This window comes from Nitrososphaera sp. (genome assembly GCA_039938515.1).
Classification (GTDB): Archaea; Thermoproteota; Nitrososphaeria; order Nitrososphaerales; family Nitrososphaeraceae; genus Nitrososphaera.
Genome location: JBDUUL010000006.1, coordinates 1 through 56,353, shown reverse-complemented (window position 1 = coordinate 56,353; position 56,353 = coordinate 1). Strand labels below are relative to the sequence as shown.

The window sequence follows — 56,353 nt, the reverse complement described above, 5'->3', positions numbered from 1 at the left end:
GCCCTTTAATATTCATAATTGCCAGTCAGCGGTGGGTTTCAGCTGGGCGCATCCTGATGGACTTTTCCCTTGTTGTCGAAACGTTTGTCAAAATGGAGAAAACCGCGAGTCGGCTGGCGTTGACCGATTACCTCGTAGAGCTTCTGAAGAGGACTCCGCCACAAACCATCGACAAAGTCACTTACCTTATTCAGGGCAAATTGTACCCTGACTACGAGGGAGTGGAGCTTGGCATTGCAGGAAGGATGGTGATGCGGGCGATCGCAAATGCATCCGGCGCAGACACGGCGCGCATTGAAGAGATCTATCGGCGGACTGGCGACCTCGGGGACACTGCAGGCGAAGCCCTGCTGTCAAAGTCTCAGTCCACGTTTTTTTCAGAGCCAATGACAGTCGAGCGAGTTTATGCCGTGCTAGACAGGATAGCTCGGACCGCGGGCGCCGGCTCGCAGGAAAGCAAATTGCGGCTCCTGCAGAGCTTGCTTAATGATGCATCAAACGACGAGGCTCGATACATCGTAAAATTTGTGCTTGGCCAGCTCCGGCTCGGGATTGCCGACTACACCATGCTTGACTCCCTTGCCCTCGCATTTACCGCGGACAAGGCGAATCGAAACGTTCTTGAACACGCGTACAATGTGTCAAGCGATCTCGGCGCCGTCGCAAGGACACTTGCCATAGAGGGGCTGGATGCAGTTGTACGGATGAAAGTTACTCTTTACAAGCCGATAAGACCCATGCTTGCGGAGAGGGCCGTTGACGCCAATGAAGTTGTCAGCCGGTCGGAGGGAAGGCCAGTGGCACTGGAATACAAGCTTGATGGCGAGCGGGTTCAGGTCCACAAGGGACTTCACGGAGTAGAGCTCTTTTCACGAAGGCTTGAGCGAATAACAGGTCACTACCCTGACGTTGCATCGTCTGCGTCGACAATCTCTACTGCCAGAGAACTGATACTTGAAGGAGAAGTGGTGGCTATAGATTCCAAGACTGCCGAGTACCTCCCGTTTCAAGAGCTCATGCATAGGAGGAGGAAGCACGGGGTAGAGGAGGCTATGCAAAGCTATCCGGTTGTCATCAACTTTTTTGATGTTCTCTATGCTGACGGCAAGTCGATGCTAGATAGTCCATACAGCGACCGCAGATCCCTTCTTGAAAAGCTTTTGCGGAACTCAAAAGACAGAAAGATAAAGGTCGTCGAGCAGCGCATTGCGAAAGATCAAAAGCAGATCGAGAATTTTATGGCAGAAGCCATGAGGCATGGATGCGAGGGACTGATGGCAAAGCAGCTGGAGAGTACCTACCGCGCCGGCGCCCGCGAATATGCCTGGATGAAGCTCAAGCGAGAGTATCAGAATGAGCTTGTCGACACTCTGGACCTCGTGATAGTTGGTGCTCTGTATGGGAGGGGCCGACGTGTCGGGAGTTACGGAGCCCTTCTACTTGCAGCATACGACGAAGAAAATGACATCTTTCGAAGCGTGAGCAAGGTTGGGACCGGTTTTTCGGACAAGGACCTTGTCAAGTTTTACTCGATACTTCAAGAGCACATCGTCAAGCATAGACCTGCGCGCGTGGATTCGGGGCTAGAGATGGACGTCTGGTTTGAACCCAAACTGGTGATCGAAGTAATTGCGTCGGAAATCACGCTCAGTCCGCTGCACACTGCGGCCATGGACACACTGAGGGCCGGTTACGGCCTGGCGTTGAGATTTCCCAAATTTACCGGCAAGGTACGCGACGACAAAAAGCCGGAGGACGCAACTACCATAAGTGAGATAGTTGAAATGTACGAGAAGCAACTGAAAAAGTCAGGTGCAAAGCGAGGATAAAGCGATCAGGATTGCACGTCTTGCAGAGCAGGCACCCCTGGCCACGGAAAACTAGCTTTGTGAATAATGAGGGACTTGATGCCTCGCAGTGGATTCCGATGTCCAGAGTTCAAGCTTTATTATAACCACTTACGCTTGTGAGGGACGTGATTAGCCTTTCGCACGACGAGAAACTTATCTTGGTTCAGCACGCCATCAACAAATACGACTCTGAGGTCACGCTGAAGGAAAAGCTCAATGGGGTTCTGCCGGCGAAAGAACTTGAAAGGCTGATTGATACATTGATTGCAACCCAGAGAGTTCGCCGTATCGGCTCCGAGACCCTGCAGAATAACGTCAGTCACATCGGAGAGCTCCCCGAGATTCCGGACAGCCTATCAGAGATTCTTTCAAGCATCTAAAGCCGCTCTGCGACGTTTTTAGCTTGATGGTTAACTAGAGCTCTATTCCTTGTTTTTATCCTAACTCTCCGTTAGAGCGCATGCAAAACAAGTCGAACACCGCAGTATCAGTTTTTCACATCTCCATGGACGATGAGAAACTGGGAATCAAGCCCCAGGTACTCATCTCGATGTACCAGTGGTTGGACTCGCGAGCAAGACAGATCGCACCTGAGAATGTCCGCTCGGAAATGCAGATCATGCAGGACGGCAGGGTCAAGACGAGATTTAACATCACGGTTTCAGATAGGATGACCCCGCACCTTGTCGCCGCCATCCAGCAAAAGCTCGAGAACGAGTCGAGCATAGGTCTTAGAACCTATTTTCAGAACCTGCAGCAACAATTGCTCGTCCAACTGTTTGATTCCCAGGAAAAAACAGGCAGCAACAAGAATCCGTACTTGACGTTCTAAGTTTCGGTCTGGCGGCCTCAAGCCGTCCATACCGTGTGAACTAGAGTTTTCGAGGCCGATAGGCTTTGCCTGCCCTTGTCTGCATTGAGTTCCCCTTTAGCCTCGTTTTCTAACTACACTGCAAGGCTACAACGCGGCTTCTATATGGTCCTCGTATTCTGTTTCCGCTGCCCTTCTGATATCATGTCCGGACAGCGATTTCTTTTTGAGCATCGCAGCAATAGATGCGCCCCCTGCGCCCGCTCCCTCTTTTACAAAGCCGTCACCGTACGCCCTGAGGCCCGCCTTGCCCGACTCGGGCAGATGAAGATCGCACGAAAGCACTGGAGCAGGCCCGGCAGAGTCTACGAGGCCGGCAAGGTCCGCCTTGGGGTCGTCCGCGACATAGACAGTCGTACCTACGTAAAGGCGAGATAATGGTACGATCGATCGCTTGAGTACTCCGAGCACCGCTGCCATTTGTGTTCCACCTGCGAGGAGAACGCTGTCGCTGGCAGTCAGTGCACCTGTCGCGATGCCTGCAACGGAAGCAATCATAGGATCGCCAAACGCCGCAACGATATCTAGTGGAGAACCGAGTCCCTCATGATTGACTCTTCTAGCAATTGCGCGCTCAAGAATGGCGTTTTTGATTTCATGAGGGTTCGAGGGCATGCTACTGCTCATCCGGAAACGCGCATCGATTCCAAGGCCGCTCAGAACCGCAAGCGCGGTGGTAGTCCCTCCCGGGATGCTCTCTCCCAGAACAAGCATGTCACCACAGCCAGCAAGCTGCTCTCCCAAAACCCTGCCCTTATCAAAAGCGTCTTGGGCCTGCGCCCGGCTCATGGCGTCACCTTCAGCTATGTTCTTTCCGGGTTCGAGCCCGAGTGAGATATACGGGACGTCTGGTTTGATTTTCGAACCAGCATCCACGATAAAAAATGGAATGTCTGCGATGTGGAGCGCCGCGCGCGTTATTACCGCAGGGGTTGGCTTGCCATCGGGTGTAGCCGGCACGCCCGGAATGCATCTGCACTTTCCGTAGCAAAGGTATTCAGCGTCGGCCGCGGGAGTGTACTTTACAAGATCGGGATTTGAACCTGCGACGGTAATCCCCGGAATTTCACTTGTGGCGGTATATGATATGGTGCACACAAAGACCGGACGCTCGACGGTCTGTAGGGAGTGCTCGGCAGCTTCGCTCATCCAGGTGCATCGGATATCACGGAATTGCGCGCTCAATCACCATGGGACATGAACGCGACAAAGTCCGATTCGCTCTTGAGGTGAAGAACGAAATTGTTCTTCTTTTCATTTCCTATCGTTGAGGTCGGCGTCGTCCCGTAGTTGTGTCCAGGATACACGACGAGATTCTCATCGAGCGCCGCCACTTTTTGATACAGGCTCTCATACATTTGGACGGGATCGCTTCCCGGAAGGTCAACCCTTCCACAGTTTCCTACAAAAAGAGTGTCTCCGGTAAGCACGTATTGTCCATCTAGAATGAGGCAAATGCTGTCTTGGGAATGACCCGGAGTGTGGAGCACCCGAAGAACTGTGTCGCCTATACTTATTGTCTGGCCATCATCCACGGCGATGTCTTTCGCCAGTTCTGAATTGCGATGCTGGATAATCTTGGCCCCCGTCAGTTTTGCCATCTGCTCGTTTCCAAGTACATGGTCGAAGTGCGAGTGCGTGTTTATTATGAACTTGGGTTTGAGCCCGTTTTTCTTGATGGCAGACATGACGACTTCGAGGTCCCATGACGGGTCCACAATTGCGCACTCGTCGGTTTTTTCGTCAGAGACCAGATAGGTAAAGTTAGCCATCCTACCCACGGGGATCTGAAAAATGCGAGCCAACTACGTCAGCACTCCAGCCTCCGCCTCGGGAGGAATGCCTATCCATTCCACGTGAATGGTTCCGGTGTACCGCTTTGCCTTTTTCATCCCGACCTTGAGCCTGTGGAATGTGACTGTGGCAGCAGCCCTGACGCATTTGTAGTTTGGCTTGCCCGAGTTGGGGTCAATCCCCGATGGCACGTCAATGGCTAAGACATAGCCTTTTGAGGCGTTGATGGCATCGATAGCGGACGCAAACGGCTCTCCGATAGGCCTGCCGTCCACTATCCCCGTGCCGAAAATCGCGTCGATGACAATATCCGCGCCGGATATTGCTTTTCTTTGAACATCCGATAAGAGAGAACCCGCAACCATCAGACTGATACTTTTGTTCATTTTTTCGAGAATGGTCCAGTTGGCTCTTGCCTCCTTGCTCCTTATATGGTCTATCGAACCGAGCAGAATTACTGTAATGTCACGGCAGTAACCTGCAAGGTGCCGGGAAACTACAAACCCGTCACCGCCATTGTTGCCGGTGCCGCACACAGCAACAACCCTTTTTCTGGCGAGCTTGTCACCAAAGTGACTTACAAGAAAATCTGCGGCTCCATGACCTGCGTTTTCCATCATGAGAAAACGCGGCATGCCAAGCGTGGATTCGCCATTTTCCTCTATCTCATACATTTGACCTGTCGTTATAGCCCGGCGCGAGCTTTGCATTACAGATGGGACGGCTCTCGTCTAACATAAAAACCATTTTTGCCAGGTAAGGCAAAAAAAGGAAAAAGTGGGGCTGTGTTATTCTTTCTATTCCGACAGGTCAGGGGAGACCATTTCGCCCATTTGCTGATAGGTCTCTAGAAAGCGCCTTCCTTTTGAAGACGTCTTGTATCTGAGCTCGGCCTCGTTAAAATCAAGCAGGCCGTTTTCAACCAGCACGCTGAGATACTCCTTGAGCTGCGAATACGACAGAAACGCCTTGTACATGATCTTGGTTTTTGTTGTCCCATCGTATGCGGCCTCGAGTATGCCCGCAACGATTTCGGTCCGGCTTCGATACTTCATAGAATCCACTAGTGAGATGAACAATAAATAAGCGATGAAAGCGTGTTATAGTACATTCTTCTATTCGCGATAATCTTCAAAAAACTCCTTTGCCGCGGGAGCGATTTCTGCAACCTCTGCCAGGGTTAGACGGTCTGCAGTTTCTCCCCTTGACCAGACTATGTATCCATCAGAGTCAATTATGATGACGCCGGACCGCTCCAAGAAGCGAAGTATTGCGTTGATTTTAGTCGTGTTCATAGAGGGCAGAAGTTTTGGGAGCTCCCTCAGGCGCGGGTACCCATCAAACGATCTGACGGCGTTAAGAAAATCATCGACCTCTTGATCAGAAATTTCATTCACTGGTTTTGGCTTTTTCTTGGTCTTTGTCCTACGCTGCTTCATTTGAAGGAGCCCCTGAACGAGATGTCTATACGGGAAAATCGAGTGTTGATTTTTCCAGAATCAGGATGGGGACGTAAAGAGAAAGCGAGTCAGTCCCCATACCGTCCAGAAAAGAGTACTCACCTGTCAGCCGCTTAAGCTGGATGTATTTTTTTGTCGGCATTTCTTTTTCGACGACATAGTGAGCTGTAACGCCACCAATCGCGCCCGTCATGAGAAACAAAATGTGCCTACCTCCATGGCTGATGTAGTAGAGATTTGGAATGACGCCCAGCATTGACTGTGATGAATAAATCATTACCTTCAGCATGTCCCCAAGGTTCTTGTACTTCAGGTAAATTATCGGATCGTTATTTTGCGACATGGTCTCTACGCAAGTACGCCCCCCGACCTTATTTCCTTTATGGCTCGTTCCCGTGTCCGGTTCGTTGTAGCCTGCGATTGGCTAGCCTCACGTAATCGCTCTCAGTCTCATAGCCCACGTAATTCCTCCGAGAGTCGCGTGCCGCTATGCAAGTCGAGCCGGAACCGCAGAAGGGATCAAGGACTACATCATTCTCAAAGCTGTAAAGCTTGATGCACCTCTTGGGCAGCTCGAGAGGGAAGGGCGCAGGATGGCCCACCCGCGATGCTGATTCAGCAGGAAATCGCCAGATGCTCTTTGTGTACTCTAGGAACTCGTCTCGAGATATCGTGCTCTTTTTTTCGCTCTTCGGGCGGCCGAAAGTCCCCTTGCAGAAGACGAGGATGTATTCGTGTACGTCGCGAAGTGATGGGTTTGAGGCTGATCGCCAGCTCCCCCACGCGGTAGACGAGCCTGCGCTAGACCCTTTGTCCCATATGATCTCGCCCCTCATAAGAAAGCCTACTTTGCGCAATTCTGAAATCATGTAGCTGTGGATTGGTATGTACGGTTTCCTTCCTATGTTTGCAACGTTGAGGCAGAATCGCCCTCCATCCACAAGCACTCGCTGGAGCTCCCTGCACACCCTTCCAAACATTGCCAGGTATTCATCGAGTGACAGGTCTGCATCATACGCCTTGCCTACATTGTACGGAGGCGACGTTATGGCAAGATGAACGGATCTGTCTGGGAGTTCCGTCATTTGCTCGCTGCTTTTGCAGAAAATCCTGTTGAGCGTCTGATTAGGGACAGGGTTGTCGGCGCAAGATATTTCGACTTTCTCGGGCTGGCTGATGTAGAGCTTGCGCTTGTAAAAGCGGGAAGAATCATGGCCTTCCCTGCGCGAGACCCCGAATGAGCTTGTGCTCGTCCTTCCGCGGCGCTTTGGTGTTCTAGCGGCCAACGAATGGGTGGATTTGAAGGAACCGGGCAATAATAAGACTCGGGTAAGGTGGGCAAGCGCCAACTCTCAGGGGTGTCGATCAGCCAGTCACAGTGTCGCGTACTTCCTTTATGAGTGTCGGAATTTCGACAGGCTTGCGAAGAAAGCCGTCGATTTTTAGCGAGTGGAGCGCGGCGGAATATTCGACATCAGATAATTCAAAGGCGGACATCAGGACTATCTTGACTTTGGGATTGATTTCCCTCACATTGGACGCAAATTCAAAACCGTTCATTTTTGGCATTCGCACGTCGGTGACAACGAGCCTGTAGCTCTGAGAGTTCACCTTGAAATGCTCAAGTGCAATTAGGGGGTCGGAAAACCCAAAGACTGTGAAGCCGTTCTTTCTTAAGCCTCGGGTAAATATGGTGACAATGTCAAACTCATCGTCAAGAAGCAGGATCGCGTTTGTGGATTCCAGGGGTCATCCCTCCTTCTGCCGTTGTAGCATGAAGTGTTTCGGTACTCAAACCAAGATTGCCGATATATGATGTCTGATTCATTATTCCATAAGATAATGCGAGGCGGCCTTCAACTGTCAGACAGACTTTGAATTATATCGTCGATTCACTACCAGGAACCAAGTGACAGAAAACCCGGGAAGGGATGTAGCTACGCTCCGCGACATGGAGGCGGCAAAGAGAGAATACCAGGTTCGCTGTAGTCATATAGAAATCGCGCTGTCTGGTAAGGCAGATGCCTTGACGTGCGAGTCGTGTGGCAAAGTTTGGGTCTTCAGAACGCGGCGGGGCTATTCTGATCTAAGAAAGGTCTTTGTCGCAGAAACATAGCCCATCAGACCGCATAGACAACAACAAGTCTTTTAATTCAGCAAGCATCGTTTGTACTATGACCTTTCAGCTTCCTTCCCCCGAAGACATGAGAAAACTGGAAGAAGCGGAACGTAAGAACGTCTTTAGACGGTTTTTTGCCGCAAGCAGATACGAGCGGCTGCTAATACAACAAATGCTTGTAAGATCCGCCTTTCTGCCTGAGCTCCGGCCGAGAATTCAAGAGATGGAGGAGCAGCAAAGCGAGAGCTTCTACAGGACGATTGAGGAGGTCAGCCGATCAGTTTTCACGCAGGAATTCATGGCCGCGGCGCGTGAGGAAGACGCGGCGCTTCAAAAAATCATCGAGGCATATGACAGACGGATGGAGGCTGCAAAGTAACAGTTCGAACCTCTAGCTGCTGACAACCTCGATTATCTGAAGGGCCCCTTCGCACGAGCCCTCCCGCGCATGAATTCGGCTATAATCCTCGGTCCTGCCACATTGCACACAAACCCATCCCAGCTGCTCCCTGCACTGAAGGCAGACGCAGAATGGCTCAAGCTTGCATCCGCATTCTCTACAGGACTGCCTGTTATACATCGAATTACCTTTTCTCCAAGTTTCATTCACTCTATTTTACCAACATTGTCAAGACTAACAGGTCGCACTGTCAAAACTGGTAGCAGGTAGCGCGGTCAATGCTCAGAAAAAATATTAGCCAGATGAATCAACCCTCAAGCGCTTGGCGACATTAAAAATACAGTGTTCTTGCGGAAAACAGATAGACTATATCGACCGCGTCGTGGGCGGGAGAAATGCCCAGAACGCAGTTATAACCTGCGTCAAGTGCCAGAAGGAGCATCCTATAACGTTCTTCGGATACCTTTCAGAGCTCAGGGGCGCAACGCTCAAAGAGTGAGACTGCCGGATAGACGCAGGTGTATTTGCGTCTGAGCGCTCAGCCAACGCGGCGAGCTATATGCCCGCTATCTCCTGCGGCTGGATGACTTCTTTCTTGAGGGCTTGCGTGCAGACGACTTTTTCGCGGCGAGTTTGGTACGAGGCCTCTGCTGGCTCTTCTTTTGCAATCTCTTGATAGCTGCTGAAACCCGGACCAGTTCTGTCTGCAACTGCTTTAGCTGCTTTCCCTGACCCTTGTTGCCATCTGCAACGTCAGCGGAAATCCCCTTCAGAGTCTTGGCGATCTTTTCGATCTCTTTTGCCTGACGCTTTACTCTTTTCAATGTCTGTGCAACCATTGCCTCCTGGTTAGATGCTCCAACAGTCTGAAGCTGTGCAATTGTTGGCGAGGCGGGCGTCTCTTCAATCGCCATTTGAGGCGTCGTTTCCGTCGTAAGATCCTCGGTCACTGGTTCGCTGATGACTTGTTCCTCTCTTCCTAACGCCATTTATCGAGGTGGTTACAGAGGCGTGATTAAAATAATTTTCCCGACTATGCAAGTCCGCTACTTCGTTGGAGCGCCGGCCTGGCCGCCAAGATAGGGCACGATTCCGCCGGCAGGGCCGAGATCAAGCTTGTTAATTTCGTGCATGTCTGAGAGCGAGTTTGCCTTGAACAAATTGCCGACCGTGATTGTGTACAGAGTTTCGTCAATGTAAAATGCCCTACTGCCGGATCCGCCGTAGTAGTAACCTTGCTGGCCCTCGACTGAGGTATGGTCCACGGTTCCTTTCAGCGTAAAGCCTGAAGATGGATCTATGCTGAACACATAAAATCCAGTCCACCCCGTCTGGTGAGGCCTCAGCATAGGAACTCCGCCTTTATCTGCCGGTGGTTCGTAACCCGGTGGTATGCTGACCGGCAGTACAAGTAAGTTCTTTGATTTGTCCATCAGCAATGCCTTGTGCTCATAAAGGGCTTCCGAGTATGATCCCGCGTCGCCAATCTGATACGAGTCGACGAGTTTGGGGTTAGAGACATCAGATACGTCGAACAGGGCTGCTCTTAGCGGGCCGTTTGTTACTCCCCCATAACCGTTGGGTTGGGTTTCCCTGCCTATCCCAATGATGTGTGTCTTGTCATAGGGGTCCAGGTAGTCAGAGTATCCGGGAAGCTTAAGAGTGCCCAGAATTTTCGGAGTTGCAGACGACAGGTCTATGACGAAGAAGGGGTCGATTGACTGGTAGGTAACCAGGTACAGTCTGTCTCCAATAAAGCGGGCGGCATATATCGACTCGTCTTTGGCGATTCCTTGGAGCTTGCCAGCGACGCTCATGTTGCCGTCGAGAACGTATACGTTGTTGTATCTCTGGTCGATGCCCTGGTAGGGAATAAAGTAATTCGAAGTTGTGGCGACCCTGAAGTAGGTGCCGTTCTCATCCATCGAAAACTGGTTGAGAAGCGTACCTTCGACCTCGCCTCGCCCAACGTAATTGATAGTGCCGTTAGATGATATCGCGATCTTGTGAATTATCGTGGATTGAGATGCCCGGGCGATCTTCACGTCGTATTCGGAAAGAGATTGTTTTATCTTATCCTGAAGCGACGCTCTGTCGTCGCCTGACATCTTGTTGTATGTACTTTGAAGCACGCTTGATATCTGGTCCCACTTTTCCGAGCTCGTCAAGCTGGTGTTTGCATCTATCGACTTTATCGTCGTCTGGACGTCGGAAGGCATTAGCGGGAGAACCGCCTGAAAGAATCGTTCCCTGTCGCCGTTGGAATTTCCGTTAGGATAGTATCCGAACGGAAGGTTCCGCTGGTACGCGATGTAGATATTTTCCTTTGAAACGTAGATTGTCGAAGAAGGGTTCATCATGTAGGTCTCCGACTTGACGGGCTGAGAAGTCGAATTCGTAGTATCTATGGAAGTTACGGTGTCAAAAGAGTAGTACTGCTCGGGATTGTCAAAGTAGTATATGTCCGGCATCGAGACTATGCGGGAAGACTGCATGACGCGAGGTATCCAAGGATGGACATAGCTGTCGATCGAACTCGAAGTAACCAGGTAAACATACTTGCCTATCATGCGGGCGTCCGCGTAGGTACCGCTTACGGTGTAATCAGCAGATACCGAGGGATGTGACCTATCTGAGACATTGATTATCAGGACGTGGGTCTCGGGGCGAGAGACTGGCTGCGGAAGGTAATCGTAGGGAGGGATTACAGGTTGTTCTACGTACTTTTGGTAGAATACCACGACAGTATTGTTGAGCACAAACATGTTCTGGAGTGTCTGACCCTGCTGGACGTCCAGCCCGACCTTTGACACTATTGTTGCATTTTCGGCAGGATATGCGCGGATTATCTCCAATTTGTCGCCAGACAGGACGTAGGCGTACTTGGCGTCATTCTTTACCAGGTCCGGTTCGTCTACCCCTGCCACCTGAACATTCGTTGTCGAGTAGGCGGGTGATGCGACTCCGCTTGCCCCTTGGGAAGCCTGGGCAGAGGGGGCGGCCGGCGCAGCTCCTATTGATGCAGCTTCTCGATTAGACACGGGCCCGCCCTGCTTGAATACTCCGGGCGGGGGGCTTGAGACACCCTGAGGGTTTATCGTCGCTACCGTCGACAAAAACTTTTCAAGTTCGCTAACTGAGGAGAATTTCTTTATCGACTGCGAGTCGCCGACTGCAAGAGCACTTGCACCCACAGAAGAACTCTGGCTTGAATTTTGGACCGTCTCGGCACTCGGGCGGATCTGTGCGCCAGGGCCGGTTGTCTGCGGCACGCCTGGTTGTACCGTGAGGCTCAAAACCCAGACAAATGCAACTGCCGCGACTATGCCAATTCCAGCCATTCCGACGACGGGATATCTTGCCAAATCTGCTCCCTTCACGCCCTATTGACCCGCTTATAGTCTTAATTCTACGCTTTAGAACAGCGGAGAATCGCCGCGCCAACAATGAAACGTCGTTCCGCATGTGATTCTCCCGAGGGACATTCGGCAGCCATCGATTCCCAATGCGTGAGAGCCAATAAACTTGGATTGTCAATCGACGAACTAATTTCGGCGGACGTAACCTATTCTTCCATGGCGGCGAAGTGGTCGGCATATCCCTTGGTAATGGCAAGGATTCTGTCGGTAATGATCGAGTCGAAATGCTTTTCCCCGGGGTCAAAGGTAACCAGGCCAAAGAACCTATTGCTTATGGGAATTGTAGCGCGGAGAAGCCCTTCGTAACGCCCGAATGCATAAACAAGCCTGCCTATCTTCGGCTCAAATTTTGCCCTCGTCTTTTGGCGAGCTACCGCGCTTGAGGCATATTCCTCGTTTTCCTCCTCGGTCAGAAGGGGGCGGGTTTGGTCGCGGCAGGTCTGTGCAAGAATGACTCCAAGATGGTTAGTCACGCCCACCCAGGACAAGGACCTACTTTGCGACAGGATTTCTACGCAGAACCGTTCAAGAAACTCATAATCGACGGGCAAGGCAGTCTTAGCAATATGCCCGCGACTAGAAAAGGTATTCTGACCGGTTCCAGGTAAAATAGGATTAAAGATACTGTAGCGGACGCACGATAGCAGGACCGGGATGACAATCGTTAATAGGCTGGCATTGCCTACAACCTATGTTCAGAGGGAAGGTCCGGACAAGATTCATTGTCAGAATACGAGGCGGGGACATTTCGATGCATGGACTGCGGCAAGGAATTTCTGACAAAAGATGCCGCCGACAAGCATCATGAAGAGCACCACGGCCACCAGATGGTCGGCGAGTGACCTGCAGGTGTGATACTGACCCGCCGGTCAGTTATGCTTATTAGATGCGTGCAGCCATCGGGTACCGGAAATTTTGATCGGTTCATGCTTGGATGACTGCCGATTCGAGTGCACCCTGAAATGAGCCCTCGAGTTGCTCCTGTTTACAAAATCGAGGTCAAGGCGCGGATAGTTCAGGCTGCCATCGAGTGCTTTTCCGAGTTTGGGTTTTCGGGAACTCGGATGGAGGAGATAGCGAAGCGTGTTGGTCTCGGAAAGGGGACTATCTATCTGTACTTTGAGAGCAAAGAGGACCTCTTTGGAGCGATATGCGAATTCTACCTAGATGAACTAAAGAGCCATTTTTCTGAACTCCTGGCCAGCAATCTCGATCTCGTTGCAGATGCGGACAAGATTTATGACAATTCGAAAAAGCTCGGCGTCAACCAGCATCTTATGTTTCTTGAGATTATGCTCGAGTCTGTTCATAACGAACGTCTCAGGAAAGCCCTGCACGAGCACCGCCTGAAGGTTACCCAGGAAGTAAAGGAATTCTTGGAAAAACAGGGCCATCTGTTCCAGAGGAAAAAGAACCTAAACCCGGGTGACTTGGCGATTGGTTTTGTCGCCCTATATGACGGCATAAGCCTGAACCGCATCCAAGGAATTAACGATAAGGCGAACCGGAGTGCCTGGCTTGCAATGGTTCGCGCAGTGATGTCCGGCGACGATTAGCCGGCCTTCAGCCAGCTCACTCGCTGATAGTGACCTTAGTCATGCGGGCTCCGTCAAGGTCAACAGGGGCGTCAGCAGAGTCAGTTTTGAGTGAAGCTATCTTGTCAACCGCTTCCATTCCCGAGGTAACTCTTCCAAAAACGGTGTACTGCCCGTCAAGAAAATTGGCGTCTTTTAGCACGATGAAGAACTGCGAGCCTGCGCTGTTAGGATCGCTTGATCGGGCCATCGAGAGGGCTCCCCTGGTGTGCTTGTTCTTGTTAAACTCCGCCTTGACGTTCCAGCCTGGACCCCCGGTGCCCCATCTTGCCTTGTTAGAAGCGTGCTTAGTCAGCGGATCTCCTCCCTGAATGACAAATCCCGGGACTATTCTGTGAAACAGCAGGCCGTCGAAAAAGCCGCTCTGCGCGAGTTCTCTAAAGTTGTTCACCGTCTCCGGAGCTGCCTGCTCAAAGAACTCTATGCTGATATCGCCGAACTTGGTCTGGATTTTGCCCGTAGCCATCTGCATTTTAGCGTCCGGGGCTATATTTGAACCAAGCCAGTATGCAAGTTCAAGAAGAATCCACCGCTATTCTTCAATCCTATCCACAGTTCCTTTGTGGCAGAAATATGAATTTAGATAATTCTAACTTGGATATGGATATCGTGATGCGGAGTGCTTGTAATATTTCGCGGGCAGACTCGGGGTCTTCGGGGAGGCGTCGTCAATGAATCTTATGGAGTCCGGGTCGCCATTAATCGAGGCAACAACTTGCACTTCGCGGGAGCGGTCTCAAAGAAAAGTGGCATACAGGCTTACTGGCGATGCCCACCAGCTTTGCATGGACAAGCGCGACATATTGCGAGCCGAGATCCTCGCGTGCGAGTCCCTTCTCCGCCACTGCTCAGAGGAATGGGACAGAGAGGCCGTCGAAAGCGAAATCTCGCTCCTTAAGATGTCACTTGACCTTCTGCCATAATCAGTATCGCGGCTGAATCCTCCAGAAGCGGAACGCTAGTTTCAATATCAATTATGGAGCTCTTTCCAGCCTCAAATGACTTCGCATTTGCCAAACAACGGTTCAGGTGAAGGCAGTGGCAATCAGCCAACAAAGGCGAATGCTCGTGGTTCTGCGAAGAGATTCCGGAACGCTTCGGACATCGGGTTTCGCGGAATGTTGGTGGCATTTGCAATTGCGGGAACTATTGCAGTGCTTGCAATAGCAATCTCTTATGCGTCGGCGTCAAACAATGTGGAGCCATCGGCATTGGCTGCTCAGGTTCAGCAGCCGCCGGCTGCGGCTGCGCCAATGCAGGCCGCCCCGAAAATAATCGAAAAGCCTGTCTACATCCAGGTGCCCAAGTACATCAACAGGACGATAGACAAGCCAGTGTACATCAACAGGACTGTCGAAGTAGTAAAGACCGTACCGATTTACGTCAACCACACTATTACAAAGCCAGTCTTTGTCGACAGAGTGGTTGAAAAGCCGGTTTACATCAACAGGACAATACCTATCGAGCACACTGTCATGGTCTATGTTAACCAGCCCGCAGCGCAGCAAAATCCCTCAGGTCCGCCCCCACAGAGCCCACAGTCTCAAACCCCGGCTTCAAACAACACGGCTCCCAAGCAAGTTCAACAGCCGAGCAGTAGCCCGTCCCCAAGCACACCCAAGCCGACCGTCCAACCGCCCACTTCTAGCCCGCCCTCCACGCCATCAACCCCCAATAGCGGACAGAGCGGCAACCAGCCTCCTCAAAAGGTTTCCCAAAAACCGCAGCCGAAAGAAAAGCAGGCCAACGATAGCGGTTTGAACGTCCCAGGCAAGCTAATTTCTCAATTCAAAGGGTCGTTCAAGCCGGTCAATTTGGCAAAGCATTCAAAAGCAAAGTAACCACCCAATCAAGCGGGGCAGAAGCCACCCTGCCCTTTCCCTTTTAATTTAATAGTGCTTTACTGCAATAATATGCGTAGGCTATTTGGATTGCGACCTTTGCGGCGCCACTGAGGCATATCCATTTCGCTGCAGGTACTGCAGCGGGACATTTTGCACCTCGCATAGGCTCCCGGTTTCCCACGATTGCGCATTTGTGAGTGACTACAGGCAGCAACCGAGCAGGAACCGGGAATACATCGAGAGGCTGCGGGGCAAGTCCGGCTCCCCACCCCAGCGAGTCAAGGCTGCCGTGAAGGATGTCGTCATGCTTAGATTTTCGAAAATTGAGATTGTTCACCTAGCGATCGCAACGACTCTTGTAATCGTCGTGGGCGCATCATTTTTTAATTACACGCTCAACTGGGAATTCTTGCTTGTCTTTGTTTCGGCCTTTGTAATCCACGAACTCGGCCACAAATTCCTGGCGCAGTTCTACCGGGCCTGGGCCGAGTTCAGAGTCATTCTCTTTGGCGCCGCCATCACGGCGTTTTCCGCCCTGCCGTTCTCACCAATCAAGTTCATTGCACCCGGAGCGGTAGTCGTAAGCGGAGACCTTTCGCGCGACCGTAGCGGGAAGGTTTCATGGATAGGACCTCTAACAAACATAGTGATGGCAGCGGGCTTCCTGATTGCATATTATTTATTTTCCGGCCAGGGGCACTTTCGCGGAATCCAGATTCTGCTGATAGGCGCTCGCTTTAATGGCATTATCGCACTCTTTAACCTGATTCCTTTCATGGGCCTTGATGGTGAGAAAATCTTCTGGTGGCGCAAGCTCGTTTGGCTTGTCACTGTGGCTGCTGCAGGGGCTTTGTATATTGCAACAGACTTGCTATCTGGCGGCTCAATGTTTGGCTTCCTTAGGCGCTATATCTGAAAACATGACAGACGGGGCCGCTTAGGACTCAGGTCAGACAGGCGCCGTGGTAACATGCTCGCTGCCAGAACTCCCCGACATGCCACGCCTTGGAGCAATGTGAATCAGCGAGATCCCAATCACGGCCATCAGTCCGCCGAGAAGTGCGAGTGGGATATTTGCAGGAAGGATTACAGAATAGCCTGCGGCCCTCTGGGCAAGCTGGATTACCAAGATCACAACTATGGAAAAAGACGCGATGGTAGACGTAAGCGAGGCTCCAATGCGCGCCAGTCCGGTCACGTACGTAAGCGCTGCGGACAGGGGCAGAAGAGAGAACAAGAGTATTGACGCAGGCCATGATGCATAGTCGCTTGCATGAGCGTTTTTGCCCGGGGTCAAGCCATCCAGACCTCCAAGCCCAAGCCAGTAAGCGAACGGGACGGCGGCAAGAAGCATCAGGCCGGAAAGCAAAAGTATCGACGTTGTGACGCCCGTCGAAGAGTAGTGCTCAGCAAGTTTAGTTATGACAATTATTCCGCAGGCAAAGAAAACCGCGGAAAGTATCGCCTCAACATCTCCCAAGGAAAGCGGCGAGATGCCCGATCCTCCGCTCGCAACTGTAATAAAGAATCCTGCTATGGCCACACCTGCCCCTCCCAGCTGTATGAGCCTTAGTCTTTCGAAGAGTACCAACCGGGCGAGAAAAAGTATGAACACCGTTTCTAGCGGACCAGCAATCAGGCTTTCCTTCGCGGCCCCTACGCGGTCGATAGAGTCGTACCAGGTGAAAAGGCCGAGCGCCAGCAGCGCAGAGCCGGCCAAGAGCGGTCGGCTAGCCCTAAATACTGCGAATAATTGGTCCCGCTCACTCTCCTTTGACTTTCTTTTCCTCCACTCAACTATGACCAGTATGCCGCCGGCGATGGGAATGCCGGTCGCCGCCAGGACCAACGGAGGGATGCCTGACCGGACCGTCAGAAATTCAATCGCTATAGATTCCAGCGAGATCAAAACAGCATGTATGAACACTATCCAGGATCTTCGAATAAGCCCGGACGCCAGATATTGCATCGGCCACCTATCTCTTTACCCGGTATAGATTCGTGCGCGGTACCGCGACCAGCTCTCGGACTGCGGATGATTTTTGTACTTCAAGATCCATTGCGAGGATACCGTGGCTTTCTGCCTCGTTGGCCGGCGACTCTTTTCCCGCTGCGACGTACTTCGTAATAACCCCGTCTCCGACGCAACCCTGAGATACAAAGCGCATGTGCCCCAGTTCGAGCACGAGCAAGCTTGCTTTTATACCTGCGCTCAGTGAATTTAGCAAATCACATTCATGGCTTCAGGCGATTCATTCAGAAACATTTCATCGATGAGCTTTGGGCTGAGCGCCGAGCAGGAATCTTTCCTCGAAGGCGTTCGCGCCGCGTGCGAGCGGATACGACCTGCAGAGGAACTTAGCTACCTGAACCGGTCCCGCAACATGGAAGTTGTGCCCGTCTTTGGTCAAATAGGGATGCTCGGCTGCCCCGTTCTGGCCCACTACGGAGGGCTAGGATACGACATGCTCACCTACTGTCTGGCACTCGAACTTGTCGGTCAGGTCGGTAGCTCGCTTCGCACATTTTTTTCGGCCCACACTTCCATCGGGCAGCTAGTACTCCAGGCATGGGGAAACGATTCTCAAAGGACAAGGCTTCTTCCAGAGACCACCACGGGTGAAAAAGTCATGGCATTTGCTCTGACGGAGCCTGCCGCCGGAAGCGACCCAGCGGCCATGAAAACGAGATACGAAAAACGCAATGGGTCTTTTGTTCTTACGGGCAAGAAGCACTGGATAGGCAACGGAACGTTTGCGCGCATCATGACCACTTATGCAAAGGACGTGGACACTGGCAGAATATCGTCGTTCATAATAGAGCGCGATGAGATTCCAGAGCCAGCGGGCCAGCCAGAGACTAACAGAGACGGGATATGGACGTCCGAGATAAGTAACAAGGTCGGGCTCCACACGGTGAAAAATGCCGAGGTAAATTTCAAGAACTTCGAAATTCCTGCAGATAACCTGCTCGGCGAGGAAGGCCAGGGCTTGAGCATCGCATACAGCGCGCTTATCGACGGCAGACTCAGCGTTGCGGCAGGCGCGATAGGGGTGATGCGCGACTGTCTCGAAGAGTCTGTAAAGTACAGCAAGCAAAGGATCCAGCATGGATCGGAATTGGCCAGGAAACAGTTGATTCAGGAGCACATAGCGAGAATGGCAATCGATATTGAGAGCTCGCGCTGGCTCGTCTATAGGGCCGCCGCAGCCGTGCAAAAGCTGCACGATTACGTCGAGGCGACTCACAACGAGAAAGCGGGCGCGAGCGACACGACGACAGTCCTTGGAAGGAGCAACACCCAGTATTCAGCACTTCGTCGCGAAGCCGATTATCTATCCGCGGTCGCAAAGTTTCATGCCAGCAACTGCTCCTTTGAGTGTGCAAACAGGGCGGTTCAGATTTTTGGCTCGGCAGGCTATACACTAAGTGCTTCCGTCGCCCGCCACTTCTTGGACTCACGGGCGACAATTATTTACGAAGGGGCGAACGAGGTTCTTGAACTAAAAATCGCGTCCTCGATCCTTGGTGAGGGCTATAGTGCATTCTAGCGAAGTGATTCGCCAAGGATGCCAGTGGCCTCTTCAATCTCCTCCTTGTCGACTATTAGAGGAGGTATCACCCTCATTGATTTCTGCCCTGCCGGAAGAAGCAGAAGCCCTTTCTTGAACGATTTTGCCAGTACTTCGTCACGAATCTCCTTTGAGGCAAATTCAATACCCACCATCAAACCGATTCCCCGTACTTCGACGATGGCCCGCTCACCAACTCCGCTTGCGGCGAGCTCTTTCAGCCCCTGGACAAGCTTTTCCCCCATCCTGCAAGCGTTCTGCAAGAGCCTTTCCTTCTTGATTGCCTTGATTATTGCGGAACCGACAGCAAGATCTATTCGAGCCCCACCTCCCCAGGTGCTTGAAAGCGCCCCCCGCTCGCCTGGGTCAAGTTCGGCCCTGTACCCGACCGCCCCGACCTGAAGGGCTTTGGCGACTGGAACGATGTCCGGCTCGACGCCATAGTGTTCAAAAGCCCACCATCTGCCCGTTCTACCCATCCCAGACTGGACCTCGTCTAGGATGAGAGGAACTTCGTGCGAATCAGCCAGTGTACGAAGCTTTTGAATGAACTTTTTGCTGGCAAAGTTGTATCCGCCTTCCCCTTGGATGACCTCGACTAGTATGAATGCGGCCTTTCTTTCCGCGAGGATTTTTTCACAGTCCTCGACTGCAGGGTCGTCGTCTCTAGTACAGAACTTGATGCGAAGGACAGGAAGTTCTGGCATGTGGAACTTTTGAACGGGCTTGCTGAAGGTAAAAGTGAGCGCGCCAATGGTCCGGCCGTGGAAGGCGTTGATGCATGAAATGCCGGGCAGCCTGGATGGGGTTTCGAAAGAAGTCTTGCGCCACGCAATCTTGATCGAGTTCTCGACAGCTTCCGCCCCGGTGTTGATAAAGAATGACTTGAAACCTTTGGGAAAGATTGAAAGCAGGTCTGCAGAAAGCGCCGCGTGCTCCTCGCAGTAAAAATCCTGACCTGCTATTTTGTGGGCACCGTTCTTCGAGTATCTGGACAGGACCTGAAGGATTGCGGGGTGCGAATAACCAAGGGGACATGACCCGATGTTTGAGGTAAAATCCAGATACCTGTTGCCATCCACATCGACTATGACCGAGCCCTTGCCGTTTGAAACCACGAGCGGATAAGTAAACGTCGAGTCGTAGCAGTTCCGCTTCATCAAGCCCATGACCTTGCGTGCCTTCGGTCCCGGCAGGCGCGTTGCGATCTTGATCTTTCCCACGGAAATTCTATGACAGGAGCAGTATTAATTGGAACCGGATGACCGGCTATGGGCGAGCGTGTGCCTCTATGGTGAAGGTTACGTCCTTTGTTTCGTTTGGCCCCCTCTGGACCGTAAAGGTAACCCTGTCGTTGATTTTCTTGTCACTTAGCTGGTTTTGAAGCTCGTCGACGCTCGAAACCGGCTTGCCATCAGACGCGGTGACAACGTCTCCCCCAATCTTTAGATCTTCGCCGTTTATCACGACGACTCTGTCTCCCCCCTTCAGCCCCGCCTTTTCCGCAGGGCTTGACGGAGCTACCTGAACTATGAGGACCCCTTTGTCAGAAGGAAGGCGCATCTGCTGTGCGATCTCGGCATTAACGTCGGTTACGGTAATGCCAATGTATGCCACCGGCTGCGTGCCCACGTATGCAAATGACCCGGCAACGACCCCGGCGAGTATCGCAAGCGCCGCGATACTGTCGACAGGATGGTGGGTCATGATGCACCTACTGTTCCGAGCAGGACAACATAAAATTCTTGTTCAGGCCGTCCCGTATTTGTCCAGTGGTTTCTTGCAAACGGCGCATCCAAACAACGCTAATCTGGCGCCTCCGACAATTAGATCCATGTCGCAGAGGATAAGCCGGCCTTCCGCCTGAGCTTTTTGCAGCATGTCGGCGTCTTTTTTGTCGTATCCGTAAATAATCGGCACAATCCTGACTAGCCTGCTGCAGGAATCGCAGAACCCCCCCGACACGTGGCGCGGATTAGATGCGTGATATTCCTGATGGGCATCTTCAGCTTGGGCGAGCGAACACTGGAGACTGTCAGCCAACCGGTAGTTGATTCGGTAATACAGCAGGTCGCCTTCATCGTAAGGGTTCTGCCTGAGAAACTTTAGGTGCAGGTCTTTCAGCAACTTTTCGATGCGGGGATCCATTCGCAAGGTCGGCTCCTAGCGAAAATCTAGAACCGAGCACAGCGCCTTACCGACTTGCATTGGAGTCACTACCGCTCTGCTCTACCGCCGACTCGTAGCTTCCCCTTGTCTTTCCCATGGTGGCCAGGCTCTCTGCTTCGCTAGCGTTCAGTTCCTCATTTATTTTATCTGCCGCCGGCGCCAGTATCATGTCAGCCATCGCAAACAACCTTAGGTTCTCCTTTGCAAGGTGCGAAGAAACATGCTCGATGTATGCGCGCAAGTCGGATATCAACTGGTTCGAATCTCCGGAATCGGCGTATTTTGCGGATGAAGCGCGCAGGTTCTCTGCTAGCCTTTTCGTGATCTCGTGCTCAAATATCATGCGGGCAATGGGCCCGCCTTCTCGGGGCATCCCGTTTTTGACAAGCGCGGGAAAAAGAACCTGCTCCTCCTTTCCGTGGTGGCATACGTTTGTAAAGTTTGTGATAAAGTCAATAGTATTATCCAGGACCGGCTTTGGCACGGATTGATTCTTTGACAGCATGTCTGCCGTAACGGCCAGTGCCTTTAGCATCTTCTCTATCAGGTCATGATCTCGTCTCAGAGAGCTTGTTGCCTGCATCGCTAAGGTTCCTGCCACCTGATAATTTAATCCTGATGCCAGACCATCGACCGATGTAATCAGGCGGACGTCGTCCCGCGCAGCGATAACCTTAAGCATGTCCTCCCGGATTCCATCTATCATGCTGTACTTGGTAACAGACTCGGTTAAACTGGAATTCATAACCCCGGACATGGCTGTCGCTCAGATGAAGATGCTCCAGCAGACGTTTAGCATCTACAATGACCTCAAGGAATCCGGAAAGCTAAAGTTCGCGTTTGCATATGCAGACTCCCCCGGGGGAGTTATGGTACTGGATGTCGCGTCAAACGAGGAGCTCCAGCAGACGTTGTTTCTATTGCCCTCGATGCCGCTCGTAAGCAGAACTGTAAGGCCGCTGACTGAGATTTCATCGGTGGAATCCATAATCAACGAGCTGGAGTCGATTGTGAGTTCCATGCCGGGCAAGACCAAGAAAAGCTAGACATGCGTCCAATCAAGCCGAAGAGGTTGTGCTACATCAGTCGCAGCTGCGTAGGCAGGAAAAGCGCATAGCAGGCGCTTGTATCGCATCCTACAGACTTGAGGATAAATCAGATGGGGGGTCAACGTGACTGAACCAAACGTGAAGAAATCATGTCAGGTCTGCAGGGCGTCGGCCGTAAAGCTGGCAGAGTTAAACGGCATGGCTCTCTGCCCTGAATGTTTTTTGAAAATGATTTCAAAGATGGTTGGCGAAAGCTAGAACCCCGTCGTTCTGGTCTTCCAACCTAATATTATGGCGTCAGTCCGATAACTGCAAGGAAGAACGCAGCGGTCCCAACTGCAAAAACGCTACACCCTACAAAATATGCGACTATAGATAGGCGCACCACTGTTTCACAGCCAAAAAGCGCCTTCATATCTTAATAATGCTGTACGTATTTCCCGCTACATTCATTCTTAAGACTGGAAACGGCACGCCTCGAAGAATGCCCCTCGATGGCAATAATGCAATGTCTAAAAAGGAAAAAAGAGATGCCGCGAGTACGCGGCAGGCCTTTCTAACCCCACCACTTGCGGCCTTGCTGGGCTGGCGGAGCAACCTGGCTTTCGGGCTGCTTTGTTATTTCGCCAAACTTGCTTTCTACGCCGGTCAGGACAACCATTACCCTTGCCCTGCCCCTCATTGCTGGGTCTACTCTTGCTCCCCAGATTATCCTCACCTCGTGTGGCATGCTACGCGTGACAAGCTCACCTGCCCGAGTGACCTCTTCGAGAGTGACGTCGTCGCCACCAGTCACATGCACGAGGACACCGTGAGCCTTGGTCATGTCCTTGATGTCCAGAAGCTGCGAATCGAGTGCCATTCTTGTTGCCTGTTCGATTCTGTCCATGCCATCATTCATTCCGACGCCGATTGCTGCAAGCCCGCGTCCTTCCATGATTGCAGTCAGGTCTGCAAAGTCGATGTTGATGAGGCTGGCAGTCGTAATTGTTTCGGTAATTCCCTTGATAAACTGGCCTACAAGTTCGTTCGCCACGCCGAGGGCCTGCTGAAGCGGCAGGTTGCCTGCGACTCTTGCCAATTTGTTGTTGTCGAGTGCGACGACTGTATCGCATGACCTCTGCAGGTTGTTCAGCGCGTCCTTTGCCATCTCGTATCGGTATCTTTCCACTGCGAATGGCAGAGTAACGACTGCGATTATCAGGGCTCCGGTCTGTCTCTTTAGTTCTTCAGAGAGTACCTGAATTGCCCCGGTACCTGTGCCGCCGCCAAGACCCGCGCAGAGAAATATGATGTTGGCGCCTTGGACCTCACGTGCGATTTCAGAGAGGCTCTCGCGTGTTGCGCTCATACCTTTCTCAGGATAGCCGCCACAGCCGCGTCCCTGTGTCAGTTTGGCTCCAATGAGAATACGCCTGTCCGCCTTTGTGATCCCAAGGTGTGCCGCGTCCGTGTTAACGGAAATCAGCTTGCCACCTGAAAGTCCCTTGTCCTTAATCCACGAAACAATGTTGCTGCCCGCACCGCCCGCACCAATGACGTAGACTTGAGGTTTTGCCATCTCCATAGCTGCCCGGATGGTTTCGTCTTCCATCACAGCGCCCGGAGTCAGATTCGATCGGTTGAACTCGTTCGAAGTCATTAAAAATGGATGGAATACTGAAAATATCTTTTCTATTGTGTACAAGAAAACTACAGCAAGTAAGGTCTTTACAGACGGGGCTTTGGGTGGACTGTTTGAGGAGGTTACCTTATCGCCCTGACTGCAACAAAAGCGCTCCCAAAGGATGCAGCGCTACCGGCCAGTACGACAAAGCCGACCAGGCCCCAGTTTACATAGGGAAACTTGATGTTAAACAGAGGGAGAATCAGGGCTGGCAGGTTCGCCACGCTAAGAAGGTAGATCCCAAGCGACATTAGGAACACGCCGCCCACGATGAGAGCGATTATCTTGATCATTCTCTTTCCTGCTTCCAATTCGACAGCAAATCGTAGTCTTAAGATAGTCCAACGCTGCTTTTCTAGACAAGCAGGTCAGTATTTCTTGCATTTGGGTGTCAAGCGGCTTCGAAAAGGGTGCTGCAAGGGCCTACTGGCGCAAAGACAAAACCTTCTTAGCATTCTCAAACTCTTTTAGCGTGTTGACTGGCAGCCACTTATCCCGAGCAATGTACAGCGCTGACAACTGCCGGCGCCGAACAAGAATTGGCAAAACCGTCGATTCCAAGTCCACTGGCGACTCATCTCGGAGGTCTATCGAGCTTTCTATTGCCTCATAGACGGCTGGCTCGAATAGGTATATCCCAACGGAAGCAGAATATGGCACGAGCGGCTTTTCCCTAAATGAGCTGACCACGTCGTTCTTGTCAACCTCTGCTATGCCATAATCAAGTGCAATTTCAGGAACAAGGACCAGGGAGGCATTCGTGCCGAACTTTTCAGACGACATGAGGTGATGAGACAGCAGCTTTAGGTGGATGCCTTCCTCAAGGATAATGTCGTCTGGAAATACGACGATGCTTCTAATGGAGCGGTCCACCGCTCCTCCCTGAAGCGCGGTCTTGAATGCCTTGCCCTTGCCCCAGCCTCCCGGGCTCGGCGGGTCGACGCTGAAAGACATGTGCATTCTACCGCCGTAAGTGGAACTCACATGGGAAACCACTTCCTCCGATTTATGGCCTGCAAGCACTGCAATATTCGTAAAGCCTTGGGCAGCAAGGCTGTCAATGCAGATGTCGATTAGCCTGCGGCCCGATATCTCGAGCATGCACTTTTGGATGTCGAGTCCAAGCCGCTTCGCCTTGCCCCCGGCTATGATTACTATCTGAGTCTTTGGAATTTCAGAGGATAAATCATGCTGTTTGCCCAAGGACAGCCCCATGGATTTGATGGCGCCCTGATATTATATCTGTCTCACTGAATTGCGCGTCCCTGCGCCGGAATGTGTAGGGAGTTCTCACACCCACTTTGCTTTACCCGTGCTAGTGAGTTTTTTGTCGAGGAGTGTCTTGGGTAGTAACCTGTCCTGCCGATACTGGATGGTGCATTTCCCACAGGCAAGCTCGCTTTGTCGGCGCCAAGGTGGCGCCAAAAGGCAATCAGACAATCCGGGTGCGTCAATATCATGCTTAGCATAAAACTGATCGCTGTGCTGGGGGCCCTAGCGGTGCTCGGGGCAACATCCACTCCCATCCTTCTAAGGAGCAGCCACCCGTCAGCGTCCCCAGCAAATGGCTCCCAGGTTTTGCCTCCTACTCTGTCAGTGTTAAACGATCTGTCTTTGCGCGCGGGTACGCTTGTGGTAAATTCAATCTCGGTTCTCAAGCCCTCAGGAAGCCTGGCAGAAACATCGCCGACCGCTTCGGGCACAGAACCCGCCAAGGATGTCCGTTCCGCGGGGACACTTCCTTCGGTGACCATAAACGCAAGTCAGACCGGCCCTGAAAAGGCTCCCAAGAGTGAGCCTAAGACAAGCCAGACAACACCCAAGCAGGTCTCAAATGCGACCGGCAACGCTAGCGGGTCGCAATCAGTGCGCTCGGTGTTCGTGATGCCTCGCTCACCGACCAAAAGTTCCGGTGCGCCTAGCTCTAATACTGGCTCTTCAAACGCGACATCGCATGACATCGAAGGCGAGAATGTTAGTGCTACTGCAGGCAGCCCTCCTGCGGGCAACAGCAGCGGGCTCCCAATCCTAACCGAAGACAACTCGACAGGCGACATTCCGACGGAGAATAATGACAATTCGACAGGGCCAAACCAAAATGGTCAGGTTCCGGGAAATGAGAACCCGGGACAGGGCAACACCAATGAGTCTGACTCTGTTCCCGTCATTTTCATTCCACACAGCTTCACGCTTGAAGCCATGAATTCATCAGGTGCAATCGCAAATTTTGGAGGGATTTCTGCTTACGACCAGGCTGATGGCAACCTGGAAGTTATCTGTGTGCCCGACTCGGGGCTAATGTATCCACTTGGCATCACAAAGGTCAACTGCTCGACCGAGAATTCGGCCGGGCGAGTGGTTGAAGCCTCGTTCAACGTAACTGTCAAAGATACGACGCCACCGCACTTCCCGCACCTTGACGCGATAGTCGCGAATTCTACGGGCGTGCTTACCAGGGTAAATCTTTCCCGCCCGGCGGTCACCGACTTGGTAGACGCATCGCCGACCGTTACCAACGACGCGCCAGCGGACGGATTTCGCGTAGGAAACACAACGGTCACCTGGAGGGCCACCGACGCCTCGGGAAATTCGGCGAGTGCTGTGCAAATCGTCATAGTCAAGGAGCCTAGCGGCTCGTCAGGACCTGCTATCAGCATAACGATCGGTCAACCGTCTTACAACGACACGCATCACATCTTTGTTCGATCCTCAACAAACCTGACCCTTTCAGCATCAAGCACCTCTGGAATAAACGGCAGCTATTACAGGTTTTATGCGACCGGAGCGGCCAAGCCAGCCTTCGTGAAATCCTCTGTTTTCAGACTTTCTGGAGCTGATGGAGCATACACCATCGAATTTTACAGCGTCGATTCCCGCGGCGATTCAGGAGCCGTCGCCAGTACCACGGTTGTCCTTGACAACTCTGCCCCACAGGCTAATGCGTCAGCGTCAAATGGAACATCGCTTTTGCCCGGTGCCAACCTGACCATCAGCGCGAACGACCCATCAGGTGGAAGCGGAGTTGGGGCAAGTTCAAACTCGGGCATCTTCTTTAAAACTGACAGCGCCTCAAGCTACACCTTTGCAAAGGCAACAAGCGCCAGTATCTCCCTTCGAGGCCTTGCAGGAGGAAAACACGCTGTCACATACTACGCGATAGACAACGCGGGAAACGCGGCCGGGACAAAGCTTCTCAATTTCACAATCTACGACTGTTCGACCCTACCACTTGATCAGCTGCGCGGGGTGGAATTTACCGACGCGACCCTGACTCAGAGGCAAGGTGCCGGCTCAAGCTTGCCCGCAGCTCCTCCTTCAGTCGATTCCAGACTGGCAGATATCAGCTCCAAGGGCTTCAACACCATCAAAGTCCTGTACTACTGGGACGCATACGAAAAAGATTCGACCGGCGTTCTCAACTCCCTGGCATCCATCGCCGCGGCCGCGCAGACGCACAATCTCTGCGTAATCTACGACAACCACCAGACGGGTACTTCGTACAAGTTCGGAGGGAGCGGATTTCCTCGCAGTCTGACGGAGAACTATACCGACTCGTCGTCCTTCTGGAGCGCATATTACAACAACACGATTAGCGTTGGCGGCAGAAGCGCATGGGACAGGCAGGCAGACATGATGCAGGCGATCATCGGGAGGGTCAACTCTTATACGAGCGTTTCAGGGTATGAGATCCTGAGCAGTCCGTACGTCTACACTGACGCTCAGTATTCCAAGCTCGGCCAGATGCAAACGTATCTGGCGGGCAAGATCAGGTCCGAATCGGCCAAGGAGATTTTCTTCGACAAGGCCGAACCCCAATACTCAAACAACTCGGCGCTGACCTCGCAATATATTGACTCCACCTATGACCCCCAGACGAAGCCGGCTGGCGTCTCCGGTGTCGTTTTTGCGCCCCACATTTACGAAGCGGTGACACCTTCCAGCCTTTCAAACCTCACGCAGCTCGCCGTGTCAGTGCAGTGCCCGATATTGGTAGGGGAGTGGGGCCAGTCAAGCCAGTCCGGCACGCTGAATTATGTCTCGACATTCAGATTGCAGGACACTGGCTGGATAAGGTGGAGTTATGACCCCCTGGACTCGACATACAACCTGACCGATTCAGCAGGCCGCCCGACTCAGAACTACGCGTGGCTCTCCGATGCCATGGCCCACTGAGGAAGAAAGGCCGGGCCGCTATCTCTTTACGGTAATGTGAACAGTCGCGACGTCGCTCTCTCCGAGTCTGTCCTTTGCAACAAACGTAAAGTTGTCCAGCCCGAAATAGCCCGGTTCTGGAACGTACCTCACTGTATCGCGTGACAAGACGGTCAGGTTGCCGTGAGCCGGAAATGAAACGATCTGGTACTCGAGCCGGTAGCCGTTCATATCCGTTGCATTCAGGACAATATGGAGAGTAGAGTTCTCGTTTACCACCAGCCACTGGTTGTGCGCCTTCGGGGGCGCCTTGACGAGAATCGTGACAAGGGCGCCGGTGCCGTTGTGCGAGCCGTCACTTGCCTCGAAACTGAACGTGTCGATTCCGTAAAAGCCCGGCTGCGGAGTATAGGTCAGTTTGCCTGTCGCACGGTCAAACCCGGAAACGTTCCCATGAGAAGGCTGCAGCAACAGGCGGTAGGTTAGAGGGTCGTTGTCTGCGTCAGACGCATTGAGGGTAATACTTGTGGTCGAATTCTCGGCCATTTTGACCCACAGCGGCTGCGCAATTGGGATAGTCGTGTCATTTACTCTTATGTAGACAGTTGCCTCGTTGCTTTCCACAATACCATTTCCCACCTTGAAGACAAAAGAGTCTGAGCCGTGGAAGTTTTCATTTGGCGTGTACGTGACATTTCTTCCGAGCACAGCCGACAAGTTGCCGTGTACCGGCATGCTAACAATCGTAACGTTGTTTGCACTTTCGGAGCCGGTGCCGGTCACCAAGAGGGAGATAGTCAGCGGAAGATTTTCTCCGGTACTCACGTTCTGGTCGTGGGCAAAAAGAGGCTGCGAAATGTCTATCGAGACCGTTGCAATATTGCTGTCAGAGGTGCCGTCATTTGCCTTGAACGTAAATACGTCGGAACCTGACGAGACGTTATCAAAGGGCGAGTAAGTAACTACGTTGCCGTCATGATGCGTCATGGAGCCGCGGGTTGGAGATGAAACAATCGAGTAAGCTAGACTGTCGTGGTCGGCATCGGTAGCAACCAGTACAATGTTTGCACCATCCCCGGGCGCGACAGCTATCGACTGGTTGAACGCGGTGGGTATGGAGGTATCGCGCACGATAATACTCACAGTCGCCGTGTTACTCTCGACGCTGCCGTCAAGGGCCCTGAACTTGAACGAGTCGTTGCCGTGGAACCAGGCTGCCGGCGAGTACACAACGGCTCCCGACGTCGAATTCAGACCCATAAGCACCCCGTGAGACGAATTTGTGACGATTTCAAAGGTGAGCCGGTTTCCGTCGGCATCTGCAGCTTGCATCGTGATGTTGACTCGCTGGTTTTCGGAGATTGTGATTGTCTGGCCCATAGCGATGGGCGATACGGGACGAGTGCCGACAACTGTGACGGTCACGAGAGAAGTAGCGGAATTAGCGTGACCGTCAGCAATTGTGTAATTAAAGGTGTCTATGCCGACAAAGGCAGAGTCTGGAGTGTAGGTGACTGTGTTTGTCTTTAGGTTAAGTTTTGATGTCCCATGTGCAGGACTTCCGACTGACGCTATCCCGAGTCCGTCCCCGTCTGGATCGTGATCGTTTGCAAGAACTGGGATGGTGACTGGGGTATCCTCGGGCGTAGTTGCAAAGTCGTTCTGCGCAATCGGAGGGGAATTTGCGGGTGGCCGCCCGCCGCCGGAACCCCCACCCCCGCCACCACCGGGCAAAACGACTGCCCCGCCACCCCCCGAACCGCCCGTGTGGTTTGAGCCGGTCGATCCCCTCGTAACGTTCGTCGTGCTGCCAGAGCCCGGGAGAACCGGCGTGATAACCGGAAAGTTTGGAGGAGGGGGAATGGTTTTTGAGATATTCGGCTGAACCATGTAAAAGTACTCGGCGCTGCCGCTTCCGGGGCTTGGACCAGTTGTATTGGTAGTTGGAGGCACCGATATGATTTGAGTGGGATTTGAGGGTCCTGTGCCTGTGTGATTAACAGAAGGCGGAGGAATGGGCGGCAGGTTGCCCTGCGGGATAAATAGAAGAACGAGTATGAACAGGACAGCTGATACAATACCTCCAGTAATCGAGACACTTATCAGGTTGTCCAATAGCGTGCTTTTTTGCCGAAACTTAAAAAAGCTTGTGTAAAATAGTATCCAAAACCTGTCCCTGTCAGTTTAAAAGACTTTTGAAAAGCAAAAAGAGGAAGGGAGAATCTCTCCCGGTTGCAGTCGTCACCGCTTACTGCGCTGCTTCAGCTTCACGACACCGTTATTGAGACCGTAGCGACATTGCTGTTAAAGAAGCGGTTGTTCGCCATGAAGGTGAAGCTATCCGGTCCGCTGTAGCCAGGATTCGGGATGTAGGTCGCGACACTGCCGGCAAGTGTTACGGTGCCGTGCAGTGGTTGGCTGACGATCGAGTAGGTCAGGAACGGCGGCCACAGATCAGTTGCTGCTAGGGTGTACTGGACGCCTGTGCTGTTTACCGGCGCTGTATCGTTTGTTTGGCTCTGCGCGATAGGCGGCCTTTCGACAACTACACGGACTATTGTGAGTGTGCTGTTCGATGTCCCATCGTTTGCAACGAATCGGATAGCATCGATGCCGCTAAAGTTCGATAGTGGAGTGTAGGTCAGCTGACCGGTCGATGCATTAAAGTTTGTAACGTTGCCTCTTGCGGGATTTTGCACTATGATGTATTTCAGGTGATCCAAGTCTGCGTCCGTGGCGTTGAGCTTCATGGTCAGTGCTGTGTTTCTGGCGAGGCCGACTGTCTGTGCAAGCCCTACGGGTATTGTTGTATCCCGCACGGTTACCGTGACTGTCGCGGTGTTGCTGTCAATAATTCCGTTGTTTGCCTTGTAGGTGAAGGTGTCGTTTCCATGGAAGTTGAGGTTTGGAATGTACGTCACGTTGTCACCCTGGACGGCAGACAGAGAGCCGTGAGTTGGGGGCGTAACGATAGAGAAGGTGTTCGTTAGGTTGCGAGGATCGTGTACCACCAGGGTAACGTTTGCGGATGTGTTCTCGGTTGTTGTGAGGTTGAGATTGACGACGGCAGGAGGCAGCGTAATGATGCTGACATTCACCGTTGCATTATTGCTATCAAGCACACCGTCGTTTGCCCTGAAGGTAAAGCTATCGTTGCCAAAGTAGCTGTTGTTTGTTGGCCTGTACAGCAGATGATTGCCTGTAAAGTTTACAAGGATTGCATGAACTGGCTGCTTTACAATCGAGTATGCGAGGTTGTCACCATCCGGCTCGGTTGCGGTCAGATTGATCGGGTTTGGCCTTCCAACGACTGCTATTACGGATGAGTCGTGAGCTACTGGGGCGATAGTCTCAGTCACCGTTACCGTGACGTTCGCTGCAGTGCTATTGTGAGAGCCGTCGCTTGCGAGATACGAGAACACGTCTGTTCCATGGAAATACGTGGACGGCGCGTAGCTTGCGTTGGAGCCGCTTATAGAGACCACGCCATGGGCAGGATTAGTCGCGATATAGAACTTGGTGACGGGCTCTTTGTCAGGGTCGCTTCCGCTGAGTGGTATGATTACGGTCCTGTTCTGAGGCGTATTTGCAGATGTTGGGGTCGCGGTCGGGGTGTCCTTGACTGTTATGGTTACGGTGGTATTTTGGCTGGTGTGCGTGCCATCGGAGGCGGTGAAGTTAAAGCTGTCAACACCGACGAATGAGGCTACTGGAGCATATGTCGCCGTACTGCCTACGAGTTTGACTGTACCGTTCTGAGGTGGATGCGTTATGGAGTACGTAAGGCTGTCGCCATCCCAGTCTGTTGCGTTGAGAGTAATGGCCTTCGAGGTGTTTCCATTTGTTTCGACCGACTGGGCAATGCCCACCGGTGTTGATATGTCCTTGACGGTTATCGAAATCGTGGCAAGATCGCCGTAGACCTGGCCGTTGTAGGCTTTGAACTGGAATGAATCGGCACCATGGTATTTCGCGCTTGCAGTGTAATTGAGTTTGCCCGTAGCAGAGTCAAAGCCGGTTATGGTTCCATGCGACGGGTTTGAGACAATAGAGTACGTCACAGTGTTTCCGCCATCATCAACCGCTTGGAGAGTGATTGCTGCCGTGCTGTTCTGATTGACGCTGATTGATTGGGCCTGGGCCACAGGGCCATTGCCAGTGATGGTCACAAAGACTGTCGCCGTTGAAGTGGTCACCCCGTTGGTCAGGACGTAGGTAAACGAGTCAGATCCGATGTAGCCGGGTGCGGGAGTGTAGGTAACGATGTAAGTCTTCGGATTAAGGGACGCAGAGCCGTGTGCCGGCGTTCCAACGCTGGAAACGCCCAGACCCCCCTTATCGTTAGCCATTACATTTACGGGGACAGCCTGATTCTCCTTCGTGGCAACATTATCGTTCACTGCGATAGGTGGCGGAACGGAATACACTCCGCTGCTGCCACCGCCTCCACCTCCACCTCCGCCGCCACCACCCCCGCCTCCACCGCCGCCTACGACATTGCCTGTGCTGCTGGGCGGCGAGACGACACCTTGGTCGCTCGCTGAAACATACTGGGGTGGCGGACTAACTGTCACTGGCTGCGTGGTGTTTTGTTCAGCGCTTGGGTTGTTTGAAACAGGCGGTTGCTGGTTAATTACAGGAGGCTTATTGTTGACGTAGTTTGCCGAAGGCTGTTGAGAACTGGTATTTTTCGGAGTCGTAACTGGCACATAATTGAAAGTCGTATTCGTTGTTACTGCCTTTGAGCCGCCGACCGTGCTTGCGTTCAAATGGACGCTTGCGGGATTCGACGCGCTGTTTTCATTGCTGCCCGGGGAAATCAAAAGACCTGGAGCAACGAAAAGCACAATCAGCGCGGCGCACACCGCTGCGCCACCTGCAGCTCCGGCGACAATCTTGATTGTATTGCCATTCTTGCCGTTATTCGGTTTCTTGCCACGGCCTTCCTTTGCGCCGCTGGCATCGTTCGTACCTGGAGCCATACGGACTGAAGGCACAAGGATGGATACTTATGCCAATCGTTCATCGATTATGCGGCACAGCTTAAAAAAAATCAACAACCGAAGAGTAAGCGGATAGATTATCCGATATGGGATACATGCAAGTAACTTGCTAAGGACGGATGCTTGTGGTACGACATCCCCAATGATGATTAGATTTCAGATCAGCAACGGAGAGCAATTCTTTATATGCTTTTTATTCCGGAACATACTAACGGAGCGCGTCCGATCTCGATGGCCGGAGTCTCAAGAATTGCGATTCTCTTCTACATAGCTGCGGCTACCACGGTAATCCCCGGAATTCTCCATCTTAACATGGGCATCAGTCAGGCGATGCACTCGTTCCAGACGCCCGCCGGTCAATTAGCAGGCGGAGTAGGCGCAGCTGCGACTGGCAATGCCACCAGCAGTGCCGCGCAACAACCGCAGGAGCGCGTACGACAGCCTACCGGCGTTCTCAGCATGACATGGATATTCTTTATCGTCGCTGGCGTACTCCAGATTTTCTGGGGGGTTCCAATGGCAAGAAGGTGGGGCAGGCCATGGTATTTTGCAGGCATCGCCGGAACTGCAGCCCTCATTGCGCTGTGGATCGTCACGAGGATTCCTGAAAACCCGATCACTGGCAGAGGCGCCCCGGCCTCGTTCGGGATATACGACGAGATATTCCAGGTCGCATACATCGCCATTACAGCCGGGATACTGATCTATACCAGCAGAATGAAAAGGCTCGACCGGAAGACCACGGCAGAATCCGTGTGATGACACCAAGAGCGGAACCTGAGTCCTGCGCGCTTCGACCGGCAGAGAATCACTCAATTTAGGCCTGACTATACCATTCGGCTGCGCAAAGGGCCCCTTCTGCGTAATCTTTCCGGTTGCCACCTGAATTTTGGTTAAATTTTCCGCCTTCGAGGCAATGTATGCGCACTTTCCAGTTATCTTCATGTCCTGTAACCAGTGATATGGCTTCAGCGTTTGCCAAAAAAAGAAAAGGAATTGGAAACGTCATAACGACACTGATTATTTTGATAGCTTCAGTGGTTCTGGTTGCAGGAGTTGTGACGCTTGGAGGGTCAATGTTCCAGAGCAGCGCACAGGTTCAAGGGATCAAAGTGACTAACACCCATGCATGGGTTAACGCCAACGGCAGCTCTGTGACCGCTTTTGCACTTCAGAATATAGGTGGCAGAATGATGGTCGTCGACTCTGTTTCCGTGAGGGGAATGCAGACAGCACCGTCAACCTGGTACTCCTGCAGCAATCCCGCGGCATGCGCAACACAACAGAACATAAACACAGACCTCACGACCCAGTACAACCCAGCAACAGGCGTCAAGCTCGCAGACGGAACAAACTATGCAATGACCCCGGGCACAATTTCGCTGGCACAGGGACAGGCGACAATCGTCTACGTCAAGAATGCCGGAAACCTGTCAATGACGGATCTTGGAGTCTCATACCCGGTGCAAATCCACACTGTTGATCAGGTCACATCGGTACAGCAAACAACCGTTCTGAGCAAGTAAAAAGCCCTCTTTTTCCTTTTTCCATTTTTCGCCTCTGCTGTCAAGTCGTTAGCGAGCCTATACGATAAGCTGCGGAAACTGACCGAGCGAGAACCCCATATCGAATATTGCGCGCCTGTGGCTCCGACGAGATAGTCTAACATTCGAGTGCCTTCAGGGCAAGCAAATGCTTGTTATTCTACAATGCATGCAGCGCGTTTGACATACTTTATAAAGCAATTTTGGGTCCCGGGCTAGATAAGCGGATTAGTCCCTTTACACCGCATTAAGCCATAAATATGGAAGAACTCTCTAGAAACTCCGATGAAGGCGCCTCTCAAGTTCGCAACACTTAGCGGCCTTGCATGCTTTGCAGTAGTGGCAACGCTGCTAGTCACACCTGTCATATCAAGCGCAGCATTCAAGCAGGCGAGCGCAGCAACAGGAGTATCTAACGCAATCATTGTTACTTTGAGTCCGGGGCTGACAAGGTCCCAGGTGGTTGCTGCATTTGCAGATTATAGCACCAGGATTTCCGATGGCGTGCAGTCAATTCAGGTCTTTTCCAAGTCCGGCGGAAGTCTGGCCGGAGGAGAGTTCAATCAGAACAACAGAGTGGACATTCCAGTCAATGTTACCAACAACCACTTTGCATTTCAGTACTATGTACCTGATAGTGATGTTCTTACTCCGGGCGATTCACACTGCAGCGACGTAAGGGTGCATACCTACATAGACGGCCACCAGGTATACGTCTCCGACTGGCTCGGCTATGCAACGAGATCTCCCGCACTTCCAATACAGACCAACGAGACAACGATTTCAGGAGTGTCAAACGGCCAGCACGTGTTTGCGATTACCCCAGAGGGAAGGATAGGTGGTTGCAACATTCAGGGCTACATCCTGTCGTGGGGCGGCGCCGTCAGCATCTTTTCCTGACCTTATCTTTTTTTATTCTCAGTCAATATTGTTACAGACAGCGGTCAGTTCCCGCGTATCTCTCCCATCCCCTGCTTTGGCGAGCTGCTGGGCCGCCCTTCTAACAACGAGTCTAGCTTGCTGACTCGATTCACAGGGGCTGCAGATATGTGTCATCGCCAAATGCAAACGTGAATGTGTGGTTATCAAGAAGGTCGGTGATTTGCGATTTATTGGATACGTCGAAGTGTGCAGCTTTGAGGCGCGGGCAATAAATAATTGCGAGAGCGCGTATTTGATATGGTGCTCTCCGCCGCCTGCACGCTCCATGCGTCCCATAAACTCGGTGACAACGGAGACATTTCCCTAGTTTGGAAATTGATGAACCTAAGGGCAACCGTCTGAAGCGTCATTGGCATCCTTTCTAGCCCTCAGCTCCCGCGACGGCGAATGCGTATTGAATCCCACAGCATTATGGACTGGGCGGGATTTACATGCGCTAGCGTCTGTTTAGTCCATATATAGCGCAATTTGACGGTAAGAAAAATGGATTATTGCGGTATTATCGTAGCACTAAGTATGCAAATCAGACTTATGGAGCTTGCGCAACTATTCGCTCGCCGCATTTGGATGATCTCAGAGTTGTAAAATTTTGGCGCTGAAAAGCGATTCATAAAATTTGTGCTTAAACCGTCAGACCGTCAGACTCCGGATCTTTATAGCTACGTAGCGTAACTTTTACTTTTAATTATATGCCCACATTTTCGCAAAATCCACAACCGCGCTCTGTCAAGTGCCCATGCGGCTACTGTTGGACCACACGCTCCAAGTCCAACGTGTATGTCAGCTGTCCGATGTGCAGGACCGCGGTAAAACTCGTTGTAGCCGAAGGTGTATAAAATGTCCGGATCGGTGAGTCTTGTAGCCCTGAAAGGACTGGCCCAGAGAACACTCCCACCAAGTTCGCATCTTCGTGAGCTGCTTCTTTCGCAACCGGACAGAATCGGTCATTCAGAGGCAGCGGCCAAGATTCCTGTATTTTCGGAACTTTTAGAACTTGAACTCAAGGAGCTGAGAAGTTGACTGGCAAAAAAGAGAGAAGCGGTTCCCGCCGCTTCGCATCATTGTGGTACGAAGATCATCTTGGGTTTTGGAGTGACCTTCGACCTTGAATATACCGAAATCAGCTTTAACGCTTACGATTAAGAACTATTCTTTCAACATTCGCTGTTTTTACGGAGGAGTCAAAATTTGAAGTTCCGATCCGGTCCTTGCTGCGTTTGTCGGCCTTATGCAGATTATTTGGCAAAGCTGCAGGAAAACCCGGCGGCCTTTCAACTGAAAATTGGCGCTCTTTTCAAACGCAGGTCGCACGGAGAGGTGCATGCACTGCTTAGACATCAATATTTTGATGCTAAAGGTGTCAATACCCATGAAGAATCTACCTCAGCTTCTTATCCCCTCCGGCCAAAACGCCGCTCGTCAACGGATTTTGTAGATCACTCGGAGGCTTAAACAAATGTTGCAGATCGAAGACTCAGTGCTCAGGTACGCTGCTGAGGGCTTACTCATTGAAGGGAGGAGAGCGATCGCTTGATCGTTGACGTACGAACACTTCCAGATGCCCTCCAATATTGCATCGACATCATTCTGCGAGAAGCCAGACAAGAAGATCGACTAGTCAAGCAAGTGCTCTATGCGATGCTCAGCGCATATACGAATAATCCAATCAATTTGGCGATAAACAGCCCATCCGAAGAGGGCAAAAGTCATACTTTAAGCAAGGTCTATGAAAAATTTCCCGAAAGCGACGTTATCATCGTGCAGGGCATGACTGAAAAAGCCCTTGTACATGACACAGGTACGCTTGTAATCAAGAATGAAAATGACGAGTATGAGCCAATCGAGGACCGTATTCTAAAACTAGATGAAGAAATAGACGACCTTGAAAATCAACTATCCCACGCAACCGCTGCTGACTTGCGGAGCACTATTCGAAGTACTGTAACTGAAAGAAAGCAGCAAAAACGAGAACTGCTAAAAGACGCTCGGAAACTAATCGACCTGCAGCACAAGATTCTGATTTTTCTCGACACGCCAAACCCGCGGTTATTTGAAGCAATTATGCCTCTGCTATCTCACGACAAGTTTGAGAGCGAGTACATCTACGTCGACACCCACAACGGTATCAAGACAAAGAAGAACGTCCTGAGAGGCTGGCCTGCTGTCATATTTGCTCAGGCGATAGACTATAGCCATTACCAGCGATTTCCCGAGCTGCAAAGGCGCTTTATTGTAGCGAACCCAAAGATGACTGCAGACAAGTACAAGGCTGCAATCGAACTTACATCTATCAAATTCGGCATGCCAGATTTTGTATATCAAGCAGAGGTAGTCAGCGATTCAGAAAAGAAGCTGGCACAGGATCTTATTTTAGCATTAAAGGATCAGATCGCGGATGTAGCTGCGAAGTACAATCCTGGTAAGCAGAACATCTTGATACCTTTCAATGACCCAATTTCAGAAGCGTTACCAACTCAGAAAGCGTTTGACATGACCATTGCAAACCGATTTTTCACTTTCCTATCACTTCTCCCAATAATCAATTTTCACAAGCGTCCTCGCATAGTTTGCAGAAAAGAGGGTGAACTAATACTCCAAAAGATTCCGATTGCCACATTCGATGACCTGAAGGAAGCAATGTTCCTGATGGAGTATGCTAATGGCGTCAGGCCCTATATCTTGGAATGGTACAACGAGGTTTTCATACCGAGCTTTCAGGCCAAGACCGAACCTGCTAGCAATGAAAAGACTGTGGAAAGCAGGATTGCACTTACGACAGAGGAACTGGCAGAGGTCACTTATGCCATACAGAAAAAGAAGATGTCAACCAAGCAGATTCTTGAAAATTACGTCAAACCTCTAATCAATCAGGCTTACATTGACAGCGCCGACAGCAAGCTCGACGGCAGACGCCAGATTTACTACCCTGTTTTGGCAGTAAAACAAAGAAAATTGTTCGATTTGACCCAATCGAATAATTTTTCACAAGACTTCCGGATACCAGTGTCTAGGTCTGACGCTTTTCCGAATAAACAATACATAACTTCTAAAATTCAGGGTCTTTCGAAATATTCGTCGGACAATAAGGTTTTTCGATTTGAAAATGAAAATGGAGACGAAAAGACGGCTGAAGACATAGCACAGACGTACTACCCTGAGCCAGACAAATATTTCGAATTGATTTTAGTGCCACCCTCCGACGAATATCCAACTGAGCCCAAAATGAGCCCCGTTAGCCAAACAGAGCCCGAAAAATATTCGATTTCGACCCAATCGAATACTTTTGAGCCAGAAAAGACTCCTGAAGCCGCGCAGGAAATCAAAGACGGGCTGATTTTATGTCCCTATCCAAAGTGCCTAGCCAGGTATTCCGCAACTGAATTTATCATCAATCATAGCATTAGATCGCACGCGAACTATCCAATCACCGCGGAGCTTCAAAAATTGGGCTATGGCGTTTAGCATTCATGTACTATGGCCGCATGGCAGAGCCTCCCCGTGGCGCGGCTGGATTCAAACCAATCTGCCAAGAAATAGGAGAATAGAAAGAATTGAGTGAAAAGGAAGACTCGACGGCAATCGAGCAGGTACACGAAATATCCAAGTCTGAAATGACGCTAATAACGCCAGCTGCAGACATCCAGGCCCTCAGGGACCACTGGAAGACCATCCAAGAGCTCAAGAAGAGCATCTTGGACAAGTCAGACATTCAAGATATTCAAGGCAAGTCCTATGTCAAACGGTCAGGATGGCGCAAGCTGCAGAGTGCTTTTGCAATCAGTGACCGGATAATCAGCAAAGAAAGAGAGCAGCTTCCAGATGGCGGCTTTCTTTGGAGGGTAGAGGCTGAGGCTTTTCATGTCAAAAGCGGCAGGTCCGCCGTGGGCATAGGGACATGCTCGACTACCGAGCGCAAGTTTTCAAAACCAGAACATGATATCCTGGCAATTGCTCACACGCGGGCCAAGAACAGGGCCATCAGCGATTTGATTGGCCTTGGAGAGGTCTCGGCGGAAGAACTTGAGGCAGATCAGCCCTTTGATTCACCGCTAGGCAAAGACACTAAGTCGATCACTGAGGCTGAAAGGCTAGCGCGAGAAAAGGCACGGACGATGGGGCAAGAAAGACGATGACAGTAAACATTGGAATTTCGTGTATCTCAAACTCACCTCGGGGGCTGACTACCCCTCCCTCTGCCTTAGGTGTTCCAACATTATTAAAGAGCAACTAATCCCAAGGGAGTGCAAATGATACTCATAATAAAATGGAAGCTTATACCATCAGATTGTTCACAGTCAAGATACAGTTTGTCAAATAGGACAAGTTGAGCTAGTTTATTTACAAGTGACCATTCATGAATTCCAATCCTTTGGACGTATTCGATACCATTGAGCTTATTCTAGATGCTAATGGTGGCCAAATTTCGGGCAGGACAGCAATTCAGAAGTTAGTATACCTATCGAAGAGCATTATGCCAGAACTTGACATTCCTTCGTATAAGCCGCATTACTACGGTCCATTCAGCCCAGGAGTCAGCATGGCTCTGGAAAAGTTGGTTTCATACTCTTTTGTAAGTGAGAATCGTGTTCCCGCATCTCAATTTGAGAGTTACGTCTACAATTTAACCGCCGACGGAAAAAAGATCGTAAAGCCAGTTAAGAAGAAACATGCGGTGGCCAGTAAGAGAATTAGCGGGATCGTTAAAATTTGTAAAGAATTTTGCGAGTTGAGACCTACTCCTCTTTCTTACGCTTCAAAAGTATATTTTACTCTTGAGGACTTGCCCAAAGTACAAAGAAGAGAAGAACTAGAAAATGCTGTTGAAAAAGCGAAGCTGCTAGGTTGGGATATTAGTCCTCACGATGTAGAAGTAGGCAAACAATTGTTGCAGAAGCTGGCACTTGTCTGAATACAATTCGGATTACTTCAGATACAAATCTATTCGAGACCCGCTTTATGGTTTCGTTGATCTAACCAAGACAGAGATTCAAATAATTGATACTCCAGTCTTCAGAAGACTCCTTAACATAAAGCAGCTTTCACATGCGTTCGTAGTATATCCCTCTGCGATTCACACAAGATTTGAACATTCTTTAGGTGCGACGCATTTAGCTGACTTAGTATCAAGACAGTTAGAGTTTCCTAACGAAATCAGAGAAGTAGTAAGGCTTACGGCTTTGCTTCACGACGTTGGTCATGGTCCTTACTCACATCTCTTTGAGGAAGTACTTTCAACTATTAACAAGCGAAAGGTGGAGCACGACTGGATATCTACGCTCATTATTCGACAAAATAAGGAGCTCAGGGATATCTTAGGTGACAAGGGAGAATATATCTCGGCGTTACTCAGACATCGGGAAATTGATAGTTGGAAAAAACCGGGGATTAGTACTCTCGCATCTGATGTTGTATCAAGTGCACTGGACGTAGACAAACTGGATTATCTGAGGCGAGACTCTTTCCACATCGGTGTTGCGTATGGCCAATTTGACCTAGCAAGGATCATCCATACTTTGACAAGCACGCCGGATGAACGCGAAAAGCGGCTATGTATTAAATCAAAAGGAAAAGACGCCATCGAGAATTACCGTCTTGGCAGATATCTTATGCATGCACAAGTGTACAAACATCATGCCCGTATAGTTGCTGATCAGATGTTCCTCAAGGCATTAGATTTAGCCTTCGGTGAGGAGGCCATAATTGACAAGGTGCTCCTGACGGTAAACCTTGACGATGAATTAAAGAACGATAATTTCTTGGAATATTATACTGGTTTGGACGATAGACGCATTTATGATGAAATTCTGCAAAAAGGACCAAATAGCAAATCCGCATCAATTTTGAAAAACATACTCAAAAGACAATTATACAAACGCGTTCATGATTTCTTACCCGATAAAGAGATACTAAACGCACAGACTCGTGACCGGATAATGAAAATGAATGATCCTCAATTCAAAGAATTGTCACAGCAGATTGCGGATAATGTGGGCCTACAGAAACATGAAGTGATTGTCTACCGCGCTGAGATTCCGATCAATTTGTATGAAAATGAGATACTGATGCTTTGGAAGGGAGTACCAAGGACACTGGATGAGTTCTCCCCCATCAAAACGAGCGAATCGACAATCAACAAGTTCTATGTCTTTGCTCCAAAGGGAGACGAAATCAAGAACAAAATTAGGAAGTTCGTCGAATCAAAGCTCGGGGTACCATCTGAAACTTAGTAAAATTCACCGGGAAATCTGGACACCCCAAATAGACAATCCGGTAATATGTAATTGAGCTCAAATACTCAAATAGCAGTCTTGCGCAGGACTTGAAATCATAAAGTAATGAAACAAACAATTCAGGTTTCTGCAGTTGTTGGCGAGCGGCCGACTACTGCGGAAGAGGCCGCAGCTCTTTGCAGGATGATTGAGGAAGCAAGGGCAGGCCAGATTGTACTGGACTTTGCAGGCGTACATTCCCTTGGACCTGCATTTGCAATCGAATACATGGAAAGAAAGGAAATTTGCACCAAGATTATCTCTGAAATCAATTTGTCCTTTTGGGTGCAAAAGGCAGTTGACGATGCGGTGTCAGAGCTGCAAGCGCCTGAAATTCACGCATTATTCCTCTAGCCTCGACCGATTAATTCACCTTTAAAACCTACAAAGCGCCAAACGAGCTTGTATGCCTTCGGAGGCTGCCTAATTGCAGTGGCTTGCTCACTCGCTGCTAGGCGTCTATCTGTTCATCCTATGCATAAGCGGAGGCATGTATTTCCTGGGTACAGAGTTTCAGAACGCCGGTATCCTGAACGCCAACAATAACGGTCTCTTGGAGAGAAGCCTCGACATGCAATTCTACCGCAACCAGTACAACCAGACAACTGCCAACCTATCAGGCGGAAACTATGGAGGCTTCAACCCCCTATTCGTGTATGGTGACCCCTTGGTGGGAGCATCTCAGTTCTTTGGCATAATTAGCGGAGGAATACTCGTGCAGATGGAGGAAAAGATGGCATTCCCGCAGTCATTTCTCACAGTGACTCAGGTGGCAGTGCTTGGAATGCCCGGCGTATCGGCACTCATGTACTACCTCTCAAACCGCGCCTGATAGTCGGTTTATTATCCTACTCTCTAGGGCGCTGAAAGGTTCTACTCGAACATCGGAATTGACTGAGGCTTTAGATCATGGATATATTCGACGGGCTATTCTAGCAATTCAAATTGACGTATATTCTTGGCGTGCGTGCACTTGATGGAATTGTCCTTGTAGCCGATAGAAAAGTCATTGACCAAAACTCTGGACAGTTTTACTTCTTAGACAAGATCTATGAGCCAGAAAGGGGCATGATAATTGGCTATGCTGGAAATAGAGGCGCGTTTGAGGTCTTCAAAACTAGGCTGAAGTTAGAAATGGACAGGCAAAGCGCGCAGCTGGCAGGCAATAATCGCTCAGAGAGTGTATTGATGCTAATATCTAAGCTGGTTCAAGAATCGAGTAATAGGTTCCCGAGAGACAAAGAAGGATTCGAGTTGATTGTAGGTCAGGCAAATCCGGCTGCCAAGTCACTAGTGACACGGGTTTATCCTGACGGAGAATTTATTCCGATAGACTTCAACGAGTCGATAGGTACAGGTGCGCCGTTTGGTCTAGCATTCTTCAAGACTGCATGGTATACAATAATGTCAATGGAAGACTCAGCCGAACTTGGTTACTTTACCCTTCTTTTCATAGAGCAACGAAATTTGACAAACTCAGTAGGCCTCGGTCAAATGCACCCGCAAATTTGCTACCTTCCTGACAAAAGCGATACAACCGTTGAGCCAACCCCGGATGAACTGACAAATATGCGTAGTAGGATTGAATCAAAGCTCATAGCATTTCAAGACCATTTGAGAGCGCTCTTTCCCGTAATAACGAAGCCAGGTCATGAAGCAATTTACATGGACGAAATGCAAAAATGGAATAAAAAAAGGGCTAATTGATTATCTTTGATACTAATTGATTAGAAATGTAATCAGAGCCTATCCAGTGCACCGCAGGCATTGCACAGCCTTATCTGTACCTGCTTGCCTTTAATGACTCGAATGTTAAAGACGATCTCGTCAGAGCCGCAAGACCTGCAGCTCTCGTGATGATGTTTTTCGGAATCCAGCGCCATTATCGCTCGTCGCTAATTCTTCTCGGTTTTTTTTGGTACTCTAACCTTGTAGTGGCAAATCGGGCAAGATGCGTAAAACTTTGAACTGCCACGGTAGTCCCATTCATGGTTGCATTCTTTGTTACTGCATTTTAAATTCATTGGATAAGGTCAACAGCATATTCTGGGTAAGTGGGTAGAACTTAGCTTTTGCTTAGCAGCTCTTTTTAGCAAAAGCTATAGCTGAGTGGGTATGTTGCACGATTAAATGAACAACTTTGTTCAAACAAAAAAAGCAAAACCATACGTTGGACCGGAAACAAGAAAGGCAGCGATTCAAGCGACGGTCGTCATGCTAACGCTTGCAGCATTTGGCAGCGCAGTAATCTTGGAGGACTCGTACGGGCCATTGAAAGTAACGCCACTCGGAGCTCAGATCCTGGCCTGGGTAATGCTCATTGGAATGTTGCCGTACCTGTTTGTTCTATGTGGCAAGTTAATGAAAGAGAGAAAACCTGCTCCAGTAGGAGGTAGAGTCGATTGAGCAGCATATCAAGCCAAGGCTGGGTAATTGGAGAGCCACCCACGGATGCTATGACCATGGACCTGAAGCTCGTTGTCAGTCGAAGTGGATACAATGCATTGATGCGGCTAGTCCGTAATGATGAAGTCCTTGCAAGCAAAATCGTGGCTGGGCAGTTAACGACTTTGTGGGATAGTCTCGATCCAAAGGGCCCAGGCTACCATCCTCAGCTTGTAGAGTCTATACGTCAGGAAGCGACTGAGCCAGAGGGTTAGGAGTCTCAGAGCATGTCGGGACAGCGTTCCTCCTTTTTGAATCGCAAATAGTAAAGATCGTTTTTGGCATATTAACATCAAAACAGGGCCGCCGGTTGACTTGTACGGCTTTGGCGATCTTTACTATATTTTACTACGGGACTGCTTACGTCCATGGGTTTGGTCATGCAGCCGTTTGCGAGCTTTCCGGATACAAATCCAAGATACAAGTGATCTTTACCGGAGAGGCTCGAGCCACTATTTGTTCAGGTCCTCCATTCGATCTTGAACTTTATCGAATGGCAGGTGGAATTGCAGGCACTTCATTTGCTACTTTAGGATCTTTACTAGGTTACAGACGCTGGCCGGTTCTATTAATTGCGGCCGCTGGCTTTGTACCGGAGCAGTTGTTTCAGCTGTATGCAGAAAGTTTTGCAAGCACATGGTATCTAGAGGCCAGCAATTCAATACCCTCCATGGTCTCGACCTTGCTCATTGTTAGTGTCTTTATGATTCTGCTAATTAGAAGATGGCAGCTTGCTGTCCGACCTCTATTATGAAATAGTAAAGATCGTACCTGGTCGTACAAGACTGATTGAGCCAAGCCTGCAGACTCTATCTCATTTCTGCACATTAAAGCGGCCAAAAAAGCTGCAAGAAAATTGTTTCTTTACAATATAGTAAAGATCTCCGGGTAAAGAAACACGTGCCTCGTGCTCTTTCTTTTCCGAAGAGGTGTAAATATATACTGACATAATATGCCGATTTTTTACTCCCATTTTCTGGCGGTATTTGCGCCAGTTTCCATGGAAGGTTCTTAGCTATTCACTCCCGTTCTATAGCCTGGCGAAAACATGCCTGTCATTGACTTGAATAGATGGCTTGATACAGTCGCCCCCTTTACTGGCTACTCTCCGAGCACTGTTGGCAACTATGGTCTGGCTGTACGTAAGCTGGGCATTTCCCTTATTGATACGGGTGCTGGCCTTGACTATGTATGGACTAGGCTTCATTCCATGATTGAGTCTGGTACGAACCCTTCACTTGCAGAGCTCCTTGTCAAATGCGCAAAGGCTGCCTGCAAGGCATATGGATTTGAAGTAACAAAGTCCGCTGAATACAAGTCTCTCGCAAGGTTGTTGCGGTCCAAGCATCGACACATCAATGGCTACAGCGCTGAAGAAGTAACCAAGCTGCTACGATTAGTCGAGCGAACCATCCTCTCAGACAACGGCAGTCTATGGAGGCTTTGTGCGCTCTGTGTATATTCTGGATTGCACATCTCTGGTGCTAAGGACCTACGCTGGGCCTCATTTACCAAGGAAGCCAATGGTGTCTATGTCTTTCCCGCGAGAAACAATGCTGGCGAGCTTTATCTTGCTGCAATAGGTGAGTCAATATATGACCAAATGCAAATTCTCATGTATAGGCGAGAATTTTGCGTTATACAGAATGATAAGGAAAGCAGGTCTCCTTGGGACCGTACGTTCAGGCATCGGCTATATGCGGTATTGAAAAGGACATACGAGCTTGAAATGCTCAAGGGCCATTCGCCATTTGAGAGCCTACGCAAGTTCTATCTCAGTTCGATTGAAATCTCTCTGGGGCAGCATAATATTGCAATGCTGTCCGGGGCTCATGTGGTATCCGATACTGAGCAAAACCGCGCTAGGATCGCAGAACTATATTCAAGAACGCCTTTTGTTCAAACCAATTCTTCGAAAGCTTAAAGCTGGCAAGCCGCTCGCTCCGTTTAGGGAATGAGCCAGGCGCTTGGCAATTTAGAACTATCCGCGCGGTCAATTCGGCTTTCTGCGAATAGAAAACCTGACCTCGCAAATCTCAAACAAAAGTTACTCACAGTACCGCGACAGATTCTGACCAAAGATTCTCCGGGCCTATCATCGCGATTATGGATAAGACTTCATCCAGCTCAGCAGCTAAGATTTTCAAATCCTGAGTTTTATCCCAAGACCTTTAAGAAACGGAAAAGTAGATTCTTATCCGATTTGCTTCAAAAAGCTTTGCGTTCGCCACGAATCAAATATCCCGATAGTGCTGCAAGTAGGCCAAATCGGTAGGGCTTGCTCGTTACAGATTCAAGTCGAACATTACAATGAAAAGTTTAACTGCTGGATCTCAAAACTTGAGGCATTGTCTCACCGGTCGATTCGTCTTGGTGTACTATGGAAAATTTATTTTCCTTCAGACTCTATTAGCGACCAATTTCCCCCGGCCCTTTACCTCAATTACATGCCGCAAATCGAATTAAAACAGCTCCGTGAACTATTCTACGAACCAGATGCGCCAAGTTTGGCGATAGACGGGTCTTTGATGGATGAAGTACTATCCCTTATTGCTGAAATCAAGGGTTTGATCCAGCCGGTAGCAATCGAGCAGGTTGAAGGCATTGAAATTAAGGTAAATTCCGAAAAGCTGTCCATCCGACACGATGTCACACCGACGTGGTTTGGCTACAACCCAGACGTCTCAAATGTGCTCTGGCATAGAGATAGTTTTGTTGCAATGCATAGTTACAAGGGTGATGACGGTCGAATCCCTCTCACTCGACTTAGCAATTCAGCGAGAGCCACTATTAGCAAACTTGATGAAATTGCCCTCGAAGAGGCCTATAGGAGATATTTAGCCGACTTGAAAAGAATCTCTGAATCTCATAATATAACAGGTCCTCCTCTTACGAAAGTCAAGGTGTTTATCAGCTACCGCATGCCACACCTCGAGCAGGCTAAGCGCTTGCATTCAATACTCCAGAATTATGGTTACGGTGCATATTTCGACCCTTATCTTGATGCACACGACCTTGGCTTAGGGCATCTGCTGCAAGCACTCTTAAAACAAATAAGAAGCTCGCATGTTTTCATGCCTCTTGTTACTGATGACTTTGCTTCAAACGGCTCCATAAGCAAGGGCGAATATGATGAAGCGCAATCCCTCCATGAATCGGAGATGATTGAGATCGCTCCTATTTTCTTGGGTAAACCCGACACACCTATCTCAAATGAGCTCGAGCCTCTCAAGCATCATAGAGATGATGGCTCTCTCACAGACTCAAACAAGGAGTTGATGGACTATCTTAGGGTGGTACATCAGTCTGGCCTTCGCCTCCTCTCTCGCCAGGCTGTATAATTTTCTACGTTTCAGCAAAAGTCCTCTGTGACATACACAGTACTGCCAAAGTTAGCGATGCCAAAGCCTTCGTTATGCCAGTAAGACGCTAGCATATTGTCTCTATGCTCAGGGCTTTGCATCCATGATGAGACAGATCACCTTGCAATATAGCCCTCTGCTCCAGTACCTGCATTAACAAACATGCCCTTTGACAGGTTTTCTGAGCCGTTTGAATAGGTGCCGTCAGGGTAGTAATGAAAACATGAAAGACCTGCCTTGTTGAATCGGTCAATGTTGCTGATGCCATCCGGCGAAATATGGTCGTAGTAACCTCGGCTGGCCATGTCATCGCTGTGAGCCTGAGCTAATGATTCAGGTCTGCTATCCTATGATAAAGGCGTCTGTCCTGCATTGGCACGTTCCTGGTTCACATATTGCTGCAGCAGCTGCCTTGTATTTGCAATGTCAATTGACACATTTCCAGTCGGAGTATTGGATAACGCGCTATTACTTGCAATGAGATTGCTGATGGTTTTTGTCACAATACTGTCTGCATTAGTATCAAGCCATGTGAGGCGGTCAAAGACATGAGTTGCAAACACGGCTGCAAATGCAAGTCCGGCTGTAATTGCCAGGGCAGCCATAATTACTCTCAAGCTAACGAGTAATCAGATGGCTTGGATTTAGCTTTTCGGCTGTTCTAAATAGCAGCTTACAAATCTCATACTATGCAACGGTGCTTTATTCTGGGCGCAGGCGCGGCCGCGGGCTACGATCCAATGCTTCAAGAATGCCAAAAGCCTCCAATTACACGTTTACTGTTTCGAGAGGGTTTTAGATTGGGATTACTATCCTCTGATTATTATCCTCGGTTATGCGACAGGCTGAAGTACTATATCGAAAATGTCAAGACTACAGCATATGATGAACGGACCATCGAACTTGACGCTGAAGAGTTTATTGATTGGGCTTACCATATCGCAGATAGACCTGTAATTACGACAGACTCCAGCTCATTTTCTAACCGTCTCTTGTATGCTGGCGCCATAGGTGAAGCATGGTATTTTGTCTGGGACATAGTAAGGCATTTCTCAGTTGCGCATAACCCACACTCGAATAATTATCAAAGAATTATTGAAAGTTTTCCGGACAACCCGTTCACAGTCATAACGACCAATTATGACACTCTGTTTGAGAGTATAGCAGTACAGAAAGGATTTACATATGATTACCTTCTCTCAGAGAAAGCCAGCTTTGAGAAGAATGAAATACCAATAGCAAAAATACATGGCTCAATTAACTGGCTCAACAAATTTGATAGCTTGGCTTCCTTTGGCGGGGTTAGTGGTGTAAAAAAGCTTCTAGAGAAAGTCGCCCCGGTAATCCATTCAAATAAGACATGGAGTCAACTTAGGATTCCAAGTGCATTAGAAATATGCAACTATTCTCTTTCTTCGTTGCTAAGGTCAGGAATGGATTATGATGAACCGGTGATTATACCACCACTCGGCAATAATAAGGACTTTGAGAAGAATGCAGAGTATAAGCGAGTCTGGAATATGGCTGAAGGTTATCTGAAAAGATGTTCGGATCTAGTAATTATCGGAAGCTCGCTGCGGCCAGAAGATAAAAGATTCTGCGAAGCAATTGCAAGTAATGTCAAGACAAATACAAAATTAACAGGGGTAAATCGAAACAGAGCTCCAGTCACTCGGCTTGCTCAGATGCTAAGAGTTGAAGAAGACAAAATTGACTTCTGCCCATCATTTGAAGAATACACTGAAACCTTATGAAAGTTAATAGTTTTCGCTCATATTCTGCCAATCTCGTACGTGTCAAACACGGTCTGGTTTTGTTGCTGGCAAGCAGCAAACACACGACTCCAGATCATGATTTTCTGCCTATTGCAACCTTCTCTACTGGCAGCTTCCTTTCGTTTCATAGTCAAACAAAAAGGAGTCAGGCTATTGCTGCGCGTTACAGCAGTTCTCGCATTTCCAATAACCATTTGGCAGTCTGCCACCTTCTTGCAACGTTGGATACCAGACAAGCCCGCACCGGTTACACTTGCTGAGGATGCTATCTCATTGGCGGTTCGCCATTGAGAGAGCAAGAGATCAAGAAAAAATTGATCTCACTTGTCAGCAAATATCACGTACATGGTGTTAGTATCTGTAACATTGAAGGCAGCGGCATGCATCGGTGTCCCATTAGGGTCCACGCCAGAAAGCTGGCTAACATCTGAGAATGGATACAATTTGGTCATAGTATTGTAATCTTCAAGCGACATATCGTCCAAGTACTGATGCGGCCAGACTTGTTGGTGATCAGTTGCATCAAGTATGTTGAATAGTGCCTGAACAGCTTTTGTTTCGCTAGAGGTGACATTGACTGTTTTTATATACTGCAAAATTGGAGGCGACGGTCCTGTAACTATCGCATGAAATCGAACCAAGTCGCCGCCTGTTGGAAGCGGTTGCTTTGGAGCCGCAGGAGTGACAGTGTTGGCTGGCGCTACAATAGTGGGATGAACGGGCGGTGGGGTACCAACAACCTGCGCAACAGAACTTTCCGAAGCGGAAAACAATCCAACGACGCTAACCGCTATAGCTATTGAAAGGCCAATGATTAGGACTGCCAATTTTATCAAAGCTATGTGTAATGGGATCTAGCTCTTCGTCTTACTTAAGTTAACTCGGTGTTGTCAAATCTGTGGCGGACGTCCAATATCTCAATTTTTATTATCTTCCGTAACTTAACAGCCCATCAAAAAGATGAAAATCCGCAGCCAACCCAACAATGTGAAAAGCGGGAATGGAGAGAGAGATAAACGATATTCTTTCAATCAATGGGTTCCATTGGCTATCTCACAGAAAGGATAGCAGCTGGATGAAGCCGGTGAACTGAACTTGCCCTTATTTTCTTGTCGTTGAATCTGCATCCATTAAGAGCAGACCATCATCAAAGATAACCACTTTTCCCTTATTGAAAAAGTATTCATATAGTTTTGAATCGACCGTGATTGTTAACTTCGCATCGTCTTTTTGCGAGTAGATTACTCTTTTCTTTGCTTCAAGCCATGAATTTGGACTGACAGAGTGTGTTGCACCGCTATCAGGTGCAGTAAAAGCCCAATTGCCATCAAGCTCACATTCAATGAACCTGATTATGCGAGTTTTCATAAACGTGATACTTGGTGCTTTCTTAAATAATTACCAGTGTCCTAATTCCTAGCCTTTGCGCCCAAGCTAACGCGCCATGCGCCTGAGTTACCAGTGTGACTTATATCTTGTTTCAATCGAGTGATCTGCCAAAATTGCCAAACCCAAGACACCAACGCGCCAAGACCTAGTTAATGTAATCTAAACCAGCTGTGGGGTAGAAGCGACTTGAGGTATTGTTCACTTCTTGAATAGGGGAACAAGTTGATTCGCGATTGCAGGACTTCCAAAGCCAACGAGTATTGCTGCTATAGCACTTCCAAAATTATTGAGCTTCAATACGTCCGGGGACACAGTTTGCAAAGTTGTAAGAACCACTATTGTCATTACGATGGAAAAAGCAACAAAAAATAGTCTATCCCCGCGGAAGACAGACCTTATTGCCGCCGAAGACCCTAATGAACCATTAGCCATTCGCTCGACATCTTCGACATGAGGAAATTCTGCGACCAAAACTTGGGGACCTTTATTGGTAGCTCTGTCAAAAAATCCCTTTGATTTTGTAAGATATGATATAGCCTCTGTGTAATTATTCTTGCGAGAAGCATAGATGCCTTTATCGATATTTTCAAGCCCGGCAAAGAACTCCTGCTTGCTCTGGCGATTACTGGATATGGCTGCTGTAAGGGCATTTAATGCTGAAGATGCAGATTCTTCCAGACTTTCTTTAATACGCGATCCTTCGCGCACAAGTATCAGGAATACGCTTAACGCAATACCTACCACAACAAATGCGATTCCGTATCCGTCGTACCAGATTTTTGGAGTCTCAATAACAATTGTGATAGGTATGAAAGTATCAGAACCAAGAGAATCTAACTTTAGAAAACCTTGATAATTTCCAGGTATGTAGGTGCCTCCCCCAACATCCGCCGCGACTCTCAAAAAAGTCGGCGAAATTGCAGTGATATTCATTTTGCTTGGCGAAGAACTAAGCACGCTGTGCTGCATTATGGTGCCATTATCAGATCGGAGATCACTGAAGCTGGCATTTACGTTCCGTAAGGTGTTATTTGTAGTTAAGAAAAGATCAATATAGTTCGTCTTCGGCATATCCGACCCAAAATCAAATTTAATGGCGGCAGGGTGAGGCGCAACTGAATTAATTAAGGCCGCATCGTCAATTACTCTAAGCTCGATTGGTATGTTTACAGCCGCATGTTCATTTGAGAGTAAGGTAACCTTCCCTGCATATATTCCAGGAATGAAATTGGAGCTGTCTAATGCCGCCTTGATTTCAACCGACTTCATGTCGAGAACTGAGACGTTGAATCGTGATGGGTTTAAGGATAAGTGCACAGACTGAATGGTGTCTCCCCTGGTAGAACGAAGATCTGTAAAGATAGCTTTGATGTCGGTTGCATTTGTATCAGACGTGATGTACAAATTTGCTGATTTTTCGTTGACAGAATCTGATTGGTGGAATACGAACAAAGCAGAGTCAGGAAAAGCATGAATTAAGTCATCGAATCTTGCATCTGCCGGATTCACAAGGCAGGTACAATCAATGAAATACCCGAAAATACATGCAAATGCAACTAATATGAATAGTCGACGCCTAGGGAGCAAACCTTTGCTCAAATCAATAGCCTCAATCCAAGTTGACTGTGGTGTCGAGCGTGGTGGGTGACCGGCTTTTCTCGCGCCAAAATATTTTAGCTTTGACCTCGAATTTCACTTCCTTAACAGCTAGCTCTAAAGAGAAATCCGATGATCTATCATTCACGGTGGCTTTGTTCTGCAGAAAATCAGTAGGCAGTTCGTAGACTACCTTCAGGATTTTGTCCTCAATATTCTTGTCCTGTGCATTAATAAATAATCGGATATGACGATATGAAAGATTTCGCTCAGGAAGAGTGTATTGACCGCGAGTGAGAAATGAGCCCACCTTTTGTTCTGGAGCAAATAGCCTCTTGTCTTCCCTATCTTCATCTGCTGGTTTATAGCTAATTTTTACGCCTTCTTTGTCCAACGTCTAATTGTAGCGCATTATGGATTTATTTAACAATTCCTGGACCGGCCCAGATGATTCAGTCGTTTATTGAAAGAGAACGGGCTAGTCCCGGATGTCATGTAATCCGCATCTGAAAACAGAACAGGCGCGAATCACGCCTCTGCGTATGGCGCAAGTTCTATACCGACCATGAGTACCTTTGGAGGCAAAGCCACAAGCTCAGACATCAAATTTACATCTCACAGTCCTACCCAACAAGCTCGGTATTGAGGACACGGAGCAGGGGCATGGACATCCTGCTAAAGTGGGAATAATGCGAGCGAATCCATGACAAAAAACCCGGGAGTACTATTACATCTTGAAGGTCCCTGTCGGCTCTACATCTTGAGCTCACTGTTCTATGAAGAATTTACAAACTATCTGTGAGGCTATTCTAAGACCTATAGCAAGCCTGCCGCGCTTGACTGGCTCAAGATGACTGAATACTACAAGGCAATACCTGAGTTAACTTTCTGACTCAGCTCTTACACTCTGAAGGCGCCATAGCCTCTCAAAACTTGATATATCATAACTCAAGCTGCTCTAGCATGAGCGAGTATTCTATCCCATCTGAGTTGTCTGCTTGGACGCTCCAAAAAATCGAGGCGCTTCTGCACATCCAAGATATCGAGAATGAAACTTTTGATTTTAAGGGACAAGGGCCTTGGGGAGGCAACAAGGTGCCTCCGGATCTAGAAAATGATTTTTGCGCTTTTGCAAATTCAGAAGGTGGGACAATAGTCTTGGGGATAGACGAAAATAAGAGTCAGGTTCATGGGAAGACTCCTTTTTATAAGAATGGTTTTGATATTGAAATGGCCGACAAGATTGGACAAGCTATCGCGAGCAAAGCATACAATGTTGACCCAACCCCCACTTTCGAGCTCAAGCGAATAGATGATGGCAAAAAATTCTATATGGCAATTAAGATAGATACTGAAGACTTCAACAAGCCCTATCAAGTGAGAGGTTCTTGCGTTTATTACATTAGGCTCGGAAGTTCGAGTAAACCGGCTATCAGATCCATAGTAACCAATCTCTACAGCAAGCTTCGAGAGAGAGTAAGTGATGTTCAGACTCTCATGATATCAGCCGCGGCAGCAAAAACGGCTCTCTTGCAGACTGCACTCGCGATAAGGGATAACGGTACAACCACGTCTTCCGTGATTCCTCCGATTGACCTGTCTTTGTTCAAGCAGGCAGTAATGAAGACAGAGTGGTTCTTGCAGAAGGAAGAACTGTACGGAAATTTTTTTGAGGGTGTGCGTATGGAAGGTATGGTGACACATCTTTATTCCCTTGAAACGTTGAACACATACATTGAAGTTTTCAACCGAATGACAACCTCGTCAAGCAAGGAGGAAATTGTGATTAGGATACGAGACTGGGAATATGAAAAAACTTCATGGTCGGAAGTGAGTAATTATCTGGCTGAAGTCGTACGAGCCTGCGACAAGTTCATTAAGGCTAAAACGTGATGTGACGCAAAATCAACTACTGTATTTGTGAACCTGATCCTGTCTCAGCGATTCCAAATCATTCGCACAACCTTTGTTCCCAAGCTGCTACCTGCAGCGCAACAGCTGTATCGATTAACTTTACTTGCCTTCATGACAGGACTCACGTCGCTATTGTAATCTGACTCTTTGCCGTCGGTCACGTTGCCAAGCAAAAGAAGTTGCAAAATAGCAGTCCAGTGTGACAAGATAGAGTAGGATTGCTATAAGAAATGAAATCTAAATAGCACTTCTTTCTGACTGCTTTGGACGTTCGTTGCTCTTCGCAATGCCGTGCAGTGGTATTGGATGGGCCTTATGCTTTCGAGTCATTTGCACTATTGTGAGAACTTTTGATTCAGATGACACTCGAAGGACTCTAGCGACCCCTCCAGCGATGCCCTGCTAACGCTAGGTATTGGCTTGATATGACTAACATCGTCAGTGAAATCCATATAGAATATGCCAAGCCGTGCATCCAGGTCTGCTATTTTGTCCTTAGTGTAACCAGTACTCGTGAAGCCGGCATCTGTGTAGCCTCCCGACTCTATTTTGAGGCAGTCATCAGAAAGGTCATTGATAGCAAGTTCGAATTTGGCCTCATGCTTTCTGAAGCCATTCTTGTACTTCAAATCTATGACAGGGGAATCTCCGCAGTTCTGCAGTAGCAATATCTTGCCATATTCTTCAATAGCAAATGTGTAGAGCCCGCCACAAATTTCTTCATGGCCTGGAGTCTTCAGGAGCGCTTTTATTGCTTCAAGGTTGGTCCTTATTCTCCGGACTGTCTCGAGAACCATTGTATCGCGCAGCTGATTTGAGATTTGGACTCTCTCATTCCAACGTCCATTGGCATCTTTAAGGCATTGCGGCAGTGTGGGAGAAGACATTAGCATACGCCTTTTGTCGCAGCTTTCTATAATCTAAGCTCAAACATCTATGCAGGGTTTGCCGTTTTGGGCTCTTGAGAGACTGCTTTTTTCTCGTGTTTTGAGTTAAGGAAGAGAACTACATCCTTCTTCCTGACGTGAAAGCGAAAGGCCGGTGAAGAGAGCATGGAGTCATACTCTTGCTCTGAAAGCTCCATATCGCGACTGCATCCAGGTTAGCTTCAGAGATTGCTTATCATTTAATGAAAGGAAGTGCGTTGAAATGTCTGCATTGAAATAGAAGGCCAATGCAAGTGGTCAGGGACCCAGAATGCAAGCTGATACTCTCTCAGAGACAATTAACGGTTTATCTCAGCTTCAAATGCGATACATAGATACAGCAACTGCACTGATGAAAACTAGACCCTTTCTTAAGCTCACAGATATCAGAATCGCTCCATTTGTAAAATGTTTGAGCATAATCCAGCCGACATTGTTTGCAATGATATTATCAAAGCAATCTCTGCATAGTCAAAAATGGTGGCATTACAACAATCCACATTTTGACGAAAATATGATTACTGAAGCAATCGTCAATTATGACCAAAACCATAAACTCGCTTTTTTGCATTTGATGCATTTTGCAACAGATAGCTCCTTGCGAGTGGTATCTAGAACCCTGAATGGTAGAGCAGCCAAGTCTGGCAAGGATGCTACGACTAATGTCTCCGGTTTTGTTCTCAAAAAGCTAGGCTTGCAAAAATACAATGGAGTAATCTGCATAATCGTACTGCTCAGAAATACCACTCATAACAATGGTAGACATACTGGAGAGAGGATAGAAAAATCATTCAAGGGCAAACCATATGTTTTTGAAACGAACAAGGAGCCTGAGTTATATCACTGGTCTCGCATTCTTGAAGTATTTGGCGAAGTAATGCATCTGTTTGTTGACGTTGCTAATTCGCAATACCTCAAACAGGAATACATTGAAGACGAGAATGCCGCTTTTCTCCAAAAGGAGCATTCTAGTCTCTTCAAGTAAGTTGACCTTCACCTGACAGTTCATGGACTAGCAGTAATCCAAATGGCTTACAAACCTGCTACCTCTTGACGGCTTTATTTAACAAAGCCCGTCTGTTAAAAAACTGATTCGATTGCTAAAATCATCGACTTCACTTCTGCGGGCGCCATCTCTGACCTGATCCAAGCCATCTTCGGAGCCCAACGATTATCGCCAGAGAGAATCCAGCTATAATGATCGAAGAGAGCACAGGAAATTCGGGTG

Annotated in this window: 63 protein-coding genes; 32 read left to right on the top strand and 31 right to left on the bottom strand. The window is 49.4% G+C overall.

Features of this window, described 5'->3' with window-relative positions; all coding sequences use genetic code 11:
- Positions 1-56 precede the first annotated feature (56 nt).
- The 3 genes from ABI361_03575 to ABI361_03565 all read left to right on the top strand — a co-directional run bounded on the left by ABI361_03575 (position 57) and on the right by ABI361_03565 (position 2,682).
- The gene (locus tag ABI361_03575) at positions 57-1,829 is read left to right on the top strand and encodes an ATP-dependent DNA ligase (GenBank protein ID MEO9319734.1); all 1,773 of its coding nucleotides are present in this window, start codon (positions 57-59) and stop codon (positions 1,827-1,829) included.
- Positions 1,830-1,975: 146 nt separating this feature from the next.
- The gene (locus tag ABI361_03570) at positions 1,976-2,230 is read left to right on the top strand and encodes a hypothetical protein (GenBank protein MEO9319733.1); all 255 of its coding nucleotides are present in this window, start codon (positions 1,976-1,978) and stop codon (positions 2,228-2,230) included.
- A gap of 80 nt (positions 2,231-2,310) precedes the next feature.
- The gene (locus ABI361_03565; GenBank protein ID MEO9319732.1) at positions 2,311-2,682 is read left to right on the top strand and encodes a hypothetical protein; all 372 of its coding nucleotides are present in this window, start codon (positions 2,311-2,313) and stop codon (positions 2,680-2,682) included.
- 126 nt (positions 2,683-2,808) lie between these two features.
- Here the strand turns inward: ABI361_03565 and cobT are convergent, their stop codons facing one another.
- The 8 genes from cobT to ABI361_03525 all read right to left on the bottom strand — a co-directional run bounded on the left by cobT (position 2,809) and on the right by ABI361_03525 (position 7,700).
- Complete coding sequence (gene cobT, locus ABI361_03560) at positions 2,809-3,870, bottom strand: nicotinate mononucleotide-dependent phosphoribosyltransferase CobT (GenBank protein MEO9319731.1); 1,062 nt, start codon at positions 3,868-3,870, stop codon at positions 2,809-2,811.
- Between the two features lie 32 nt (positions 3,871-3,902).
- A complete protein-coding gene (locus tag ABI361_03555) occupies positions 3,903-4,526 on the bottom strand; it encodes a hydroxyacylglutathione hydrolase family protein (protein ID MEO9319730.1) in 624 nt (207 codons plus the stop codon).
- On the bottom strand, positions 4,527-5,225 hold the full coding sequence (locus tag ABI361_03550) for an NAD(P)H-hydrate epimerase (protein MEO9319729.1): 699 nt from the start codon (positions 5,223-5,225) through the stop codon (positions 4,527-4,529).
- 87 nt (positions 5,226-5,312) lie between these two features.
- The gene (locus tag ABI361_03545) at positions 5,313-5,570 is read right to left on the bottom strand and encodes a winged helix-turn-helix domain-containing protein (GenBank protein MEO9319728.1); all 258 of its coding nucleotides are present in this window, start codon (positions 5,568-5,570) and stop codon (positions 5,313-5,315) included.
- A 60-nt stretch (positions 5,571-5,630) separates the two neighbouring features.
- Positions 5,631-5,954, bottom strand: a complete 324-nt coding sequence (locus ABI361_03540; GenBank protein MEO9319727.1) for a hypothetical protein — start codon at positions 5,952-5,954, stop codon at positions 5,631-5,633.
- Positions 5,955-5,979: 25 nt separating this feature from the next.
- Complete coding sequence (locus ABI361_03535) at positions 5,980-6,318, bottom strand: hypothetical protein (protein MEO9319726.1); 339 nt, start codon at positions 6,316-6,318, stop codon at positions 5,980-5,982.
- Between the two features lie 37 nt (positions 6,319-6,355).
- On the bottom strand, positions 6,356-7,261 hold the full coding sequence (locus ABI361_03530) for a site-specific DNA-methyltransferase (GenBank protein ID MEO9319725.1): 906 nt from the start codon (positions 7,259-7,261) through the stop codon (positions 6,356-6,358).
- 79 nt (positions 7,262-7,340) lie between these two features.
- Positions 7,341-7,700, bottom strand: coding sequence for a response regulator (locus tag ABI361_03525; GenBank protein MEO9319724.1), 360 nt, complete (start codon positions 7,698-7,700; stop codon positions 7,341-7,343).
- Between the two features lie 184 nt (positions 7,701-7,884).
- On the opposite strand from ABI361_03525, the gene ABI361_03520 reads away from it, so the two are divergent.
- The 3 genes from ABI361_03520 to ABI361_03510 all read left to right on the top strand — a co-directional run bounded on the left by ABI361_03520 (position 7,885) and on the right by ABI361_03510 (position 8,993).
- Positions 7,885-8,091 (top strand): hypothetical protein, encoded by a 207-nt coding sequence (locus tag ABI361_03520; protein ID MEO9319723.1) that lies wholly within the window; start codon positions 7,885-7,887, stop codon positions 8,089-8,091.
- Between the two features lie 58 nt (positions 8,092-8,149).
- Positions 8,150-8,473 (top strand): hypothetical protein, encoded by a 324-nt coding sequence (locus ABI361_03515; protein ID MEO9319722.1) that lies wholly within the window; start codon positions 8,150-8,152, stop codon positions 8,471-8,473.
- Between the two features lie 343 nt (positions 8,474-8,816).
- Positions 8,817-8,993, top strand: coding sequence for a hypothetical protein (locus ABI361_03510; protein ID MEO9319721.1), 177 nt, complete (start codon positions 8,817-8,819; stop codon positions 8,991-8,993).
- Between the two features lie 67 nt (positions 8,994-9,060).
- Here ABI361_03510 and ABI361_03505 read toward each other — a convergent pair whose 3' ends face one another.
- The 3 genes from ABI361_03505 to ABI361_03495 form a co-directional block, all read right to left on the bottom strand.
- Positions 9,061-9,483 (bottom strand): hypothetical protein, encoded by a 423-nt coding sequence (locus ABI361_03505; GenBank protein MEO9319720.1) that lies wholly within the window; start codon positions 9,481-9,483, stop codon positions 9,061-9,063.
- A 57-nt stretch (positions 9,484-9,540) separates the two neighbouring features.
- The gene (locus tag ABI361_03500) at positions 9,541-11,874 is read right to left on the bottom strand and encodes a beta-propeller domain-containing protein (GenBank protein ID MEO9319719.1); all 2,334 of its coding nucleotides are present in this window, start codon (positions 11,872-11,874) and stop codon (positions 9,541-9,543) included.
- A gap of 185 nt (positions 11,875-12,059) precedes the next feature.
- The gene (locus ABI361_03495; protein ID MEO9319718.1) at positions 12,060-12,464 is read right to left on the bottom strand and encodes a hypothetical protein; all 405 of its coding nucleotides are present in this window, start codon (positions 12,462-12,464) and stop codon (positions 12,060-12,062) included.
- Between the two features lie 411 nt (positions 12,465-12,875).
- Between ABI361_03495 and ABI361_03490 the strand changes: the two genes are divergently transcribed.
- Positions 12,876-13,469: a TetR/AcrR family transcriptional regulator gene (locus tag ABI361_03490; GenBank protein MEO9319717.1), complete on the top strand. Its 594-nt coding sequence runs from the start codon at positions 12,876-12,878 to the stop codon at positions 13,467-13,469.
- A 16-nt stretch (positions 13,470-13,485) separates the two neighbouring features.
- Here ABI361_03490 and ABI361_03485 read toward each other — a convergent pair whose 3' ends face one another.
- The gene (locus ABI361_03485) at positions 13,486-13,974 is read right to left on the bottom strand and encodes a peptidylprolyl isomerase (protein ID MEO9319716.1); all 489 of its coding nucleotides are present in this window, start codon (positions 13,972-13,974) and stop codon (positions 13,486-13,488) included.
- A gap of 205 nt (positions 13,975-14,179) precedes the next feature.
- Between ABI361_03485 and ABI361_03480 the strand changes: the two genes are divergently transcribed.
- From ABI361_03480 to ABI361_03470, 3 genes are all read left to right on the top strand, one after another.
- Positions 14,180-14,431 carry a hypothetical protein gene (locus ABI361_03480; protein MEO9319715.1) on the top strand — a complete coding sequence of 84 codons (252 nt, stop codon included), beginning with the start codon at positions 14,180-14,182 and terminating at the stop codon, positions 14,429-14,431.
- A gap of 75 nt (positions 14,432-14,506) precedes the next feature.
- The gene (locus ABI361_03475; protein MEO9319714.1) at positions 14,507-15,349 is read left to right on the top strand and encodes an IMCp domain-containing protein; all 843 of its coding nucleotides are present in this window, start codon (positions 14,507-14,509) and stop codon (positions 15,347-15,349) included.
- Positions 15,350-15,434: 85 nt separating this feature from the next.
- On the top strand, positions 15,435-16,268 hold the full coding sequence (locus ABI361_03470) for an AN1-type zinc finger domain-containing protein (GenBank protein ID MEO9319713.1): 834 nt from the start codon (positions 15,435-15,437) through the stop codon (positions 16,266-16,268).
- A 33-nt stretch (positions 16,269-16,301) separates the two neighbouring features.
- Here the strand turns inward: ABI361_03470 and ABI361_03465 are convergent, their stop codons facing one another.
- On the bottom strand, positions 16,302-17,321 hold the full coding sequence (locus tag ABI361_03465) for an EamA family transporter (GenBank protein ID MEO9319712.1): 1,020 nt from the start codon (positions 17,319-17,321) through the stop codon (positions 16,302-16,304).
- Between the two features lie 7 nt (positions 17,322-17,328).
- Positions 17,329-17,544 (bottom strand): hypothetical protein, encoded by a 216-nt coding sequence (locus tag ABI361_03460; protein MEO9319711.1) that lies wholly within the window; start codon positions 17,542-17,544, stop codon positions 17,329-17,331.
- Between the two features lie 45 nt (positions 17,545-17,589).
- On the opposite strand from ABI361_03460, the gene ABI361_03455 reads away from it, so the two are divergent.
- Positions 17,590-18,903, top strand: a complete 1,314-nt coding sequence (locus ABI361_03455; protein MEO9319710.1) for an acyl-CoA dehydrogenase family protein — start codon at positions 17,590-17,592, stop codon at positions 18,901-18,903.
- Here the strand turns inward: ABI361_03455 and ABI361_03450 are convergent.
- The 4 genes from ABI361_03450 to ABI361_03435 are packed head-to-tail and all read right to left on the bottom strand — an operon-like array spanning position 18,900 to position 21,838.
- Entirely contained in the window at positions 18,900-20,147 is a 1,248-nt protein-coding gene (locus ABI361_03450) for an aminotransferase class III-fold pyridoxal phosphate-dependent enzyme (GenBank protein ID MEO9319709.1), read from the bottom strand. The two genes, ABI361_03455 and ABI361_03450, sit on opposite strands and share 4 nt — an antisense overlap.
- A 46-nt stretch (positions 20,148-20,193) precedes the next feature.
- Positions 20,194-20,631 carry a PDZ domain-containing protein gene (locus ABI361_03445; protein MEO9319708.1) on the bottom strand — a complete coding sequence of 146 codons (438 nt, stop codon included), beginning with the start codon at positions 20,629-20,631 and terminating at the stop codon, positions 20,194-20,196.
- A 42-nt stretch (positions 20,632-20,673) separates the two neighbouring features.
- A complete protein-coding gene (locus ABI361_03440; protein ID MEO9319707.1) occupies positions 20,674-21,072 on the bottom strand; it encodes a hypothetical protein in 399 nt (132 codons plus the stop codon).
- 46 nt (positions 21,073-21,118) lie between these two features.
- Complete coding sequence (locus ABI361_03435; protein ID MEO9319706.1) at positions 21,119-21,838, bottom strand: hemerythrin domain-containing protein; 720 nt, start codon at positions 21,836-21,838, stop codon at positions 21,119-21,121.
- A gap of 10 nt (positions 21,839-21,848) precedes the next feature.
- Here ABI361_03435 and ABI361_03430 point away from each other — a divergent pair, with 10 nt between their 5' ends.
- Together ABI361_03430 and ABI361_03425 are read left to right on the top strand one after the other, a co-directional pair.
- Entirely contained in the window at positions 21,849-22,139 is a 291-nt protein-coding gene (locus ABI361_03430) for a muconolactone Delta-isomerase family protein (protein MEO9319705.1), read from the top strand.
- 126 nt (positions 22,140-22,265) lie between these two features.
- Complete coding sequence (locus ABI361_03425; protein MEO9319704.1) at positions 22,266-22,400, top strand: hypothetical protein; 135 nt, start codon at positions 22,266-22,268, stop codon at positions 22,398-22,400.
- 298 nt (positions 22,401-22,698) lie between these two features.
- On the opposite strand, the gene ftsZ is transcribed toward ABI361_03425, so the two are convergent.
- From ftsZ to ABI361_03410, 3 genes are all read right to left on the bottom strand, one after another.
- Positions 22,699-23,784 carry a cell division protein FtsZ gene (gene ftsZ, locus ABI361_03420; protein MEO9319703.1) on the bottom strand — a complete coding sequence of 362 codons (1,086 nt, stop codon included), beginning with the start codon at positions 23,782-23,784 and terminating at the stop codon, positions 22,699-22,701.
- A gap of 104 nt (positions 23,785-23,888) precedes the next feature.
- On the bottom strand, positions 23,889-24,119 hold the full coding sequence (locus tag ABI361_03415) for a hypothetical protein (GenBank protein ID MEO9319702.1): 231 nt from the start codon (positions 24,117-24,119) through the stop codon (positions 23,889-23,891).
- Positions 24,120-24,231: 112 nt separating this feature from the next.
- Complete coding sequence (locus ABI361_03410; protein MEO9319701.1) at positions 24,232-25,011, bottom strand: sugar phosphate nucleotidyltransferase; 780 nt, start codon at positions 25,009-25,011, stop codon at positions 24,232-24,234.
- A 255-nt stretch (positions 25,012-25,266) separates the two neighbouring features.
- On the opposite strand from ABI361_03410, the gene ABI361_03405 reads away from it, so the two are divergent.
- On the top strand, positions 25,267-27,981 hold the full coding sequence (locus ABI361_03405) for an HYR domain-containing protein (protein MEO9319700.1): 2,715 nt from the start codon (positions 25,267-25,269) through the stop codon (positions 27,979-27,981).
- An 18-nt stretch (positions 27,982-27,999) separates the two neighbouring features.
- Here the strand turns inward: ABI361_03405 and ABI361_03400 are convergent, their stop codons facing one another.
- Together ABI361_03400 and ABI361_03395 are read right to left on the bottom strand one after the other, a co-directional pair.
- Positions 28,000-30,075, bottom strand: coding sequence for an Ig-like domain-containing protein (locus ABI361_03400; GenBank protein ID MEO9319699.1), 2,076 nt, complete (start codon positions 30,073-30,075; stop codon positions 28,000-28,002).
- 152 nt (positions 30,076-30,227) lie between these two features.
- Positions 30,228-32,942 (bottom strand): Ig-like domain-containing protein, encoded by a 2,715-nt coding sequence (locus tag ABI361_03395; protein MEO9319698.1) that lies wholly within the window; start codon positions 32,940-32,942, stop codon positions 30,228-30,230.
- A gap of 252 nt (positions 32,943-33,194) precedes the next feature.
- Between ABI361_03395 and ABI361_03390 the strand changes: the two genes are divergently transcribed.
- The 11 genes from ABI361_03390 (at position 33,195) to ABI361_03340 (ending at position 43,425) form a co-directional block, all read left to right on the top strand.
- Entirely contained in the window at positions 33,195-33,722 is a 528-nt protein-coding gene (locus ABI361_03390; protein MEO9319697.1) for a hypothetical protein, read from the top strand.
- Between the two features lie 203 nt (positions 33,723-33,925).
- Positions 33,926-34,489 carry a hypothetical protein gene (locus ABI361_03385; GenBank protein MEO9319696.1) on the top strand — a complete coding sequence of 188 codons (564 nt, stop codon included), beginning with the start codon at positions 33,926-33,928 and terminating at the stop codon, positions 34,487-34,489.
- 303 nt (positions 34,490-34,792) lie between these two features.
- The gene (locus ABI361_03380) at positions 34,793-35,407 is read left to right on the top strand and encodes a hypothetical protein (protein ID MEO9319695.1); all 615 of its coding nucleotides are present in this window, start codon (positions 34,793-34,795) and stop codon (positions 35,405-35,407) included.
- A gap of 879 nt (positions 35,408-36,286) precedes the next feature.
- Positions 36,287-36,469, top strand: a complete 183-nt coding sequence (locus tag ABI361_03375; GenBank protein ID MEO9319694.1) for a hypothetical protein — start codon at positions 36,287-36,289, stop codon at positions 36,467-36,469.
- A gap of 510 nt (positions 36,470-36,979) precedes the next feature.
- Positions 36,980-38,911 (top strand): hypothetical protein, encoded by a 1,932-nt coding sequence (locus tag ABI361_03370; protein ID MEO9319693.1) that lies wholly within the window; start codon positions 36,980-36,982, stop codon positions 38,909-38,911.
- Between the two features lie 89 nt (positions 38,912-39,000).
- Complete coding sequence (locus ABI361_03365) at positions 39,001-39,582, top strand: hypothetical protein (protein MEO9319692.1); 582 nt, start codon at positions 39,001-39,003, stop codon at positions 39,580-39,582.
- Positions 39,583-39,803: 221 nt separating this feature from the next.
- Entirely contained in the window at positions 39,804-40,358 is a 555-nt protein-coding gene (locus ABI361_03360) for a hypothetical protein (GenBank protein MEO9319691.1), read from the top strand.
- A complete protein-coding gene (locus ABI361_03355; protein ID MEO9319690.1) occupies positions 40,351-41,676 on the top strand; it encodes an HD domain-containing protein in 1,326 nt (441 codons plus the stop codon). Before ABI361_03360 ends, ABI361_03355 begins: the two co-directional genes overlap by 8 nt.
- Positions 41,677-41,784: 108 nt before the next feature.
- Positions 41,785-42,072, top strand: coding sequence for a hypothetical protein (locus ABI361_03350; protein ID MEO9319689.1), 288 nt, complete (start codon positions 41,785-41,787; stop codon positions 42,070-42,072).
- Between the two features lie 73 nt (positions 42,073-42,145).
- Positions 42,146-42,550, top strand: coding sequence for a hypothetical protein (locus ABI361_03345; protein ID MEO9319688.1), 405 nt, complete (start codon positions 42,146-42,148; stop codon positions 42,548-42,550).
- 113 nt (positions 42,551-42,663) lie between these two features.
- Positions 42,664-43,425, top strand: coding sequence for a hypothetical protein (locus ABI361_03340; protein MEO9319687.1), 762 nt, complete (start codon positions 42,664-42,666; stop codon positions 43,423-43,425).
- A gap of 32 nt (positions 43,426-43,457) precedes the next feature.
- On the opposite strand, the gene ABI361_03335 is transcribed toward ABI361_03340, so the two are convergent.
- A complete protein-coding gene (locus tag ABI361_03335; protein ID MEO9319686.1) occupies positions 43,458-43,601 on the bottom strand; it encodes a hypothetical protein in 144 nt (47 codons plus the stop codon).
- A 247-nt stretch (positions 43,602-43,848) separates the two neighbouring features.
- On the opposite strand from ABI361_03335, the gene ABI361_03330 reads away from it, so the two are divergent.
- The 4 genes from ABI361_03330 to ABI361_03315 all read left to right on the top strand — a co-directional run bounded on the left by ABI361_03330 (position 43,849) and on the right by ABI361_03315 (position 47,504).
- On the top strand, positions 43,849-44,124 hold the full coding sequence (locus tag ABI361_03330; protein MEO9319685.1) for a hypothetical protein: 276 nt from the start codon (positions 43,849-43,851) through the stop codon (positions 44,122-44,124).
- A complete protein-coding gene (locus ABI361_03325) occupies positions 44,121-44,378 on the top strand; it encodes a hypothetical protein (GenBank protein ID MEO9319684.1) in 258 nt (85 codons plus the stop codon). Before ABI361_03330 ends, ABI361_03325 begins: the two co-directional genes overlap by 4 nt.
- Positions 44,379-45,211: 833 nt before the next feature.
- Entirely contained in the window at positions 45,212-46,087 is an 876-nt protein-coding gene (locus ABI361_03320; protein MEO9319683.1) for a hypothetical protein, read from the top strand.
- Positions 46,088-46,412: 325 nt separating this feature from the next.
- Entirely contained in the window at positions 46,413-47,504 is a 1,092-nt protein-coding gene (locus tag ABI361_03315) for a toll/interleukin-1 receptor domain-containing protein (protein ID MEO9319682.1), read from the top strand.
- Positions 47,505-47,641: 137 nt separating this feature from the next.
- Here ABI361_03315 and ABI361_03310 read toward each other — a convergent pair whose 3' ends face one another.
- A complete protein-coding gene (locus tag ABI361_03310) occupies positions 47,642-47,830 on the bottom strand; it encodes a hypothetical protein (GenBank protein ID MEO9319681.1) in 189 nt (62 codons plus the stop codon).
- Positions 47,831-47,872: 42 nt separating this feature from the next.
- Entirely contained in the window at positions 47,873-48,142 is a 270-nt protein-coding gene (locus ABI361_03305) for a hypothetical protein (GenBank protein ID MEO9319680.1), read from the bottom strand.
- A 183-nt stretch (positions 48,143-48,325) separates the two neighbouring features.
- Here ABI361_03305 and ABI361_03300 point away from each other — a divergent pair, with 183 nt between their 5' ends.
- Complete coding sequence (locus ABI361_03300; protein MEO9319679.1) at positions 48,326-49,279, top strand: SIR2 family protein; 954 nt, start codon at positions 48,326-48,328, stop codon at positions 49,277-49,279.
- A 341-nt stretch (positions 49,280-49,620) separates the two neighbouring features.
- Here the strand turns inward: ABI361_03300 and ABI361_03295 are convergent, their stop codons facing one another.
- From ABI361_03295 to ABI361_03280, 4 genes are all read right to left on the bottom strand, one after another.
- Positions 49,621-50,073, bottom strand: a complete 453-nt coding sequence (locus ABI361_03295) for a hypothetical protein (protein MEO9319678.1) — start codon at positions 50,071-50,073, stop codon at positions 49,621-49,623.
- 328 nt (positions 50,074-50,401) lie between these two features.
- Positions 50,402-50,668 (bottom strand): hypothetical protein, encoded by a 267-nt coding sequence (locus tag ABI361_03290; protein MEO9319677.1) that lies wholly within the window; start codon positions 50,666-50,668, stop codon positions 50,402-50,404.
- Between the two features lie 219 nt (positions 50,669-50,887).
- Positions 50,888-51,958: a hypothetical protein gene (locus ABI361_03285; protein MEO9319676.1), complete on the bottom strand. Its 1,071-nt coding sequence runs from the start codon at positions 51,956-51,958 to the stop codon at positions 50,888-50,890.
- A gap of 340 nt (positions 51,959-52,298) precedes the next feature.
- Positions 52,299-52,679: a pYEATS domain-containing protein gene (locus tag ABI361_03280; GenBank protein MEO9319675.1), complete on the bottom strand. Its 381-nt coding sequence runs from the start codon at positions 52,677-52,679 to the stop codon at positions 52,299-52,301.
- Between the two features lie 569 nt (positions 52,680-53,248).
- Here ABI361_03280 and ABI361_03275 point away from each other — a divergent pair.
- The gene (locus ABI361_03275; GenBank protein ID MEO9319674.1) at positions 53,249-54,178 is read left to right on the top strand and encodes an ATP-binding protein; all 930 of its coding nucleotides are present in this window, start codon (positions 53,249-53,251) and stop codon (positions 54,176-54,178) included.
- Positions 54,179-54,534: 356 nt separating this feature from the next.
- On the opposite strand, the gene ABI361_03270 is transcribed toward ABI361_03275, so the two are convergent.
- Positions 54,535-54,996: a hypothetical protein gene (locus ABI361_03270; protein ID MEO9319673.1), complete on the bottom strand. Its 462-nt coding sequence runs from the start codon at positions 54,994-54,996 to the stop codon at positions 54,535-54,537.
- A 400-nt stretch (positions 54,997-55,396) separates the two neighbouring features.
- Between ABI361_03270 and ABI361_03265 the strand changes: the two genes are divergently transcribed.
- The gene (locus ABI361_03265) at positions 55,397-56,110 is read left to right on the top strand and encodes a hypothetical protein (GenBank protein MEO9319672.1); all 714 of its coding nucleotides are present in this window, start codon (positions 55,397-55,399) and stop codon (positions 56,108-56,110) included.
- The last annotated feature ends 243 nt before the right edge of the window (positions 56,111-56,353 follow it).

Excerpts from the sequence above, each read along its gene's own strand:
- ABI361_03285 (MEO9319676.1), bottom strand. The coding sequence starts at position 51,958 with ATGAAGTCGGTTGAAATCAAGGCGGCATTAGACAGCTCCAATTTCATT.
- ABI361_03275 (MEO9319674.1), top strand. The coding sequence starts at position 53,249 with ATGAGCGAGTATTCTATCCCATCTGAGTTGTCTGCTTGGACGCTCCAA.
- ABI361_03330 (MEO9319685.1), top strand. The coding sequence starts at position 43,849 with ATGAACAACTTTGTTCAAACAAAAAAAGCAAAACCATACGTTGGACCG.
- ABI361_03405 (MEO9319700.1), top strand. The coding sequence starts at position 25,267 with ATGCTTAGCATAAAACTGATCGCTGTGCTGGGGGCCCTAGCGGTGCTC.
- ABI361_03375 (MEO9319694.1), top strand. The coding sequence starts at position 36,287 with ATGTCCGGATCGGTGAGTCTTGTAGCCCTGAAAGGACTGGCCCAGAGA.
- ABI361_03465 (MEO9319712.1), bottom strand. The coding sequence starts at position 17,321 with ATGCAATATCTGGCGTCCGGGCTTATTCGAAGATCCTGGATAGTGTTC.
- ABI361_03380 (MEO9319695.1), top strand. The coding sequence starts at position 34,793 with ATGAAGGCGCCTCTCAAGTTCGCAACACTTAGCGGCCTTGCATGCTTT.
- ABI361_03310 (MEO9319681.1), bottom strand. The coding sequence starts at position 47,830 with ATGGCCAGCCGAGGTTACTACGACCATATTTCGCCGGATGGCATCAGC.
- ABI361_03545 (MEO9319728.1), bottom strand. The coding sequence starts at position 5,570 with ATGAAGTATCGAAGCCGGACCGAAATCGTTGCGGGCATACTCGAGGCC.
- ftsZ (MEO9319703.1), bottom strand. The coding sequence starts at position 23,784 with ATGACTTCGAACGAGTTCAACCGATCGAATCTGACTCCGGGCGCTGTG.
- ABI361_03535 (MEO9319726.1), bottom strand. The coding sequence starts at position 6,318 with ATGTCGCAAAATAACGATCCGATAATTTACCTGAAGTACAAGAACCTT.
- ABI361_03320 (MEO9319683.1), top strand. The coding sequence starts at position 45,212 with ATGCCTGTCATTGACTTGAATAGATGGCTTGATACAGTCGCCCCCTTT.
- ABI361_03575 (MEO9319734.1), top strand. The coding sequence starts at position 57 with ATGGACTTTTCCCTTGTTGTCGAAACGTTTGTCAAAATGGAGAAAACC.
- ABI361_03350 (MEO9319689.1), top strand. The coding sequence starts at position 41,785 with ATGAAACAAACAATTCAGGTTTCTGCAGTTGTTGGCGAGCGGCCGACT.
- ABI361_03435 (MEO9319706.1), bottom strand. The coding sequence starts at position 21,838 with ATGAATTCCAGTTTAACCGAGTCTGTTACCAAGTACAGCATGATAGAT.
- ABI361_03485 (MEO9319716.1), bottom strand. The coding sequence starts at position 13,974 with ATGGCTACGGGCAAAATCCAGACCAAGTTCGGCGATATCAGCATAGAG.
- cobT (MEO9319731.1), bottom strand. The coding sequence starts at position 3,870 with ATGAGCGAAGCTGCCGAGCACTCCCTACAGACCGTCGAGCGTCCGGTC.
- ABI361_03335 (MEO9319686.1), bottom strand. The coding sequence starts at position 43,601 with ATGGCGCTGGATTCCGAAAAACATCATCACGAGAGCTGCAGGTCTTGC.
- ABI361_03430 (MEO9319705.1), top strand. The coding sequence starts at position 21,849 with ATGGCTGTCGCTCAGATGAAGATGCTCCAGCAGACGTTTAGCATCTAC.
- ABI361_03440 (MEO9319707.1), bottom strand. The coding sequence starts at position 21,072 with ATGGATCCCCGCATCGAAAAGTTGCTGAAAGACCTGCACCTAAAGTTT.
- ABI361_03290 (MEO9319677.1), bottom strand. The coding sequence starts at position 50,668 with ATGAAAACTCGCATAATCAGGTTCATTGAATGTGAGCTTGATGGCAAT.
- ABI361_03455 (MEO9319710.1), top strand. The coding sequence starts at position 17,590 with ATGGCTTCAGGCGATTCATTCAGAAACATTTCATCGATGAGCTTTGGG.
- ABI361_03475 (MEO9319714.1), top strand. The coding sequence starts at position 14,507 with ATGACTTCGCATTTGCCAAACAACGGTTCAGGTGAAGGCAGTGGCAAT.
- ABI361_03490 (MEO9319717.1), top strand. The coding sequence starts at position 12,876 with ATGAGCCCTCGAGTTGCTCCTGTTTACAAAATCGAGGTCAAGGCGCGG.
- ABI361_03445 (MEO9319708.1), bottom strand. The coding sequence starts at position 20,631 with ATGACCCACCATCCTGTCGACAGTATCGCGGCGCTTGCGATACTCGCC.
- ABI361_03385 (MEO9319696.1), top strand. The coding sequence starts at position 33,926 with ATGGCTTCAGCGTTTGCCAAAAAAAGAAAAGGAATTGGAAACGTCATA.
- ABI361_03265 (MEO9319672.1), top strand. The coding sequence starts at position 55,397 with ATGCAAGCTGATACTCTCTCAGAGACAATTAACGGTTTATCTCAGCTT.
- ABI361_03360 (MEO9319691.1), top strand. The coding sequence starts at position 39,804 with ATGAATTCCAATCCTTTGGACGTATTCGATACCATTGAGCTTATTCTA.
- ABI361_03540 (MEO9319727.1), bottom strand. The coding sequence starts at position 5,954 with ATGAAGCAGCGTAGGACAAAGACCAAGAAAAAGCCAAAACCAGTGAAT.
- ABI361_03565 (MEO9319732.1), top strand. The coding sequence starts at position 2,311 with ATGCAAAACAAGTCGAACACCGCAGTATCAGTTTTTCACATCTCCATG.
- ABI361_03480 (MEO9319715.1), top strand. The coding sequence starts at position 14,180 with ATGAATCTTATGGAGTCCGGGTCGCCATTAATCGAGGCAACAACTTGC.
- ABI361_03390 (MEO9319697.1), top strand. The coding sequence starts at position 33,195 with ATGGCCGGAGTCTCAAGAATTGCGATTCTCTTCTACATAGCTGCGGCT.
- ABI361_03505 (MEO9319720.1), bottom strand. The coding sequence starts at position 9,483 with ATGGCGTTAGGAAGAGAGGAACAAGTCATCAGCGAACCAGTGACCGAG.
- ABI361_03550 (MEO9319729.1), bottom strand. The coding sequence starts at position 5,225 with ATGCAAAGCTCGCGCCGGGCTATAACGACAGGTCAAATGTATGAGATA.
- ABI361_03270 (MEO9319673.1), bottom strand. The coding sequence starts at position 54,996 with ATGGTTCTCGAGACAGTCCGGAGAATAAGGACCAACCTTGAAGCAATA.
- ABI361_03395 (MEO9319698.1), bottom strand. The coding sequence starts at position 32,942 with ATGGCTCCAGGTACGAACGATGCCAGCGGCGCAAAGGAAGGCCGTGGC.
- ABI361_03515 (MEO9319722.1), top strand. The coding sequence starts at position 8,150 with ATGACCTTTCAGCTTCCTTCCCCCGAAGACATGAGAAAACTGGAAGAA.